Source organism: Polaromonas sp. CT11-55, from assembly GCF_047303325.1.
Classification (GTDB): domain Bacteria; phylum Pseudomonadota; class Gammaproteobacteria; order Burkholderiales; family Burkholderiaceae_C; genus Polaromonas.
Window position 1 is genome coordinate 282,970 of sequence record NZ_JBKBEX010000003.1, and the last position, 54,480, is coordinate 337,449.

Annotated in this window: 55 protein-coding genes (2 of these 55 cut by a window edge); 35 read left to right on the top strand and 20 right to left on the bottom strand. The window is 64.7% G+C overall.

Going from position 1 to position 54,480, the window contains the following annotated elements; translation table 11 throughout:
* On the top strand, positions 1 to 1,138 hold the 3' portion of the coding sequence (locus tag ACEN8I_RS04890) for an aminotransferase class III-fold pyridoxal phosphate-dependent enzyme (RefSeq protein WP_413326876.1). The gene continues 203 nt to the left of window position 1, outside the view; 1,138 of the gene's 1,341 nt are visible here — the last part of the coding sequence; the start codon falls outside the window, past its left edge; it ends in the stop codon at positions 1,136 to 1,138.
* A 26-nt stretch (positions 1,139 to 1,164) separates the two neighbouring features.
* Here the strand turns inward: ACEN8I_RS04890 and ACEN8I_RS04895 are convergent, their stop codons facing one another.
* Complete coding sequence (locus ACEN8I_RS04895) at positions 1,165 to 2,016, bottom strand: ChaN family lipoprotein (RefSeq protein ID WP_413326879.1); 852 nt, start codon at positions 2,014 to 2,016, stop codon at positions 1,165 to 1,167.
* A 51-nt stretch (positions 2,017 to 2,067) separates the two neighbouring features.
* On the opposite strand from ACEN8I_RS04895, the gene ACEN8I_RS04900 reads away from it, so the two are divergent.
* Complete coding sequence (locus ACEN8I_RS04900) at positions 2,068 to 3,180, top strand: AbrB family transcriptional regulator (protein ID WP_413326881.1); 1,113 nt, start codon at positions 2,068 to 2,070, stop codon at positions 3,178 to 3,180.
* A gap of 14 nt (positions 3,181 to 3,194) precedes the next feature.
* On the opposite strand, the gene ACEN8I_RS04905 is transcribed toward ACEN8I_RS04900, so the two are convergent.
* The 3 genes from ACEN8I_RS04905 to ACEN8I_RS04915 all read right to left on the bottom strand — a co-directional run bounded on the left by ACEN8I_RS04905 (position 3,195) and on the right by ACEN8I_RS04915 (position 5,624).
* A complete protein-coding gene (locus tag ACEN8I_RS04905; protein WP_413326883.1) occupies positions 3,195 to 3,476 on the bottom strand; it encodes a DUF3567 domain-containing protein in 282 nt (93 codons plus the stop codon).
* 172 nt (positions 3,477 to 3,648) lie between these two features.
* Complete coding sequence (locus ACEN8I_RS04910; RefSeq protein ID WP_413326885.1) at positions 3,649 to 4,719, bottom strand: DUF3108 domain-containing protein; 1,071 nt, start codon at positions 4,717 to 4,719, stop codon at positions 3,649 to 3,651.
* A 53-nt stretch (positions 4,720 to 4,772) separates the two neighbouring features.
* Entirely contained in the window at positions 4,773 to 5,624 is an 852-nt protein-coding gene (locus tag ACEN8I_RS04915; protein WP_413326887.1) for an IclR family transcriptional regulator, read from the bottom strand.
* 141 nt (positions 5,625 to 5,765) lie between these two features.
* On the opposite strand from ACEN8I_RS04915, the gene ACEN8I_RS04920 reads away from it, so the two are divergent.
* Positions 5,766 to 6,749, top strand: a complete 984-nt coding sequence (locus ACEN8I_RS04920) for a fumarylacetoacetate hydrolase family protein (protein ID WP_413326889.1) — start codon at positions 5,766 to 5,768, stop codon at positions 6,747 to 6,749.
* An 87-nt stretch (positions 6,750 to 6,836) separates the two neighbouring features.
* Here ACEN8I_RS04920 and ACEN8I_RS04925 read toward each other — a convergent pair whose 3' ends face one another.
* Positions 6,837 to 8,012 (bottom strand): toxin-antitoxin system YwqK family antitoxin, encoded by a 1,176-nt coding sequence (locus ACEN8I_RS04925; protein ID WP_413326891.1) that lies wholly within the window; start codon positions 8,010 to 8,012, stop codon positions 6,837 to 6,839.
* The gene (locus tag ACEN8I_RS04930) at positions 8,009 to 8,614 is read right to left on the bottom strand and encodes a MarC family protein (protein ID WP_413326893.1); all 606 of its coding nucleotides are present in this window, start codon (positions 8,612 to 8,614) and stop codon (positions 8,009 to 8,011) included. Before ACEN8I_RS04930 ends, ACEN8I_RS04925 begins: the two co-directional genes overlap by 4 nt.
* A gap of 183 nt (positions 8,615 to 8,797) precedes the next feature.
* Between ACEN8I_RS04930 and ACEN8I_RS04935 the strand changes: the two genes are divergently transcribed.
* Positions 8,798 to 9,640: a PhaM family polyhydroxyalkanoate granule multifunctional regulatory protein gene (locus ACEN8I_RS04935; RefSeq protein ID WP_413326896.1), complete on the top strand. Its 843-nt coding sequence runs from the start codon at positions 8,798 to 8,800 to the stop codon at positions 9,638 to 9,640.
* Between the two features lie 48 nt (positions 9,641 to 9,688).
* Positions 9,689 to 10,981: an FIST N-terminal domain-containing protein gene (locus ACEN8I_RS04940; protein WP_413326898.1), complete on the top strand. Its 1,293-nt coding sequence runs from the start codon at positions 9,689 to 9,691 to the stop codon at positions 10,979 to 10,981.
* On the opposite strand, the gene ACEN8I_RS04945 is transcribed toward ACEN8I_RS04940, so the two are convergent.
* Entirely contained in the window at positions 10,978 to 12,135 is a 1,158-nt protein-coding gene (locus ACEN8I_RS04945) for a hypothetical protein (protein ID WP_413326900.1), read from the bottom strand. The genes ACEN8I_RS04940 and ACEN8I_RS04945 overlap by 4 nt on opposite strands.
* Before the next feature lie 228 nt (positions 12,136 to 12,363).
* Positions 12,364 to 13,095, bottom strand: coding sequence for a helix-turn-helix domain-containing protein (locus tag ACEN8I_RS04950; RefSeq protein WP_413326903.1), 732 nt, complete (start codon positions 13,093 to 13,095; stop codon positions 12,364 to 12,366).
* A 121-nt stretch (positions 13,096 to 13,216) separates the two neighbouring features.
* On the opposite strand from ACEN8I_RS04950, the gene ACEN8I_RS04955 reads away from it, so the two are divergent.
* From ACEN8I_RS04955 to ACEN8I_RS05005, 11 genes are all read left to right on the top strand, one after another.
* Positions 13,217 to 14,128 (top strand): hypothetical protein, encoded by a 912-nt coding sequence (locus ACEN8I_RS04955; RefSeq protein WP_413326905.1) that lies wholly within the window; start codon positions 13,217 to 13,219, stop codon positions 14,126 to 14,128.
* Positions 14,125 to 16,083: an MFS transporter gene (locus tag ACEN8I_RS04960; protein ID WP_413326907.1), complete on the top strand. Its 1,959-nt coding sequence runs from the start codon at positions 14,125 to 14,127 to the stop codon at positions 16,081 to 16,083. Before ACEN8I_RS04955 ends, ACEN8I_RS04960 begins: the two co-directional genes overlap by 4 nt.
* Positions 16,080 to 16,436, top strand: coding sequence for a DUF805 domain-containing protein (locus ACEN8I_RS04965; RefSeq protein ID WP_413326909.1), 357 nt, complete (start codon positions 16,080 to 16,082; stop codon positions 16,434 to 16,436). The genes ACEN8I_RS04960 and ACEN8I_RS04965 overlap by 4 nt, the downstream gene beginning before the upstream one ends.
* Before the next feature lie 28 nt (positions 16,437 to 16,464).
* Positions 16,465 to 18,738 carry an FAD-binding protein gene (locus tag ACEN8I_RS04970; protein WP_413326911.1) on the top strand — a complete coding sequence of 758 codons (2,274 nt, stop codon included), beginning with the start codon at positions 16,465 to 16,467 and terminating at the stop codon, positions 18,736 to 18,738.
* Positions 18,739 to 18,746: 8 nt separating this feature from the next.
* A complete protein-coding gene (locus ACEN8I_RS04975) occupies positions 18,747 to 19,781 on the top strand; it encodes a hypothetical protein (protein ID WP_413326913.1) in 1,035 nt (344 codons plus the stop codon).
* Positions 19,782 to 19,842: 61 nt separating this feature from the next.
* The gene (locus ACEN8I_RS04980; protein ID WP_413326915.1) at positions 19,843 to 20,814 is read left to right on the top strand and encodes an alpha/beta fold hydrolase; all 972 of its coding nucleotides are present in this window, start codon (positions 19,843 to 19,845) and stop codon (positions 20,812 to 20,814) included.
* Positions 20,815 to 20,936: 122 nt separating this feature from the next.
* The gene (locus ACEN8I_RS04985) at positions 20,937 to 21,401 is read left to right on the top strand and encodes a YiaA/YiaB family inner membrane protein (protein WP_413326918.1); all 465 of its coding nucleotides are present in this window, start codon (positions 20,937 to 20,939) and stop codon (positions 21,399 to 21,401) included.
* 27 nt (positions 21,402 to 21,428) lie between these two features.
* Complete coding sequence (locus ACEN8I_RS04990; protein WP_413326920.1) at positions 21,429 to 21,884, top strand: hypothetical protein; 456 nt, start codon at positions 21,429 to 21,431, stop codon at positions 21,882 to 21,884.
* Positions 21,885 to 21,916: 32 nt separating this feature from the next.
* Positions 21,917 to 22,726, top strand: a complete 810-nt coding sequence (locus ACEN8I_RS04995; protein ID WP_413326922.1) for a DUF2145 domain-containing protein — start codon at positions 21,917 to 21,919, stop codon at positions 22,724 to 22,726.
* A gap of 37 nt (positions 22,727 to 22,763) precedes the next feature.
* Positions 22,764 to 23,825 carry a serine endopeptidase gene (locus tag ACEN8I_RS05000; RefSeq protein WP_413326924.1) on the top strand — a complete coding sequence of 354 codons (1,062 nt, stop codon included), beginning with the start codon at positions 22,764 to 22,766 and terminating at the stop codon, positions 23,823 to 23,825.
* A gap of 122 nt (positions 23,826 to 23,947) precedes the next feature.
* Positions 23,948 to 25,297, top strand: a complete 1,350-nt coding sequence (locus tag ACEN8I_RS05005) for a hypothetical protein (protein WP_413326926.1) — start codon at positions 23,948 to 23,950, stop codon at positions 25,295 to 25,297.
* 94 nt (positions 25,298 to 25,391) lie between these two features.
* On the opposite strand, the gene ACEN8I_RS05010 is transcribed toward ACEN8I_RS05005, so the two are convergent.
* Complete coding sequence (locus ACEN8I_RS05010) at positions 25,392 to 26,393, bottom strand: aldo/keto reductase (protein ID WP_413326928.1); 1,002 nt, start codon at positions 26,391 to 26,393, stop codon at positions 25,392 to 25,394.
* A 274-nt stretch (positions 26,394 to 26,667) separates the two neighbouring features.
* On the opposite strand from ACEN8I_RS05010, the gene ACEN8I_RS05015 reads away from it, so the two are divergent.
* A complete protein-coding gene (locus tag ACEN8I_RS05015) occupies positions 26,668 to 27,105 on the top strand; it encodes a hypothetical protein (RefSeq protein WP_413326930.1) in 438 nt (145 codons plus the stop codon).
* 12 nt (positions 27,106 to 27,117) lie between these two features.
* Here ACEN8I_RS05015 and ACEN8I_RS05020 read toward each other — a convergent pair whose 3' ends face one another.
* The 6 genes from ACEN8I_RS05020 to queA are packed head-to-tail and all read right to left on the bottom strand — an operon-like array spanning position 27,118 to position 33,763.
* Complete coding sequence (locus ACEN8I_RS05020; protein ID WP_413326933.1) at positions 27,118 to 27,906, bottom strand: YaeF family permuted papain-like enzyme; 789 nt, start codon at positions 27,904 to 27,906, stop codon at positions 27,118 to 27,120.
* Positions 27,907 to 27,953: 47 nt separating this feature from the next.
* Positions 27,954 to 29,717 (bottom strand): ArnT family glycosyltransferase, encoded by a 1,764-nt coding sequence (locus ACEN8I_RS05025; protein ID WP_413326935.1) that lies wholly within the window; start codon positions 29,715 to 29,717, stop codon positions 27,954 to 27,956.
* Positions 29,704 to 30,237 (bottom strand): GtrA family protein, encoded by a 534-nt coding sequence (locus tag ACEN8I_RS05030; protein WP_413326937.1) that lies wholly within the window; start codon positions 30,235 to 30,237, stop codon positions 29,704 to 29,706. Before ACEN8I_RS05030 ends, ACEN8I_RS05025 begins: the two co-directional genes overlap by 14 nt.
* 14 nt (positions 30,238 to 30,251) lie before the next feature.
* Positions 30,252 to 31,496 (bottom strand): glycosyltransferase family 9 protein, encoded by a 1,245-nt coding sequence (locus ACEN8I_RS05035; protein WP_413326940.1) that lies wholly within the window; start codon positions 31,494 to 31,496, stop codon positions 30,252 to 30,254.
* Positions 31,496 to 32,659, bottom strand: a complete 1,164-nt coding sequence (tgt, locus tag ACEN8I_RS05040; RefSeq protein WP_413326942.1) for a tRNA guanosine(34) transglycosylase Tgt — start codon at positions 32,657 to 32,659, stop codon at positions 31,496 to 31,498. Before tgt ends, ACEN8I_RS05035 begins: the two co-directional genes overlap by 1 nt.
* 54 nt (positions 32,660 to 32,713) lie before the next feature.
* A complete protein-coding gene (gene queA / locus ACEN8I_RS05045) occupies positions 32,714 to 33,763 on the bottom strand; it encodes a tRNA preQ1(34) S-adenosylmethionine ribosyltransferase-isomerase QueA (protein ID WP_413326944.1) in 1,050 nt (349 codons plus the stop codon).
* Between the two features lie 29 nt (positions 33,764 to 33,792).
* Between queA and recG the strand changes: the two genes are divergently transcribed.
* The 5 genes from recG (at position 33,793) to ubiA (ending at position 39,114) form a co-directional block, all read left to right on the top strand.
* A complete protein-coding gene (recG, locus tag ACEN8I_RS05050) occupies positions 33,793 to 35,943 on the top strand; it encodes an ATP-dependent DNA helicase RecG (protein WP_413326946.1) in 2,151 nt (716 codons plus the stop codon).
* Between the two features lie 70 nt (positions 35,944 to 36,013).
* Positions 36,014 to 36,595, top strand: a complete 582-nt coding sequence (locus ACEN8I_RS05055; RefSeq protein WP_413326948.1) for a hypothetical protein — start codon at positions 36,014 to 36,016, stop codon at positions 36,593 to 36,595.
* A gap of 26 nt (positions 36,596 to 36,621) precedes the next feature.
* Positions 36,622 to 37,620, top strand: coding sequence for a LysR substrate-binding domain-containing protein (locus ACEN8I_RS05060; RefSeq protein ID WP_413326950.1), 999 nt, complete (start codon positions 36,622 to 36,624; stop codon positions 37,618 to 37,620).
* 92 nt (positions 37,621 to 37,712) lie between these two features.
* Positions 37,713 to 38,237, top strand: a complete 525-nt coding sequence (locus ACEN8I_RS05065) for a Dps family protein (protein ID WP_413326952.1) — start codon at positions 37,713 to 37,715, stop codon at positions 38,235 to 38,237.
* Between the two features lie 13 nt (positions 38,238 to 38,250).
* Positions 38,251 to 39,114 carry a 4-hydroxybenzoate octaprenyltransferase gene (gene ubiA / locus ACEN8I_RS05070; protein WP_413326954.1) on the top strand — a complete coding sequence of 288 codons (864 nt, stop codon included), beginning with the start codon at positions 38,251 to 38,253 and terminating at the stop codon, positions 39,112 to 39,114.
* Positions 39,115 to 39,186: 72 nt separating this feature from the next.
* Here ubiA and ACEN8I_RS05075 read toward each other — a convergent pair whose 3' ends face one another.
* The 5 genes from ACEN8I_RS05075 to ACEN8I_RS05095 all read right to left on the bottom strand — a co-directional run bounded on the left by ACEN8I_RS05075 (position 39,187) and on the right by ACEN8I_RS05095 (position 43,929).
* Positions 39,187 to 39,411 (bottom strand): hypothetical protein, encoded by a 225-nt coding sequence (locus ACEN8I_RS05075; protein WP_413326956.1) that lies wholly within the window; start codon positions 39,409 to 39,411, stop codon positions 39,187 to 39,189.
* 143 nt (positions 39,412 to 39,554) lie between these two features.
* Positions 39,555 to 40,391, bottom strand: coding sequence for a pyrroline-5-carboxylate reductase (proC, locus tag ACEN8I_RS05080; protein WP_413326958.1), 837 nt, complete (start codon positions 40,389 to 40,391; stop codon positions 39,555 to 39,557).
* Between the two features lie 6 nt (positions 40,392 to 40,397).
* Positions 40,398 to 41,576, bottom strand: coding sequence for an esterase-like activity of phytase family protein (locus ACEN8I_RS05085; protein ID WP_413326960.1), 1,179 nt, complete (start codon positions 41,574 to 41,576; stop codon positions 40,398 to 40,400).
* A 55-nt stretch (positions 41,577 to 41,631) separates the two neighbouring features.
* On the bottom strand, positions 41,632 to 43,125 hold the full coding sequence (gene glpK, locus ACEN8I_RS05090) for a glycerol kinase GlpK (RefSeq protein ID WP_413326962.1): 1,494 nt from the start codon (positions 43,123 to 43,125) through the stop codon (positions 41,632 to 41,634).
* A 36-nt stretch (positions 43,126 to 43,161) separates the two neighbouring features.
* A complete protein-coding gene (locus ACEN8I_RS05095) occupies positions 43,162 to 43,929 on the bottom strand; it encodes a DeoR/GlpR family DNA-binding transcription regulator (protein WP_413326965.1) in 768 nt (255 codons plus the stop codon).
* Between the two features lie 298 nt (positions 43,930 to 44,227).
* On the opposite strand from ACEN8I_RS05095, the gene ACEN8I_RS05100 reads away from it, so the two are divergent.
* The 13 genes from ACEN8I_RS05100 to rplF form a co-directional block, all read left to right on the top strand.
* On the top strand, positions 44,228 to 45,313 hold the full coding sequence (locus ACEN8I_RS05100; RefSeq protein ID WP_413326967.1) for an ABC transporter ATP-binding protein: 1,086 nt from the start codon (positions 44,228 to 44,230) through the stop codon (positions 45,311 to 45,313).
* Positions 45,300 to 46,379 carry an ABC transporter ATP-binding protein gene (locus tag ACEN8I_RS05105; RefSeq protein ID WP_413326969.1) on the top strand — a complete coding sequence of 360 codons (1,080 nt, stop codon included), beginning with the start codon at positions 45,300 to 45,302 and terminating at the stop codon, positions 46,377 to 46,379. The genes ACEN8I_RS05100 and ACEN8I_RS05105 overlap by 14 nt, the downstream gene beginning before the upstream one ends.
* Complete coding sequence (locus ACEN8I_RS05110) at positions 46,376 to 47,266, top strand: carbohydrate ABC transporter permease (protein ID WP_413326971.1); 891 nt, start codon at positions 46,376 to 46,378, stop codon at positions 47,264 to 47,266. The genes ACEN8I_RS05105 and ACEN8I_RS05110 overlap by 4 nt, the downstream gene beginning before the upstream one ends.
* Complete coding sequence (locus ACEN8I_RS05115; protein WP_413326973.1) at positions 47,263 to 48,075, top strand: carbohydrate ABC transporter permease; 813 nt, start codon at positions 47,263 to 47,265, stop codon at positions 48,073 to 48,075. Before ACEN8I_RS05110 ends, ACEN8I_RS05115 begins: the two co-directional genes overlap by 4 nt.
* A gap of 13 nt (positions 48,076 to 48,088) precedes the next feature.
* A complete protein-coding gene (locus ACEN8I_RS05120) occupies positions 48,089 to 48,397 on the top strand; it encodes a DUF2160 domain-containing protein (protein ID WP_413326975.1) in 309 nt (102 codons plus the stop codon).
* A 104-nt stretch (positions 48,398 to 48,501) separates the two neighbouring features.
* On the top strand, positions 48,502 to 50,232 hold the full coding sequence (locus tag ACEN8I_RS05125) for an ABC transporter substrate-binding protein (RefSeq protein WP_413326977.1): 1,731 nt from the start codon (positions 48,502 to 48,504) through the stop codon (positions 50,230 to 50,232).
* 139 nt (positions 50,233 to 50,371) lie between these two features.
* Positions 50,372 to 51,958, top strand: coding sequence for an FAD-dependent oxidoreductase (locus tag ACEN8I_RS05130; protein ID WP_413326979.1), 1,587 nt, complete (start codon positions 50,372 to 50,374; stop codon positions 51,956 to 51,958).
* A 341-nt stretch (positions 51,959 to 52,299) separates the two neighbouring features.
* Positions 52,300 to 52,668 carry a 50S ribosomal protein L14 gene (rplN, locus tag ACEN8I_RS05135; RefSeq protein WP_007869247.1) on the top strand — a complete coding sequence of 123 codons (369 nt, stop codon included), beginning with the start codon at positions 52,300 to 52,302 and terminating at the stop codon, positions 52,666 to 52,668.
* A gap of 9 nt (positions 52,669 to 52,677) precedes the next feature.
* Positions 52,678 to 52,998, top strand: a complete 321-nt coding sequence (rplX, locus tag ACEN8I_RS05140; RefSeq protein ID WP_007869250.1) for a 50S ribosomal protein L24 — start codon at positions 52,678 to 52,680, stop codon at positions 52,996 to 52,998.
* Position 52,999: 1 nt separating this feature from the next.
* Positions 53,000 to 53,575, top strand: coding sequence for a 50S ribosomal protein L5 (gene rplE, locus ACEN8I_RS05145; protein ID WP_413326983.1), 576 nt, complete (start codon positions 53,000 to 53,002; stop codon positions 53,573 to 53,575).
* Between the two features lie 8 nt (positions 53,576 to 53,583).
* Complete coding sequence (gene rpsN / locus ACEN8I_RS05150; protein WP_092130237.1) at positions 53,584 to 53,889, top strand: 30S ribosomal protein S14; 306 nt, start codon at positions 53,584 to 53,586, stop codon at positions 53,887 to 53,889.
* Positions 53,890 to 53,907: 18 nt separating this feature from the next.
* Positions 53,908 to 54,303: a 30S ribosomal protein S8 gene (gene rpsH / locus ACEN8I_RS05155; protein ID WP_007869267.1), complete on the top strand. Its 396-nt coding sequence runs from the start codon at positions 53,908 to 53,910 to the stop codon at positions 54,301 to 54,303.
* Positions 54,304 to 54,327: 24 nt separating this feature from the next.
* Positions 54,328 to 54,480 carry the start of a 50S ribosomal protein L6 gene (gene rplF, locus ACEN8I_RS05160; RefSeq protein ID WP_413326987.1) on the top strand. Its footprint extends 381 nt past the window's final position, so only the first 153 of its 534 coding nucleotides appear in the window; it begins with the start codon at positions 54,328 to 54,330; its stop codon lies off the right edge, out of view.

The following is a 54,480-nucleotide window of genomic DNA, read 5'->3' on the forward strand; positions in this document are numbered from 1 at the left end:
GAAGCAGCTCGATACGCTGGACTACGCGACCGCCTTTCAGGCCAGCAACGACCAGGCCTTCAAGGCCGCCGAAGTCATCGCGGGCATGGCGCCCGGCGACCTCAACAAGGTGCTGTTCTGCAATTCGGGCTCGGAAGCGGCCGACACCTCGCTCAAGGTCGCGCTGGCCTACCACCGCGCGCGCGGCGAAGGCCACCGCAACATCTTCATAGGCCGTGAGAAGGGTTACCACGGCGTCGGCTTCGGCGGCATGAGCGTGGGCGGCATTCCGGCCAACCGCAAGGTCTACGGCGCAGCGCTGTTGCCGCGCGTGGACCACATGCGCTTTATCCACGACCCGGTCAACCATGCCTACATCAACGGCACGGAGCCGGTGTGGCAGGAGGACCTGCTGCTGGAACTGGAAAACCGCATCCTGCCGCTGCATGACCCCAGCAATGTGGCCGCCGTCATCGTCGAGCCGGTGGCGGGCAGCGCCGGCTGGTATTTGCCGCCCAAGGGCTACCTCAAGCGCTTGCGCGAGATCTGCGACAAGCACGGCATCCTGCTGATCTTCGATGAGGTCATCACCGGCTTCGGCCGCCTGGGCACGGGCTTCGGCGCCGACTACTACGGCGTGGTGCCCGACATGCTGAACTTCGCCAAGTGCGTGACCAACGGCGTGATCCCGCTGGGCGGCGTGATCTGCTCGGACCGCATCTATGACGGCATGATGAATGCCAACAGCGGCGCGCCCGAGCATGCCATCGAGTTTTTCCACGGCTACACCTATTCGGGCCACCCGGTGGCCTGCGCGGCGGCGATCGCGACGCTGAACCTGTTCAAGGAAGAAAAGCTCTACGAGCGTGCCGGCCAGATGGGCAAGGTGCTGGGCGATGCCATGCACAGCGGCCTCAAGGGCCTGCCCAACGTGATCGGCATCCGCGCCCTGGGCCTGGCCGGTGCGGTGGAGTTGGCGCCCGTGGCTGGCGCGCCCGGCAAGCGCGCCTACGACGTTTTCATGGAGTGCTTCCACCACGGCGTGCTGGTGCGGCCGGCGGCCGACAACATCGTGGTCTGCCCGCCCTATATCGTCGAAAAAGAGCACATAGACCGCATCGTCAACGTGGTGGCTGACGCGATCCGCAAACACGCCTGAAGCGTCAGCGCGTCAGAAGCCGGCGCTCAGGGCTTGGGCATTAGTTCCGCGCAGTAGTCTTTTTCGGGCAGCGCGGGCGTTTCCCACACGGCATCGAAGGCCTCGGCCTTGTCGCTGGCCGCGGCGCCGCCGGCGCGCAGGCGAACAGCTTTGGCTTTCACATCGGCGGGCAGATGTTGCGGCACGCCCAGCTGGCGGTCCGCATGGCCGCTGCCGGCCAGCAGCACCACGGTTTTTCCCGGCAAGGCGGCCTGGGCCAGGGTGTTGGCCATGGTGATGTCCTTGGCGATTTGCAGGCGCGCCATGGGCGTGACCTGGCTCTCGGGCAGCAGGTCGCAATGGCCGCTGCGCATCAATTGCTGCTGCGCCTTCAGGGCCGGGCCCGGCAGCTGCAGGTCGAGCCGGCTGTCGGCCATGCGGGCGGGCATCAGCGCGCGCGGCAGGTTGGCGCCCAGCACAGGGACGCCGGCGCGCACGGCCGTCATCACGGCGGGGCCATAGGCGGCCCAGGGCCAGCCCTTGTCGTTCCAGGCCAGAGCGTTGCGCACCTGCTGCTCGGTGGCGCTGGGCCTGAGCGCCGAGGTGCTGGCGCCGGTGTCGGCCATTTCCAGCGCCAGCGCGGCCAGCGTGCCGCGCGCCGCGAGCAGGGCGACGACCTGCTGCTGGATCTGCTGGTGTTCGGCCGCGTCGTGTTGCTCGCCGAGGATGAGAATCTCCGCCGGAAGCACGGCCTCCAGCCGGGCCGATGTCTGGGTGCTGTCACCGCCGGGCGCCTGCACGATGGGCGCCTCGGGCCGGCCCGCGCAGCCGGCGGCCAGGGCCATCGCGGCGGCGCATAGCAGCCATGTCAAAGGACGAGGAGCGGCAAAATAAGGCATCAATGGATACTACTGCCTCCGGCCGGCTTTTTGTTGGCCGCGGCCCATGCCATGCCCTTTCTTCCCCTGCCCGCCCGTGCCTTTGCGATGCGCGTCATCCTGACCTTGGTGATCGCCTGGGCAGCGGCATCCCTGTGCGTCTGGCTGCGCACGCCCCTGCCCTGGATGATTGGCCCGCTGCTGGCGACCGCCGTGGTTTCCATGCTGGGCGGCCCGACGGCCAGCTGGACACCGCTGCGCAACACCGGGCAATGGGTGATCGGTTGCGCGCTGGGGCTGTACTTCACGCCGCAGGTGGTCGCCCTGCTCGCCGGCCTGTGGTGGGCGATCGCGCTGAACATCGTCTGGGCATTGGCGCTGGGGCTGGCTTTCGGTGCCTGGCTTTACCGGGTGCACCACGGGCCCGGGCCGTTCCAGGTCAAGGGCCTGACGCGCATCACGACATACTTTGCCGCGCCCATAGGCGCTGCATCGGAAATGACGCTGATGGCCGAGCGCCACGGCGCGCAGACCGACCTGGTGGCCTCGGCGCACAGCCTGCGCGTGCTGCTGGTCACGTTGGTCATTCCCTTCGGTTTTCAGTGGGCGGGCCTGCACGGTCTGGACGCCACGCTGCCGGGCGCGCGCGTGGTGCAGTGGCCCGGCCTGGGTCTGCTGGCCGTACTGACCGGCATAGGCTGCTGGGTCATGCTCAAGCTGGAGCGCACCAATCCCTGGTTCATAGGCGCCCTGGTGGTGTCGCTGCTACTAACGGCCTTTGGATTCACACTTTCAGCCTTGCCGCAGTGGATGACCAATGCCGCGCAACTGGTCATAGGCATCAGCCTGGGCGTGCGTTTCACCAGCGGCTTTGTGCACATGGCGCCGCGCTGGCTGGGCTCGGTGGCGCTGGCCACGGTGGGAATGATCGCGCTGTGCGCGGGGTTTGCCTGGTCGCTGGCCCAGTTCACCAGCCTGCACTGGGCGACGCTGCTGCTGGGGACCTCACCCGGCGGAATCGCCGAAATGGCCATCACGGCCAAGGTCTTGCAGCTGGGGGTGCCGGTGGTCACGGCCTTTCACGTCACCAGGCTGGCGGCGGTGCTGTTGCTGGCCGAGCCTATGTACCGGTGGATCTACGAGAAGCGTTCAGCAGGGCAAGCCGAAATCCCACCGGCAGAATGAGCAACCGAGGGGGCTCAATGCATGGACATGGGCGTATTGGCCAGCCCGCTATAGCCTTCCAGCGTATCTTCGATTTCTTCCTGCGTGGGCGTGTTCTGAGCCCATGCGCTCAAACGTTGCTGGAACATTTCGGCCCAGGAGCCGTCCAGGTAAACCTCTTTGCCCGAGCGTTTGTCCACGATTTCAAAGCCGTGGCGGGCCAGCTGGGGAACGGCGGGCACGGGCGCGGATTCTTCCGGTGCATTCGCGTGAATCTGCAGCACGGCAAAGGAGTCGGAGTCGTAAAGCATTTGCATGGTGAAGTCCTTTCTCGTCAGATAGCTACGATGAGGCCAAGTTCAAGAGTTCGCACCATCCGGCATGCAAGTGTTCGGTAAAGACGGGCGACATCGTGTGAAACCGCACATAAAGCGTGTGCCAGCGTGCGTAGCCGCAACGCAGCTTGCATAGTCGCGTTCGGATCTTTGCTCAAGGTCGAATCACGTTTTCCAGTGATTGCTCTACAAAATCCCCGTTTTGGTCTGTGATCCTGCTCTTGACCGGCAGATAGTCGAGCGACGGTGCAAACCAGATTTCCACTTTCTGATCGAAGTCGCTGCGAGGCGCGCGGGAAAGCTTTCGCGTCAGTATGTTGTTGCCGATGGAGATGGTGATGGTTTCTTCGGCTTCCACCAGGAAGGTCCAGTTATCGGCCTGGGTCGGCCCCACTGTGTACAGCGTAATACTGCTGCCGGGCATGAACTCCGCCGGATTGCCTGCCATCATGCCGGCCAGCTGCAAAAAAAAGCTCATGCGGTCCTGAACGCCGGCGACCCAGGGCGCGTCAGCCGTGTTTGCGCTGAAGGTCACCTTACCCTTATCGCGCTGGAAATGCGCCGCCCGTTCGCTTCGTGATTTGTCGGCGAATCGTTGGGGCGCGAGGCCGGTCTCCGTGAGCTGGCCTTCGCTGGTCAGGATACGCGGCTTGACAAACAGGGATGCGGGAAATGATGCGTGCACTTCAAGGACCGCCGCATATTCGGTACCCTTGTTTTGCCAGCTCAGTTCGGAGTTGCCGTAGTAGCTTTTGCCGTCTTTTGCGCCCACGGCTTTGTATTGCAGGCGGATGGAGTCCGGCAGGCGGACCACGCCGATTTTGGTGGTTTCCGGCACGGCCGCAGCTGCCACCGGCGCCTCGCCGGGACCGGCCACCGCCTCAGGCGCGCTTGCGGCGGGAGTTTCGGTTTTGGCCGTCGCTTCCGCGGGCAGGCCAGAGGGGGAAGGCACATCAGGCGCGTAGTCGGTCGGCCGCTGTTTGGGCACCTGGACCGGCTCGGTATTGCTGAGGTCTTGTTCGGGTTTTTTCCTGGCGGGCTTGGGCACAGGTACCGCCTCGGGTAGTGCGGCCGGCGGAGGCTCGGCCGGCCGTGGCGGCGGCGGGATGCTGCGCGTCACGAAAGCTCGAGTGGCTTCGGACGCAGGGGGGCGTTCGGGGCCGAAGCGCATTGGCACCGAGATCAGCGCGACGGTATGCGCGATCAGCACCAGTACGGCCAGCAAGGCCAGCGCGCGCCGGGGCGGCGCGGCGTGGGGGGAAGGGGCGGCCAGTGTGCTCATGCCGCTTCGAAGCCCAGGTCGCCGGAAAGTTGCCGGGCCGCCGCCGCCAGGGGCCGGGCCACCGCGCCGTCCCAGGCGGCGTCAAAGGTGGCCAGCGAACCCAGCGCCACCATGCCCAGAGCCAGGTGGCCGTCGGCATCGAAGACCGGCGCGCAAAAGCCGGCCACGCCCGGCAGCAGGGTATTGACGGCGCGCGCCATGCCGCGGCGGCGCACTTCCTCCAGCACCTCGGCCAGGCCGGCCATGGTGGTGGGGACGTCCTGGCGCGCCAGCTTCTGGTTGCGCGCCAGCTCCTCCTTGACCAGCAGCGCCAGCCGGCCCTGCGGCCTGCCGGCGGGCAGCAGGCGCGGCGATGAAAACGCGGTAAAGCACAGGCCGGTGGCCGAGGACAGCAGCGGCATCACGTCGCCCAGCCGCAGGTTGACCGTCACCGCCCGCGGCGACTCTTCCCAGTGCACCAGCGTGGGCCCCTGGTTGCCCCAGACGGCCAGGGCCAGGGTCTGGCCGGTCTGCGCCATCAGGGGCTGCAGGCGCTGCCGGGCCAGCTTCACGCTGTCCAGCCTGGAAAGGGAAGCCAGCCCCAGCTTGAGCGCCGCCGGGCCCAGGTCGTACAGCGTGCTGGCCGGGTCCTGGACCACCAGCCCCAGCCGCTGGAAGCTCACCAGGTAGCGGTGGGCCTTGGCCGCGCTCATGCCGGCCGCCGCCGCCAGGTCGCGCAGCATCAGGGCGCCGGGTGAGGTGGAGAGCACTTCCAGCAGGGCAAAACCAACTTCGAGCGACTGTATGCCCGCGCGCTGCGGCGCCGTGCTGCGGCGTGCGGGGGCGGTGGCGCCGGGGCTTGCTTTCATGGGCTTGACTAGAATTTCGGGTTCGCCGTGGGGCTGTGGATGCATGGATCGTAACGCGGGTCCGGACGCCGCCGCCGGCCACGGCATACACGGCACAATCAGGCCTGCGGCGAAAGCCGGCAGCCACCCACCAGGATATCGATGAAACTCGCCACTTACAAAGACTCTTCACGCGACGGCCAGCTCGTCGTGGTGTCGCGCGATCTCTCCACGGCCCATTATGCGACCGGCATTGCGGGCAAACTGCAACAGGTGCTGGACGACTGGAACTTCATGTCGCCGCAGCTGCAGGATCTTTATGAAACGCTGAACAACGGCAAGGCGCGCCATGCCTTTCCCTTTGAGCCCTCGCGCTGCATGGCGCCGCTGCCGCGCGCCTACCAGTGGGCCGACGGCTCGGCCTACATCAACCATGTGGAGCTGGTGCGCAAGGCCCGCAACGCCGAAGTGCCGGAAAGCTTTTACAGCGACCCGCTGATGTACCAGGGCGGCAGCGACGACTTCCTGGGCCCTTGCGACGACGTGGTCGTGGCCAGCGAGGATTTCGGCATCGACTTCGAGGCCGAAGTCGCCGTGATCACCGGCGATGTGCCCATGGGCGCCACGCCGGCCCAGGCGCTCGAAGGCGTGCGCCTCTTGATGCTGGCCAACGACGTCTCGCTGCGCAACCTGATTCCCAACGAGTTGGCCAAAGGCTTTGGTTTCTTCCAGAGCAAGCCGGCCACGGCCTTCAGCCCCGTGGCGGTGACGCCCGACGAGGTGGGCGATGCCTGGGACAAGGGCCGTTTGCATCTCACGTTGCAAAGCACCTGGAACGGCCGCAAGGTCGGCATGTGCGAGGCCGGCCCTGAAATGACCTTCCACTTCGGCCAGCTGATCGCCCACATCTGCAAGACCCGCAATGTGCGCGCCGGCAGCATCGTGGGCTCGGGCACCGTCAGCAACAAGGACTGGAGCCACGGCTACAGCTGCATCGCCGAAAAACGCGCGATCGAAACCATAGAGGACGGCAAGCCCAAGACCGAGTTCATGAAATACGGCGACACGATCCGCATCGAAGCCAAGGGCAAGGATGGGCAATCGGTCTTCGGTGCTATCGACCAAAAAGTTGTCGAGGCTGTCTGAGTCACCCTGAATAAATCCAGCAGGGGCCGCAGGCGCCGGCCCTTTGAGGGGGGAACAGGCTACACGCGGTGAGCCTGGACGGGGGTGTTATCTGGAATATGTTTTACGGGAGCCGTCTTCGAACACGGCATCGTCGCTCAGCAGCTTGCCTTCGTTGTCCCAGGTTTTTTCGCGCGTGATGCGGCCGCGGTCGTCGTAGCTCGATTCAGCCACCAGCTTTCCGGCTTCATTGAAGCGCTGGTGTGTGCCCAGCGGTAATTGCCGGTAGCGGTTCGAAGCGCTGTAGCGTCCTGTCCTGGCGACTGTTCCGTTGTCGAAGTAGTCGGTGGCTTGCAGCCAGGCGCTGTCGCCCTCGCCGCCGAACTCGGTTTTGCTGCGCGGCTGGCCGTTGAGGTAATAGGACTGGTCGCTCACCAGTTTGCCTTCGAACCATTTCCGGTCGCGCGTCAGGGTGCCGCTGTCGGCGAATTCCTGCTCCCGCTCCTTGAGCGAATTCCGGGGCGTTTCAGCGTCCAGCTTCCATTGGATTTCCCGCCGCTTGACGCCGGAGTTGCTGAAATGGCGCTCTATGCGGGTGCTGCCCGATACCTCGTCCAGGTAATCGGGCTTGCCGCTCTCGCCCAGAGTTTCATGGCGTATGCGTTTTCCCGCCAGGTAACTGCTGGTGCCGCTCAGCACGCCCTTGCTGCTGAACAGTTCGACCTTGGAGGCACCGCCCGAAAAACCGCACCAGCGGGCGTCGTCGGCCGGTGGGCCCAGGAGGGCTTTGTCGCCGCAGCGCAAGGCCTGGAGCTGGCCGCGATCGTTGAATTCGGCGTACGCCTGCTCGAGGCTGCCGCCCGCGCGCGGCCCGTAAAACACGATGCGCCGCAGTTGCCCGTTGGCGTGAAAGCTGCGCGCCAGGCCAGCCTCGGTGCCGTTGTCGTACACGGTGTCGCGCAGCACCTGGCCGTCCGGTGCGAATTCCCGCGCGCGGCCGTGGCGGTTGCCGCGCTCGTTTTCGCTGTATTCACGCTGCAGCTTGCCATTCTGGTAGGAGCGAACCAGGCCCATAAATTTGCCGCCCTGCAGTTCCTGTTCACGCATCAGCTGGCCTGAGTCCCGGTCCTTGCAGCGCATGATGCCGGTCTTGCCGGCGGTGGTGTTTCCATTGTTGGGGTTGACGCTTTCGCCGTTGACTTCGCAATCCTGCACGGCATGCGCCCAGGGCGAGGCCAGCGCGCAGGCGGCAAGAAGGAGCAGCCGTTGCGCGGACTTTTTCATGCGGCGGCCCCGGTCTGGGTGATGAACAGCCGTATGCCGCGCAGGAACATCTCGACCGAAATCGCCACCAGGATCAGGCCCATGAGGCGCTCAAAGGCCATCATGACGCGGTCGCCGGCCACGCGCTGTATGCGCTCGGACAGCACCAGCACCACGGCGCAGACCGCCATGGTGACGCAGAGCGCGGCAATCCATTCAAGCCGGCGCTCCGGCGCCTGCGACACCAGCAACATCACGGTGGCCAGCGCCGACGGGCCGGCCAGCGCGGGAATGGCCAGCGGCACGATCAGCGGCTCGCCCAGCATGGGCGCGGCTTCGGGCTGGTCCGAAGGGAAGATCATGCGCAGCGCGATCAAAAACATCACGACGGCGCCGGCGATCTGCAGCGACAGATCGCTGAGGTTCATCAGGCGCAGAAAGCCGTCGCCGACGAACATGAATGCCAGCAGCAGCAAAAAGGCGATCAGCACCTCGCGCAGGATGACGAACATGCGCCGCTCGGGCGCCACGCCTTTGAGGGCATTGGCAAAAATCGGGATGTTGCCGAAAGGGTCGGTGATCAGCAGCAGGAGCACCGTGGCGGAGGCAAAGGTATAGGCCATGCCACAAGCTTATCAGGCCATTCAGCCAGCACGGGCCTCGGCCGTGTGGCGCATGCACACCGGAAACAAAAACCGGTTGACGTCCCGCCCCGGCGCTGCACAATGAAGACAAGGGCGCGAGCCGGGCCGCCCTGCCGCCCGCCCTTCAATGCCATCATGCACAACATGCCAGGAGACACATTCATGAGTGACGCAGACAACCCTTCCTTCCCCGGTTTCGGCAAGCTGGTGCCCGGCTTTGATTTTCTGCAGAACCTGGCCAAACAGGCGGCCGGCAGCGCCACGCAGAGCATCCCGCAGTTGCCCAACCTCGGAAACTGGGTGGCGCCCACCCTCAATGTCGAGGAGCTCGACAAACGCATCGAGGAGCTCAAGGCCGTGCAGTTCTGGTTGGACCAGAACGCCACGGCGCTCAAGGCCACCATCCAGGCGCTGGAAGTGCAGAAGATGACCCTGGCCACGCTCAAGGGCATGAACTTCAACATGGGCGACGTGGCGAATGCCTTCAAGCTCAAGGTCGCCGACAGCGTGGCCGGCGGGGTACAGCGCGTGGCCGACAAGGCCAGGACGTTTTCGGGGCTGGAAGTGCCGCCCTCGAGTTTTGGGACGGGCAAGCCCGCCGCCAAGGCCAAGGCCCCCGCAGCGGGCAAGGCCGCCGCGCCGGCCGGTGTGGTCGACCCCATGCAGTGGTGGGGCGCGCTGACCCAGCAGTTCCAGGCGATCGCGACCGACGCCATGAAGGATGCGGCCAAGAAAGCCGCGATGGATACGACCAAGAACCTGGCCACCGGCCTGGCCAAGGACGCGATGAAAACCGCCACCGGCATGGCAACGGGCATGGCTCGCAACATGGCCGAGACGGCGGGTAAAACCATGGCGGGCGGCGCGCGCGCGGCCATGAACACCGCGCTGCGCAGCAGCCAGGCCTGGCCGACGCCGGCTGCCGGAAAGAGCGCCGCCAAACCCGCGGCCAAAACCAAAGCCAAGGCGCCGGCACGCAAGGCCGCGCGTAAAACCGCTCGTTGAACTGCGCTGGACCCATCCCCGACCTCTATTAGATTTCACCAGGACCCCATGAAGCTTTTTCCCTACGGCCACGCCACCCATCCGCAATGGCAGATGGCGGCCGGACTGGTGTTGGCGCAGTTGCGCGCCTACCTGGCGCTGCCCGGCTATGCCAAGTCGCCCACGCTGGCGCTGCTTTACATCACTGACCATTACGCCGCCCATGCGCAGGACATCCTCGACCACCTGAGCGCCGAGCTGCCCGACATCACCGACTGGAGCGGCACGGTGGGTGTGGGTATTGCCTCCAACAATGTCGAGTACTTCGACGAGCCGGCCCTCACGGTGATGCTGTGCGAGCTGCCGCACGACCAGTACCGGGTGTTTTCCGGCGTGTCGCCGCTGCCGCCGGCCAGCAGCGGCCGCTTCAAGGCGCACACCGCGCTGGTGCACGCCGACGCCACCACGCCCGACGTGGCCGAGCTGATAGACGAGATGGCGCAGCGCACCCAGAGCGGCTATGTGTTCGGCGGCCTGGCCTCCAGCCGCTCAGGCACCGTGCAGTTCGCGCTCAGCGGGCACGGCAACGTCAAGGGGCAGGGGGCCGCCGGCGGCGTGTTCAGCGGCGGACTCAGCGGTGTGGCTTTCGGCCAGGGCGCAGCGCTGATGTCGCGCATCACCCAGGGTTGCCGGCCGGTGTCGGCCGACCATGAAATCACCGCTTGCGAGTCGAATGTGGTGACCGAACTTGACGGCAAGCCCGCGCTCGACGTCATGTTGGCCGACCTGGCTGTGTCGCTGGACCAGCCGCGCGAGGCGCTGGCCAAGGTGCGCACCACGCTGGTCGGCCTGAGCCGGCCGGCCGACATTCCCGATGACGGCGCGGCCCATGCCGCGGGCCGGCGCGCGGGCCAGTTCGGCGCCGAGGTGCGGGTGCGCCACCTGATAGGGCTGGACCCGTCGCGCCGGGGCATCGCGATTGCCGAGGTGCCGGCCGTGGGCATGAAGCTTGCCTTTTGCGAACGCAATATGGAAGCCGCGCGTGCCGACCTGATCCGCGTCTGCGCCGAAATCCGCGAAGAGCTGGAGCCCGAGGAGGTCACGCTGGAAGTCGCCAGCGCCCTGAGCGCCTCGGAAGCCGAATCGGCGCCGCATGCCGCGCGGCGCATTGCCGGCGCGGTGTATGTGAGCTGCTCAGGCCGCGGCGGGCCGCATTTCGGCGCGCCCAGTGCCGAGATGCAGATCGTGCGGCGCGCGCTGGGTGACGTGCCGCTGGTCGGTTTTTTTGCCGGCGGCGAAATCGCACGTCATCATCTTTACGGCTATACCGGCGTGCTGACCGTATTTACGGCGCCCGCTTAGAGCACCTGAGCTTCCAGCAACTCCACAGGGTCGCCGTAACGCGCGGCCAGTGCCACTACAGCCGGGTCGCGCAGCGCGCACAAAAATCCGTCCTTGATCAGCGTGTTGCCGCCGGCGGTCACCGTTGCATCCAGGGTGATCAGGTCCATGTGCACCGGCGGCTCTTCCCAGTCGGGCATCACGCGGCGTATGTAGTCGCTGGGCTGGGCCAGGTCTATGCCGAAGTGCAGCGCGCCGGGCGCGTTGGAGCCGGCCGGGTAGACCGTGTGGCGCGGCGCCTTGGGGTTGAAGCCGCAGCCGCCGCCTTCGATCATGCGGCCGCCCACCAGCATCTCGCGCAGGATCACCGCTTCTTCCGAGATGCCGTCAACCGCGGAAATCGTGTCGCCTTCAAAACGCACGGCGATTTTTTCCTCAAAGGGTTTGGCAAAACCGACCGCCCACTGCGGGTACAGCACGCCGGCCATGGGCACCACGGCCTTGAAGTCGTTTTTGACCGAGTTGTGGTCCCAGAGATTGGGACCGTGCGTCGGCAGGTAGTGCACATAGCAGCCGTCCTCCTCGGCCGTCATCTGGCCGCGCCAGCGATTGGTGGCCAGCTGGTTGGCGCGCATCTCCTGTGTGAAGCTGATGCGAAAGTCGCTGCCGCGCGGGTCGGTAAAGTGCAGGTCGAAGCCGCCCTCGGTCGGGTAGCGGGCGGCCGTGCCGCGGATGATCTCGCCGATGAGGTCGACCGGAAAACGCGCCTGCGGCGTGTGCAGCAAATCGAGGTTGCGAAAGTAGGTGATCTTGACCCAGCGCTGGCCGGCGCGGCGCAGGTTGATGCACAAAGGGTCGAGGATGGAGCAGAACCAGGTCGACACCACAAAAGTGGCTTTTTTGAGAATGGCATGCACTTCCTCCGGCACGGCCGTCACCTGGGTGCTGGGCTCCATATAGACGCGCACCTCGGCGCCGCGCGATTTGGCGATGCCGATCACCGCGTCGATCACACGCGGATCCAGCAGCGGGTCCGCCAGCATCAGCACCCTGTCCCCCGGGCGTATCGCCATCACCCGCGAAAAATTGTCCAACGCCTGGAAAAAGTACTTGGTGTCGGTCAGCTTGGCCGCCACGGGGATGGGCAGGCCGACGTAAGTGGAGCTTGGATTCATCGCGGTTCCGTTAAGGATTGCATGCACAAAATTCGTGTTTTCGACTTGGAGTGGCTGAATATTACCAGTAAGCGCGATATTTTCTTAGTTGACTAATGTAATTGCATGCAATCTTCTGCCGCGCCGTCCCAATAAACCAGTGGGGGCCGCGGGACTGGCTTTGCCAGACCGCAGGCGCCGCCCCCTTGAGGGGGGACAGGCTACACGCAGTGGGCCTGGACGGGGGTGTTACCTCCTCAATGCGGCGAAAGCCTCAAACTCCCAGCTCCGCATGGCCAGCAGCAGCGTAAAACCCTCGCGGTCCTTGTCGCCCAGCTTCTGGTCCGTCTGGTGCTGCTGGGCAAAATCCTGGGCCACGCGCTGCATGCGCTCCAGGAAGGAGGGCGCCAGGCCGCGGCTGATGGAGCCGTGCACCAGCAGCAGGCCTTCGCCCTCGCCGTCGAAGCCGCCTGAAAAATAGTCGAGCAAGGCATTCTCGCGGAAGTAATCCATCACCGGCCCGTGCGGGCGCCAGCGAAAAGTCTTGGCGAGCTTGAGCCGGTAGCGGTTCAGGGGCTTGAGCTCGATGATGCCTATGCGGTCCAGTTGCGCGAGGTATTTGATGCACTCGGCCTCCGAGAGCCGGTAGCTGCTGGTGATCTGCTCCAGCGTCCATTGCGAGAGCACGCAGATCGCGGTCAGCAGCAGCTTTTTGTCGGCCACCACGGCTTTTTCCTGCGCCTCGGCCAGCTCGGCCAGTAGCGGCTGGGTGTCGGCGATGCGCCTGGCAAGGTCGGCAAAGTCCAGCTTGAGCGCACGGCAGATCGCGTCTATGCGCGACAGCGGCATGTCTCCCTTGGCCAGCATGCGCTTGACGCTGGATTCGGCCATGCCCAGCTTGGCGGCCAGGTCCGCATAAGTCATGCGCGCGGCCTTGAGTTCTTTTTTGAGGACGGTGACGAGGTCGGCGGTGGTGCTCATGGGTATCGATTATCGGTACTTTGGGTTTGAAACGTCTCCACCGCGCCGAATATTGATGCCTGCGGCCTGTCCCGCCCTCCACAGTGCAGCTCACTCACATATAGACAGAGGAGCTTCCCGCATGCAAACCACCCCATCCACTCTTCACCGCCGTGTTGAGCCGCTCCCCTGGCACGCGCGTCCGGCTGCCCTGGCCTGGCGCCGTGAATGCGTGCTTGCCCTTGTCTTTTTGCTGTTGCTGGCGGCCGCGCTGCTGGGGCCTTCGGTGGCGCAGCCGGCCCACTACCACGACTTCGCCGACCAGCGCAGCTGGGGCTGGCTACCGCACGCCATGGACGTCATCAGCAACCTGCCGTTTGCGTTCTGGGGCATGGTGGGCATTTGGGCGCTGCTGCGGGCTGTGCGTGAGCAGGCCGTCAGCGCCGCGGCGGCGGCCATGGCCGGGCTTTTTTTCGGCGGCCTGTGGGTGACGGCGGCGGTGTCCGCGGCCTACCACCTGCAGCCCGGCGACGCCGGCCTGGCCTGGGACCGCGGCGGCATGGTGCTGGCTTTTGCCGGGCTGCTGGGCCTGTCGGCGATGCGGGCCGTCAGTACGCGCGCCGGCATGGCGCTGGCCACAGCCGTTCTGGTGCTGGGACCGCTGTCCGTCTATGCCTGGTCGCTGGGCGGCAATGTGCTGCCATGGGCGGTCTTGCAGGGAGGCGGCATGGTGCTGATCCTGGGCTTTGCCTGCCTGCGACCGGCGCAGGCCTGGGAATTGCCGGTTCGCTGGGGTCTGGTGATCGCCATTTATGCGCTGGCCAAGCTGCTGGAGTTGGGCGACCACGCGGTCTATGAGTGGACCGGCCAGCTGGTGTCGGGCCACAGCCTCAAACACATGGTGGCTGCCTGCGCCGCCTGGCCCGTGGTGTCGGCCCTGCTGGCCGCGCGCGAAACCAAGGCAGAATCCCATGCACTATTCAAAAACAGAGCCGGCCAGCCGCTTCGGAGCGCAGCCCGCCGCACAACAACCGAAACGAGGAGTCAAGAATGAGTGTTGATAAGGCCACGCCGGTGTCGCCGCCGCCTGTCCAGGGGCATCCGAACCAGTTCGCGCTGCTCAAGCAGCGGCGCTTCGCGCCGTTTTTCTGGACGCAATTTTCCGGCGCGGCCAACGACAACCTCTTCAAGTTCGCCTTCACCGTGATGGTGACCTACCAGCTCAGCGTGAGCTGGCTGCCACCGGCGCTGGCCGGGCTGGCCATAGGTGCACTGTTCATCCTGCCGTTTCTGCTGTTTTCGGCTACCAGCGGACAACTCACCGACAAGTTTGAAAAAACCCGGGTGATCCGTTTCGTCAAAAACCTCGAAGTCGTGATCATGCTGATCGCGGCCGTCGGTTTCATGAGCGGCAACCCCAACGTCCAGGTGCCGGTGTTGCTGGGCTGCACCTTTTTGATGGGGCTGCATTCCACGATCTTCGGCCCGGTCAAGTTCGCCTACCTGCCGCAGGCGCTCAATGAGCGCGAACTCACGGGCGGCAACGGGATGGTCGAGATGGGCACATTCGTCGCCATCCTGCTGGGCCAGGTCGTGGGCGGGCTGATGGTGGCCGTGCCGCAGGTCGGGCCCGACTATGTGGCCATGGCCTGCGTGGGCCTGGCCCTGGTCGGCCGGCTGGTATCGCAGTTCATTCCGCTCACGCCGGCGACCGACCCAGGCTTGAAGATCAACTGGAACCCGGTGACGGAAACCTGGCGCAACCTCAAGCTTGCCAACGGCAACCTGGTGGTGTTCCGCTCCATGCTCGGTATCAGCTGGATGTGGTTCTTCGGCGCCGTGTTCCTGAGCCAGTTCCCGAGCTTTGCCAAGGAAGTGCTGCACGGCAATGAGCAGGTCGCGTCGCTACTGCTAGTGGTGTTCTCCGTCGGCATCGCCACCGGTTCGCTGCTCTGCGAGGTGCTCAGCAAGCGCCACGTGGAAATCGGCCTGGTGCCGGTGGGCGCCATCGGCATGAGCGTGTTCGCGGTGGACCTGTATTTCGCCTCGCGCGGCCTGCCGGCCGCGCCCATCATGAGCGTGGGCCAATTCATGGCGCAGCATGCGCACTGGCGCGTGATGGTGGACCTGGCGCTGCTGAGCCTGTTCGCAGGCTTGTACAGCGTGCCCATGTATGCCTTGATCCAGCTGCGCAGCCAGCCCACGCACCGGGCCCGCATCATCGCGGCCAACAACATCCTGAACGCGCTGTTCATGATCGTCAGCGCCGTCCTGGCCGGCGCCCTGCTCAAATCCGGCTTCAGCATCCCGCAGATTTTCCTCTTCACGGGCCTGGCCAACGCGGTGGTGGCCTTCTACATCTTCATGCTGGTGCCCGAGTACCTGCTGCGTTTTATCGCGCTGATCGCCTCGCGCCTGGTCTACCGCTTCAAGATCAGCGGCGACGACCACATCCCCGCGCAGGGCGCAGCCGTGCTGACCTGCAACCATGTGAGTTTTGTCGACCCGGTGCTGCTGATGGCCGCCAGCCCGCGCCCCATCTACTTTGTGATGGACCACCGCATCTTCAAAATGCCGGTGCTGGGCTGGCTGTTCCGGCTGGCCAAGGCCATCCCCATCGCACCGCGCACCGAAGACCCGGCGCTGTACGAAGCGGCCTTCGAGGCGGCCGCCAAGGTGCTGCGCGACGGCGACCTGCTGGCCATCTTCCCGGAAGGCGGCATCACCAAGAACGGCGAACTCCAGGCTTTCAAGGGCGGCATCATGAAGATCCTGGAAAACGCCGAACGCGACGGGCTACAGGTGCCCGTCGTGCCCATGGCGCTGACCAACCTCTGGGGATCGTTTTTCAGCCGCGTCGAAAGCGGGACCGCGATGAGCAAACCGTTTCGCCGGGGGGTTTTCAACCGGGTGGGGCTTAACGTAGGCCCCCCCCTGGCGGCTGAAGAAGTCGCGCCCGCAGACCTGCAAGTCCGGGTGGCACAACTTCTGCAACAGGGAAACACATGAAATCACTTCAATTCTTCAAGGCCGGGGGGCGCTTGTCGCGTGGGGGATTCTGGCTTCACGGCCTCATCGTCTGGGGGGTGTTCTACCTGGTTTGGGCCGCGCTCGGAAATTCCTCGTCCGACATCCTGACCTGGCTGATCAACCTGCCGGTGCTGGCGGCGCTGGTGCTGATCTGCATCCGGCGCCTGCATGACCGGAACTACTCCGGCTGGTGGCTGTTGCTGGCCGCCGTCCCCGTACTGGGGGCGCTCTGGCTGGTCTGGCAGCTGGCGCTCAGGCGCGGCGTCGCCGATGGCAACCGATGGGGCCCGGACCCATTGCAAGCGCACGGCGACTACCTCGTGGTGCGCTAGGGTTCAGGTTAAAAACAGGGAGCGAGGGATGCAGCAAAACACATTGATCGTCAACGACGTCACCGGTTTGAACCCGGTGGCGGTCTGGGCCATCAGCAAGCCGAAAACCGTGGCCGACGTGGCCGATGCCATTCGCCGCACCGACGGGCCGGTTTCCGTGGGCGGCGGGCATTTCAGCATGGGAGGCCAGACCGCCAGCCCGGGCAGCCTGCACCTGGACATGCGCGAGATGAACCAGGTCATCGCCTTTTTCCCGCAGGACAAGGTCATCCGTGTGCAGGCCGGCATTCGCTGGTGCGACATCCAGCGCTTTGTCGATCCGCACGGCCTGGCCGTCAAGATCATGCAGACCTATGCCAACTTCACGGTGGGCGGCGCGCTGAGCGTCAACTGCCACGGCCGCTACATGGGCCTGGGGCCGGTGGTGCTGTCGGTGCGTGCGATCAAGGTGGTGCTGGCCGACGGCAGCGTGCAGGATGCTTCGCCGGCCGCGAATGCGGAATTGTTTTACGCGGTGATAGGCGGCTATGGTGGCGTGGCGGTGATCGTCGAGGCGGAATTGAGCCTGGCGGACAACGTCAAGGTCAAGCGCCTGGCGCGCAAGATGAGCGCCGCGGAATACATCAGCCATTTCAAGGCCAAGGTCCGGCATTTTCAGGACGCGGTCTTTCATAACGCCGACCTGTATCCGCCGCATTACCGCAAGGTCCGCTCGGTGACCTGGGCGCGCACCGATGAGGCCACGACCGAGCCTCGGCGCCTCCAGCAGGGCGGCCAGAGCTATCCGCTGAACCGCTACTTTGTCTGGGCCGTGACGGAGACCCCGCTGGGGAAATGGCGCCGCGAGTACCTGATCGACCCGCTGCTCTATATGTTCCGCAAGGTGCACTGGCGAAATTTCGAAGCCGGTTACGACGTGGCGGAGCTCGAACCCGCTTCGCGCAAGCACACCACCTACGTGCTGCAGGAGTACTTCATCCCGGTGGAGCGCTTCGACGATTTTGTGCCCAGGATGGCGGAGATCCTGCAGCGCCACAAGGTCAACGCGCTCAACGTGTCGGTGCGCCATGCGCAGCGGGACCCGGGCACGATGCTGGCCTGGGCCAGGGGAGAAACTTTCGCCTTTGTGCTGTATTACAAGCAGCGCACGCGCGACAACGCGATCAACCGCGTATCGGTCTGGACGCGAGAACTGATAGACGCGGCCATCAGCGTGGGCGGAAGCTACTACCTCCCCTACCAGCCGCACGCCACGGCCCGGCAGTTTCACGCGGCTTACCCGAGGGCCCTGGAGCTGTTCGCGATGAAGCGACGGCTCGACCCGCAGTTCAGGTTCCGCAATGTGCTGTGGGACACGTATTACGCCCCCACACTTGCCGAATCCGCCAATTCAGCCAATCCCGCCACTTCGATCGACGCCATGGACAACGCCAAACCTGCTTCGGAATTCAGGGCCGTTTTTTCCGACGTCCTCTGGCGCGACGGTTTCTACAAATTCCTGCAAAACATCTACCGCCTCTATCCCGAAGACCGCTTTCATACGCTGATCAAGACCACCTCGGCGGAGCTTGACGACGACGAGGCGGTCTACCGCCGGCTGCAGCGCGAGCTGCCGAAGATCAAGCCCCTGCTCGCCGACCTGACGCATGCGCTGCCCGCGCTTTTCAAGCAGAAGAAGGAGATGGCCAACCAGACCCTGCGCCTGCTGGACGGCCGGAAGCGCATCGACGGCTATGTCGAAATCGGCTCGACGGGCCGCTACATCAGCGAGTTGCGCAAGCGCGTGGACGTCACAGGCCCCATCACCCTCGTCAATGACGTGGCGCCGACGAATTCGCCGGTGGATATCGCGGAGCGCGGCGGCTTGCGGAAAATAGGCGGCTTTGTACCCATGGGCGACTACGATCCCCTGCCCGCCTCCATGCCCGATGCCAGCGCGGACCTCGTGACCTGCTACATAGGCCTGCACCACTGCCCGCTGGACAAGCTCGACAGCTTTGTCGCTTCCATCGTGAGGGTGCTCAAACCGGGCGGTACCTTCATCCTGCGCGACCACGACGTCACCACGCCTGAAATGCACACCTTTGTGTCGCTGGTGCACGCCGTTTTCAACGCCGGCTTGAACGTGGCCTGGGAAAGCAACCAGCGCGAGCTGCGCCATTTCAGGCCCGTCGCGCATTGGGTGGCCTACCTGGGCGAGCGCGGGCTCAGCGACACGGGCCGGCGGGAACTGCAGGCCCATGACCCTTCCGACAATGTCCTGCTGGCCTTCACCAAAGCCGGCGCGCGGGTGCCGGCATGATGCGCGGCATGCGCAGGCTGGGCGCCGTGGGCGCGCTGGTCGCGGGGCTTGCCCTGGCCTGCGGCATCGCCGCCGCGCCCGCCAAGCCCGTGGCGGGCGCGGAGCACGTGCGCGGCGTGGAGCAAACGCTGCTGACCTACCCCGAATGGTTCCTGGTGTTCAGCCCCTATGAATACGGCGAGTTCATCGCCGCGAACGCACCCAGCCGTTTCCCCTATTACGGACACATCGCGCAGTTCTGGGAAAGCTACAAGGCGGTGTTTGACGAGACGCGCCGGCGCGCGCTGGATCTCAACCCCGGCTACCACCTGATGATCATGGTGATAGGCACCAGCACCAGCGTGGAATATGCCCTGAAGTCCGCCTACGAAACCCTGATCGGCCGCCTTGCCGAGTCGACGGCCGGCCGGCCGACGCCGGAAGACCGCCATGCCGCGGCCGTGGCGCAGGACTATGTGCGCTTTATTCGCGTGCAGCCCTGGTACGAGTACGACTTCGGCAAGGCGATGGCGGGGCTCTGGCAGGGCGTTCCGGCGACCGGTCCCGACATGCTTCGCAAGTGGGAGCGGCGCTTTGCCCTCACGACCGAATACGCCATCAAGATGGCCTATGCGAAGCTGATCAAGCTGGGCACCAAGTCCATTTACGATGCGCCCCTGCCGGTGACCGCCGTGGTGGCCAAACCCGCGCCCGCGGCGGACGCGGCCTTGCCCGAGCTCAAGCTGCTGCAGTCCCTGCCGGACGGCGCCGCGCTGGTCACCATTCCGCGCTACGAAGCCTTTATGACCTATGCCCAGGCGCTGGCCGGGCAGGGTGTCAACTTCAGCGAAATCGCCGGCAACGACTCCTTCATCCTGGTCAGTGTGCTCGCGCCGGGCGCATGGAAACCCGAAAGCCCCGCCAAGCCGCTGCTGGTGCAGCCCATACTCACGCAGCCGGGCACCCAGCGCGTGGTGATGACGCTGCCCGTGGCCCACCTGGCCGAGGCCTTGCGGCAGTGGAAGACGGCGAAGCTGCAAGTCGAGCATGTCTTTGACTACTAAGCCCGGGGCAAGGCGGGTGCCGGCACCGGCACCACGCCGTCCCGCGCGCAGGTGGCCGTCTGTGGCGCTGCGGCTGGTGGGCGCCGCCCTGCTGTGCCTGCTGTTGCTGCTGGGGCTGTCATGGGCGCGCATGCTGTGGGTCGAGGACCGCAGCCCGCGCCGGGCAGCGCCGGTGCAGGGGCGCTGGTTGCGTGCGCATGATGTCGAACTCTATGTACAGGAGTTCGGCGACCCGGCCGCGCCGCCGCTGGTGCTGACCCACGGCACGGGTGCCTGGAGCGGCACCTGGGACCAGAACGTGCAGGCCATGGCCGCCGCCGGCTACCGCGTCATTGCGGTCGACTTGCCGCCTTTCGGCTTCAGCACGCGTCCCGCTTCACGCGACTACAGCCGCGGCGCGCAGGCACGCCGCATTGCAGGCCTGATCGATGCGCTGAATCTCGGCCCGGTGACGCTGCTGGGCCATTCCTATGGCGGCGGGCCCGCTGCCGAAGCCGCCATGCTGCAGCCCGATCGCGTGCGCCGCCTGATACTCGTCGACGCGGCGATCGGTCTGAGGGAAAGTCCCGCGCCGGCGGAAAGCGGTGGCGTGGCGGCCGGCCTTTTCGGCATTCGCCCGCTGCGCACGGCGCTCGTTGCCACGGTGGGCACCCAGCCGCTGTTCAGCGAGTTCTGGCTGCGCAAGTTCGTGGCCCGCAAGGAAGTCGTCACGCCTTCGCGCACGGCGATTTATCGCCAGCCATTTGTGCTGCATGGCTTTACCGCCAGCCTGGGCGACTGGGCCGTGCAGTTTGCCGGTGAAAGCGGCAAGTCCCTGAGCGAGAGGCCTGAGTCCTATCGGAAGCTGTCCGTGCCGCTCACGCTGGTCTGGGGACAGGACGATAGCATCACGCCGCTGTCCCAGGCCCAGACTTTGCAGCGGCTGGCTCCCGGGGCAACGCTGGTGGTTCTGCCGGGCGTGGGGCATATCCCGCAAATCGAGGATCCGACCCTGTTCAATCTGCGCCTGGCAGATGTTTTGAAGCAACCCTAGTTCGGTATTGAGTATCAAAATTCAATACTCCTCGGTCATTTTTCGAGGACTGTATTGTCATCTGCATGGTTTGCGGGGCGCCGGCCGCACAGTGGCGGCACCTCAACAACCGCAAGGTTTTTATGCAGACGCTGATACACCGTGACTCCAAACCCTGGCAACTGCAGGTCTGGGCTTCCTTTCTGATCGCCGTTTTCCTCTGCGCCGTGGGCTTGTCCTGGCTGCCCGGCAGGGACCTGGACCGCGCGTTCATGGTCATGGGTTATTTCTTCTGCTTGTCGGCGGCGTTTGTGCTGGCCAAGTATGTGCGCGACCAGCAGCAAAGCAGGGCCGAAGGCAAGCTGGCCGACACGCCCATGTTCAGGCTGGTGGTGTGGGGCGGCTTCTTCCTGGCCATGTCGCTGACCGGCTGGGGCCTGTGGCGCATGGAGATCAACGAAACCTACAAGGCTTTCCTGGGCGTGAGCTGGCTCTACCTGATCACCTGCAGCTTCACGCTGGCCAAGACCCTGCGCGACAGCCATGAAGCCGACCTCAGCGAAGCCCGCATGGGCCGCGCCGCCCGCAGCCATGCGGCGAATGAATAAGCACTGCACACACACCAAGGAAACATCATGAAAAATCGACTTGCCGCTTATCTTGCCGCTGCTTGCGTCACCCTGGCGGGAAGCGCCGCGTTCAACGCGCAAGCCCAGTCGGAAGCCTCGGCCCTGAGCGCCGTGTCGGCCCTGCCGGTGGCGTCCGTGGTGGTCGGCGCCAGTGCTGCCGCAGGCTCCGTTGTGGCCATCCCGGTCGTACTGTCCACGGCCGGCACCGTGCTGGTGGTCAAGACCGTCGAGAGCACGGTCCGCGGAACGCTGTATGTGCTGGAGCGCGCCTCGGACGGCGCCCGCGCCAGCATCGAGGTGGTGGGCCAGGGCGTTGCCGGCGTGTCCGTGGTGGCCGGGACGGCCGTGGTCGTCAGCGTGGTGGGCGCGGGTGTGGTGCTGTCGGCGGCCGGGGAGGCGATTGCCTTTATCCCCAATGCGCTGGGCCGTGCGCTGCTGCACAACGAACGCCTGACTCAATAAGTCCAATAAGCCCAATAAGCCGGAGCCATCCCATGAATATCTTCAAGGCCTTTTTGCCGCTGCTGACTGCCGTGGTCCTGAGTGCGGCCCCGGCCGCCCATGCCGGGCGTTCCTGCGAAGCGCACAAGACCACGCCGCAGACAGTGGAGCGGGCCATGGTGCTCGCCGAAAAGACGCTGGCCTCGCTCAATGCCAGCGGCGAAAAAGTCGTGCTGCTGGCGCGGGCCGGCCAGGATCTCGGCAAGTACGGTGTGCGCTATTCGCACCTGGGCCTGGCCTACCAGTTGCCCGACGGGCAGGGCGGCATGACCTGGCGCGTGGTACACAAGCTCAACAGCTGCGGCACCAGCGACTCGGCGATTTACCGCCAGGGGTTGGGCGAGTTTTTTCTTGACGACTTGTGGCGTTTCGAAGCGGCCTGGATCGCACCCTCGCCGCAAGCCCAGGCCCAACTACTGGCGCTGCTGCAGGATCCGGCTCGGCTCACGGCCATGCACCACAAGCCCTATAGCATCGTCAGTTATGTCTGGGGCCGCAAATACCAGCAGTCCAACCAGTGGGCCATCGAAACCATGGCCGCCGCCGCGGAGCCCGGCGTGGCCACGCGCGAGCAGGCGCAGGCCTGGCTGCAGTTCAAGGGCTACGAGCCCACGGTGCTCAAGCTGGGCCCTTTGACCCGGCTGGGCGGTCGCATGACGGCCGCGAACGTCGCCTTCGACGACCATCCCAACGACAAGCGTTTTGCCGACCGCATCGAAACCGTCACGGTCGACTCGGTCTTCGCCTGGCTGCAAAGGGCTCGCATGACCGACGGCAAGCCTATGGCGGTCGTCAGGCTGTGAGTTGTGTGTTTGTGATGTCCAGAAGCTGGAGATAAGCATGGCCAATACCTTGCGATTGACGGAAAAATGGATGCGCCGCGGCCTGTGGCTGGTGGCTTTGGTGTTTGCCGGCTTCCTGATAGGCCTGGGCGGCACCGTGGTGGGCGACCTGCCCAAAGTCGAGAGACAGCTTTCACTCGACGATTACATGGATGTGAATGCCGCCACCGCGCTACGCAATGCGATCAAGGCCGCAGAGATCGCCGAACGGGACGCCCAGGCCGCGCTGGAACAGGCCCAGCTCAAGCGCCGCGCCGCGCAGGCCGATTCGGCGGCCGCGCGCGAGACATTCAACAATTGGCTTTCCACGCGGCACGCCACGCAGCTGGCCGAGCAGGACCCGGAACTGGTCTCGCGCACGCGGGCGCTGGACGCGCTCAAGGAGCGTGAGCGCGCGACCGGTGTAGCCGTAGAGGCGCAGCAGCAGGCAGCGCTCGATGCGCGCCAGGGCGCCGCGCGTGAACGCCGCAAGCTCCACGAGATGGAAGAGGCCGCGCAAGTGCAGCTCAACGCCGAATACCGGCGTGTGGAACTGCGCGTGTTTCTGTACCGCCTGGCCCTGACGCTTCCGCTGTTGGTGGCGGCCGGCTGGCTGTTCGCGAAAAAACGCAAAAGCATCTACTGGCCTTTTGTCTGGGGCTTTATCTTCTTCGCCCTGTTCGCTTCTTTCGTCGAGCTGGTGCCCTACCTGCCCAGCTACGGTGGTTATGTGCGCTACATCGTGGGTATTGTCGTCACGGCGCTGGTCGGCCGGCAGGCCATCGTTGCATTGAACCGCTACCTCGAAAAGCAGAAACTGGCCGAACGGTTACCCGACGAGCAGCGCCGCGAGGAACTGAGCTACGACACGGCGCTCAAGCGCCTGTCAAAAAGCGTGTGCCCAGGCTGCGAGCGGGCCGTGGACCTCAAGAACACCGAGATCGATTTCTGCCCGCATTGCGGCATAGGTCTGTTTGACCATTGCCTCCAATGCACGACGCGCAAGAGCGCTTTTGCCAAGTTTTGCCATGCCTGCGGTGCAACCGCAGCTGGTTCGCAGCAGGACGCCGCCATACCTTGAGTTTGGGCAGAACATGACTGGCGCAGGACGTTCTATGACTACTCGGGGCGCCTCCCTTTGCCTACAGACGAAGTCTGTGGATGCGCGCACATTCAGTCATCTAACTTACAAAAGGTTCCATCGTGAAAGCACATATTCGTCATCAGGTGGCATCGCTGTTTTTTCTCTTGCCGGTTGTTGCCGCTGTCGGCGCACTGACGCCGCCGACGGTGATGGCGCAGACTGCCATGCCCGAAGTCCGCTCCCTGCAGGTTAATTCCGATGGAGGTTTGAGCTCGGGTGCCGACCTTGAATTCACCGTTGAAGCGACACCGCGCGGACAAGCCAGCTTGCGTATTCGCGGGGTCCAGCGCAACATTCCGCTCAAGGAAGTTTCGCGGGGCGTTTACCGCGGCGAATACACCGTCAGGCGCCAGGACCGCATTGCCGAGACCAGCCTGATCCGTGCGACCATCAAGGTACGCAACCGTAGCGCTGCTGCCGACTACAGTTTTCCCGTCGGATTTTCGGGTAGCCCGGTCGCTGCAGCACCACCCGTAGTGGCAGGACCGCCACCCGCAGTGCTGAAAATTGATCGCTTTGCCGTGGCGCCTGTCGAGAAGATAGAGCCAGGCGCCGAACTACGATTTATGCTCAATGGCATGCCCGGCGCGACCGCTACTTTTGACATTCCCGGCGTCATGGACAACGTTGCCATGCGCGAAACCCGCCCCGGCGTCTATGAAGGCAACTACACCATCCGGCGGCTCGACAACCTGGCGCCGTCCCGGCCTATCGTGGCCCGGCTGCGCATGGGCGACAAGGTTGTCACTTCCACCCTGGCCCAGCCCTTGACGATTGATGCCAAGGCACCCGTGCTGCGCAACCTGTCCCCTCGTGAAGGCGAAGTCGTGGCGAGCAACGCCGCCACTTCAGTGTCGGCATCTTTTGACGATGCGGGTGGTGTTGGTGTAGACCCGAAGAGTGTTCGCATCCTGCTGTCCGGCCGCAACGTGACTGCCGAGAGCAACATCACAGCGCAGTTCTTCAGTTACCGCGGCGACCTGCCGCCCGGACGCTATACGGTGGACGTGTCAGCCAAAGACCTGGTGGGCAATACGATGAACAAGGTCTGGGTCTTTGACGTGGCCGGGGCTGCTGCTGCCGCCGTCCTCACCACGGTGCCGCTGCAGGTCACCAGCCATGCCAACAATACCGCTGTGGAGGGCAATTCCACCACAGTGCGCGGAAAGACTGCGCCAGGCGCCACGGTCGACATCAAGGTCCATGCCATTGCACCGATTGCCGGTCTGTTCGGTGTGGCGCAGGATGTGCTTTCCGAGCGGGTCCAGGCGGATGGCGCAGGAAACTTCTCCTTCAGCTTTTCACCGCGCCTGCCCCTGCCTGGTACTCGCTATGAAATTGCCATGACCGCGCGTAAAGCGGAGCTCGCCACCGAGTCCCGGCTGGAGCTGTTCCAGAAACAGAACTAGGCATTCCGGGTCTATTGCGCGGGTTGCCCTCGTCTTGCGGGCGCAAGTTGCTATCGATGACATACCGAAGGCCGTGGAAAGGGCATATCGCCAGTCAGACTGGACGGCCGAAGAAGGGATAGCCCGGGTCGTTATAGCCGTGGCTGGACGCGTGGCCGGGCACCACCAGTTCGTTGACAAAGGCCTCGTCGTCCTTGTCCAGCACCAGCTCCACCGCACCGTACACGTCTTCAATGTGGGGCAGGGTGCGCGGGCCGACGATGACCGAGCTGATCAGCGGGTTGGCCAGCACCCAGGCTGCGGCGAACTGGCCGGGAACCTGGCCTTTGCCTTCGCAGCGGGCCTTGATCTTCTGCGCGATCACCAATGATTCTTCACGGAACTCAGTTTCCAGGATGCGTTTGTCGCCGCTGCCGGCGCGCGTGCCCTCGGCCGGCGGCTGGCCGGGCGGGTATTTGCCGGTGAGCACGCCGCGCGCCAGCGGGCTGTAGGGCACGACGCCCAGGCCGTAGTGGCCGCAAGCCGGCAGGATTTCGACTTCCGGGCCGCGGTTGAGCAGGTTGTAGTAAGGCTGGCACACGGCGGGCTGCGGCACGCCCAGTTCCTTGCACAGGCGCACCACCTCGGCGATGCGCCAGCCGCGGAAATTGGACAGGCCGAAGCTGCGCAGCTTGCCCGCGCGTATCAAATCGCCCAGCGCGCGCACCGCTTCCTCGAGGTTTTCCTCGTGGTAGTCCCTGTGCAGGTAGAGGATGTCCAGGTAGTCGGTCTGCAGCCGCGCGAGGATGGCGTCGGTCTGCTGCACCAGCCAGCGGCGCGAGTAATGGCTTTCATTGATGTTGTCGCTGACCGCATTGCCCAGCTTGCTGGCCAGCACCCAGTGCTGCCGCTGGTCGGCCAGCAGCTTGCCCACGTCCTTTTCGGACTGGCCCTGGTTGTAGACGTCGGCGGTGTCGATGAAGTTGAGCCCGTGCTCGCGGGCCGAGGCCACGATGCGCGCCGCTTCCTCAAAAGGCGTCTGCTTGCCGAACATCATGGTGCCCAGGCACAGGACTGAGACTTTGAGGTTGCTGTTTCCAAGGCGGCGGTATTGCATGGTCATCTTTGCGGCAAAAAAGAAGGGAAGGGTCGATATTGCCTCAGCTGCCCGTACTGCGCTGGGCATGGGCTATTTCGCGGACGGCCGGCATGCTGAATTTCGGCGAAGTATCTGATTTTGATGCTTGTCGTATACATAGCATGATCTTGTATCTTTAAATGCAACCTTTTGGGCGCCCTGCCGCACACTGCGGCCACAAGCATGTGCTTGGGCCTTCGGGTTATGTATGAAGATCGTTTCTTCCTTGTTCTCTCAGTCACGCCTCTCACGGTTGTCCCGCCGCTCGGCCCTGGCCGCCGCGGTGCTGGGCGCCACGGCCCTGACGGGCTGCTACGTTGTGCCGGTTCAGCCCAGCCATCCGCCGGTCACTTCCACGGTCTACGTCACGCCGGCCGTCCCGGCCAGCACGACGTTTGCGGCGCGGCTGTACCCGGCCAACGACCTGGCCCGGGCCTATGGCATGGTGGGCGCGGTGGTGACCAATGACATGAACGGGCGCGGCACCTTCACCACCAACATCAACGGCGAAAGCTTTACCGGGGAGGCCACGCGCATCGCGGGCTCATCGACGCGCGAAGGCGTGGCCAATGGCTCGGGCAGCCGGGGCAATTACATCAGCTGCCGCTACCAGATGAACTCGTCCACCCTGGGCACCGGGCAGTGCAGGCTGTCCAACGGCGCCGAGTTCACCATGCATGTGGGCGGCTAAGCCCGGCCAGGTCTATTGACCGAACTGCTCCGCCGCTGCGACCTGTGGGGCCGCCTTGAGGTGGCCCACATACTGCAGCGGCTTGTGAATCCGGATGGAGGGCACGTCGCCCTCCCTCATATGCAGCAGGTCGCCGGGGTTGATCAGGCGCGGGTCGGCATCGGTGAGCGGCAAGCCCGCGCTGCGGTAGGCCTCCAGGATGAACTGCGAGCAGAAGAACTGGTCGTTGCGCCCCAGGCCCAACTGCACGGCCGCGATGCCGCGTATGCAGAAGTCGCGCACCATGGACGGCACCAGCGGCAGTTCGCACATGCGCCGCTCCAGCGCGAACGGGGCCTGCAGCATCACACCCACGTAGTTGTATTTCTGGCCTTCGTGGCCGGCCACAAAGCTGTTGATTTTCACGGCCTGCCCCGCCGTGAGGTCGGGGTGGCGAAAGGCCACCACCGTCGCTTCGTCTTCCAGCAGCGCGTCCACGCTGCGGATGCGTATGCCCGAACCCACGGCTTCGGCGATCTGCCGGTTGCCCATGTAGACCGCGGCATGGCTGACCGGCGACAGCGTGATCAGGCGTATGCCGACCGAGTTCAACCCGTTTTCGGCGGTGAGGATGATGTCGCCCGGGCGCAGCGCTTCGGCGGTGACCAACTCCCCGCCGTTGCCTGGGTTGAGCGCCATGTTCTGGAAGCCCAATGTGGGCGCGCCGCTGGTTTCATGCGGCTTGATGGCCGTGGCGCAGCCGCCCAGCGCCAGCATGGTCGCCAGGGCCAGCATCCCTGCAAATCGGGTGAATCGGGGCATGGTGTTTCCTCGTTGTTGTTAGCTTGCAGGGGTGGGGCCGCAAGGGGCTATGGCGCGGCCCGCTCGACCAGGTACTCTTTGGCGTACCAGTAGGTTTCGGGCGATTTGAAGGCGCCCAGCGTACCTTCTTTTTCATCCTGGCGCGAGCGCAGGTCCCAGCGCTCGTCGATGACCCGGCACTGCTCGCAGGGCTTTTCCCCCGGGCGGCGCTGCACCAGCACGTAGCGCGTGTTCTTGAAGAGCGCGTCCACGTCCTGGTAGTCCACCGGCTGCGCGGCGAAGTAGGGAACGATCTTGGCGCCGGGGATGATGAACTCGTAGCGCTCGAAATGCCCGTTGAAATTGCTGGGCACAGACACAGCCTGGCCTTTGAGCAGCGCATTGGTGTCCGCGCGGAAGCGGCCCATGTCGCCGTTGAAGGGTGCGGTGACCCAGGCCAGTGCGAACAGCACCGCAAAGCTGCTGAGCGCGGCGACGGGGCGGGTCCACTGGGGCTTGGCCATTGCGGCGATGCAGGCGGCGGCCAGCACGGCCAGGAAGAGCCAGTACAGCGGCGAGTACAGCCAGGCGTCCTGCGTGGCGCGCACGCCGCCGTAGCCGATCAGGCCCATGGCCAGCGCGCCTATCAGGCAGATCACCAGGGTCAGGCTGAACCAGATGCGCGCGATGCGGTCCCAGTAGAGGGCGATCAGCACGGCCAGCGCCGGCATGGCGGGAATCAGGTAACGCGTGGAACGCTGCGTCGGCACCATGAACACCAGCGCGAAGGCCAGCAGCCATATCCACAGGGCTTTTTCGGTGTCGCTGATGGTTTGCGCCGTGCCCCGTCGTTGGCGCCAGGCTTTCCAGGCGGCCCAGGTGCAGCCTATGGAAACGGGCAGCAGGAACAGCGCGTTGGAGTAATAACCCGTGAGGATGGTCAGGATGCCGCTGCTGCCGCTGAAGGCAATGGCGAAGTAGCCTTTGGACGAGTTCATCTTGCCGGCGTTTTCGCCGACGACGAACTCGCGCCAGACTTCGCCCGGCTGTGGGTCTATCGCAAACCACAGGCCGAAAATCGCCAGGGCCAGCAGGCAGATGGCCGCCACCTTGAGGCCGTCGACGACGATGCCGGGCCGGAAAACTTCCCAAACCGGCTTGCGCGCGCCCAGCAGCTGGTAGCACAGCGCCAGCGCGAAGCCGACCGGCACCACCATGACAAAAGACTTGTAAAGACAGCCTATGCCGATGGCGATGCCCGCCAGCAGCGGAAACTGCCAGCGCGAGGCCAGCAGCTTGGCCGGCGACCAGGCCAGCGCGAAGAACACGCCGAACAGCCAGAAGGTCTCGGGCGCGCTCGTCAGGTAGGGCCGGCCGTAGCGGTAGGTGCTGAAGAAGGACAGGTAGACGATGGCCGCGATGGCGCCCATGGCCAGTGCGTGGCGGCGGCGGTCGGCCGGTGCGGTTTCGCCCTGGACAATCTTCCAGGTGAGCAACGCCGTCATCAAGGCGATGGCCCAGGTGTAGGCAATGCTGGGCAGACGGAGGTTGAGCAGCGTCCAGTGCTCGCCCCAGCCGCCGGCCACCATGGCCTGCCAGAACAGCACGGGCGGCTTGGTATTGCGCATGAAATCATAGGAACTGACCAGCGGCAGCCAGTTGCCGGTTTGCGCCGTGAGTCGCGCGATATGGGCGTAAACCAGTTCGTCGCCGTTGCGTGGAATGTGGTCGCCGCCCAGGCCGAACAGGTAGCCCAGGGCGACCAGCAGGGCCAACCCTATCCAGATGCGGTGGGCGGGAAAGCGTGTTTTCAGGGGCTCAGGGCTTGTCATGGACATCGGCGGGCGGTGGGTGCGCGGCGGAATCGGTCGCAATTTTGGCGCGGCGGCGACGGAAAGTCATGCGGTCATTGGCCACAAAATTGCAGACACTGGACAGCACGATGGCCAGCACATTGGCCAGCAGGTAGTGCATGTACAGGGCCAGCCATTTGGTCAGCAGCGACTGCAGCACGATGGCCAGGCCGGCAGCCATCACATATTTGGAAAACAGGAACAGCGCCGAATGGTGGACTTCGTGCTTGCGGTCGCGCCAGGTCAGGCGCCGGTTCCAGTAGAAGTTGCTGATGGTGGCGACGGTGATGGCCAGCGCGATGGAGTAGTTGAGCCGGTCGTGGAAATCCGCGATCCAGTTGAACAGAAACTCCTGCGCGAGGTAGAGCACCGCGAGGTTGACCACCGTGCCGCTGGCCCCCACTACGCCGAACTTGATGAAGCGCCAGCGCACCATGGGCTGCAGGCGCTCGGGCAGGCGCCGGATCACGGCCTCGGCAAAAGATCGGAGTGTGGACATCAGGGGGTGTGGGTTCAGGGCGCCGCCAGGCACTCGCGTGCCTTGGCCAATACGGTGTCCGGTGCGATGACTTTCAGGCACTGGTTGTCGCCGTCGCAGTAAGACGAGCGGTGGTTGTAGGCAGTCAGGCAGGGTGAGCAGGGCCACTGACTGTAAAAGGAATGGCACCGCGGCGTCAGCGGCGCATACAAGCCAGGCGTCTCGGGGCCGAACAGCATCAGCGTCCAGATCGGCGTGAGCGCCGCGAACTGGCCCGGTCCGCCGTCGTTGGTGACCAGCAGGCGCGCCACATGGAACAGCGCCAGCAGCTCGGAAATCGAGCGTGTGTAGCCGGTCAGGTCGATCACCGAACTGGTCGGGCTGGCCGGGAAGCCGGCCTGCACGTCGGCCACCAGCTGCCGCGCCAGCGCCTGGTCGTCCTTCAGGCCGATCACGGCGACGGCGCAGCCGTCGGCCACCAGGCCCCGGCACAGCGCGGTATAGGAATCCAGCGGCCAGGCGCGTATCGGCAGGATGCCGCCACCCGGGTAGACCAGCACCAGCGGCTTGCCGGCGATCGCGGGAAAGTCCTGTGCCAAGCGGGCCTGGATGCCCGGCACCAGCGCCGGGTCCAGCCTCACGTGCGGCGGCGGTTTGCCGCTTGCCGCCGTCAGGTTGGCCGGCAGTTTGGATTTGGGTACGGCAGTGGAATCAATCGCGCGCGCCAGCGTCAGGAACTGCGCGCTGATGTGGTGGTAGGGGTTGTAGGGCACGGGCCGGTTGATGTGCGAACCGCGGTACAGGCCTTCCTGCGTGTGGCGGTGAAAGCCCACGCGGATGCGCGCGCCGCTGGCATACGACAACAGGCTGCTGATACGCGAGAACAGCTCGCAGTCAATCGCCACGTCGACGTTCGCGCGGCGCAGCTCGCCTATCGCCTTCCACAGGCTGGACAAGAGGCCACCCAGCGACTTGTCGTTCACCGTGTGCACATGGGCCGGGTCCACCACCTGCATGAGGTCCAGGATTTCTCGGTTCTTGCCGAACAGCAGGGCGTGCAGAGGTGCGTCAGGGTAACGTTGCTTCAGGCGCGCGAACATCTCGTGGGCCAGCACCAGGCTGCCCATTTCCGACAGCAAAATCACCACGATGGCGCGCGGCGCCGTCTCGGCATCCGGATCCTTGCGAAAGCATCGCGCCACGGCGTCCATCGCGGAGACGGCCGCGCACAGCGGAATGCCGGCCCAGCGGTCTATCCAGCGTTGCAACTTGATATTCATTACACCCCCCGCTGCCTGTCGGCGCGGAATTGCGCGCTGAATTCGCCGAAACGGCCGGCATCCAGCGCGTCGCGCACTTCCTGCATGAGGTTCAGGTAGTAATGCAGGTTGTGGATGCTGGACAGCATGGGGCCCAGCATTTCGCCGCAGCGGTCCAGGTGGTGCATATAGGCGCGCGAAAAATTCTTGCAGGTGTAGCAGCTGCAGGTCGCATCCACCGGCTGGTCTTCGGTTTTGTAGCGCGCGTTGCGAATCTTCAAATCACCGAAGCGGGTGAACATATGGCCGTTGCGGGCATTGCGCGTCGGCATCACGCAGTCGAACATATCGACGCCGGCGGCTACCCCCTCGACCAGGTCCTCGGGCGTGCCCACGCCCATGAGGTAACGCGGCTTGTTGGCGGGCAGACGGTGCGGCGTGTGCGCCATGATGCGCTGCATCTCTTCCTTGGGCTCGCCCACGCTGACGCCGCCTACGGCGTAACCCGGCAGGTCCAGTTCGACCAGCGCGTCCAGCGATTCCTGGCGCAGGTTTTCAAACATGCCGCCCTGCACAATGCCGAAGAGCGCGTTGGGGTTCTCCAGCTTGTTGAACTCGGCGATGCAGCGCCCGGCCCAGCGCAGGCTCAGTTCCATGGAGTGGCGCGCTTCGCTTTCGGTGGTGATGTGGCCCTTGGTGTCGTAAGGCGTGCATTCGTCGAATTGCATCACGATGTCGCTGTTGAGCACCGTCTGGATCTGCATGGAGATTTCGGGCGTCAGGAACAGCTTGTCGCCGTTGACAGGTGAGGCGAACTTCACGCCCTCTTCGGAAATCTTGCGCATCTCGCCCAGCGACCAGACCTGGAAGCCGCCACTGTCGGTCAGGATGGGCTTGTTCCAGCTCTCGAACTTGTGCAGGCCGCCGAACTGCTGCATCACGTCCAGGCCGGGCCGCATCCAGAGGTGGAAGGTGTTGCCCAGGATGATTTGCGCGCCCATGTCGTGCAACGACTGCGGCATCACGCCCTTGACCGTGCCGTAGGTGCCGACCGGCATGAAGATAGGGGTTTGCACCACGCCGTGGTTGAGTGTCAGTTTGCCGCGCCGGGCGTAGCTGCCGAGGTAGGCGCCGGCCTTGTCGTCCGGGCTGGTGTCGGTCTTCAGAACTTCAAATTCGAGCATCTTGGGATTGTCGCAGGTGTAAGCCGGCGCCTTAAGGCCCCGTCGGGGGAAGGTTCAGGGGGTTTTACGCGCCAGCAGCATGGCGTCGCCATAGCTGAAAAAGCGGTAGCGCTGCTCGATCGCATGCCGGTACAGCGCCATGATGTGCTCGTAGCCCGAAAACGCGCTGACCAGCATCATCAAGGTACTTTTGGGCAGGTGGAAGTTGGTCAGCAACAGGTCCACCACGGCGAACTCAAAGCCCGGCGTGATGAAGATGTTGGTGTCGTTGCACTCGGGGCCGAACTTGGCGTGCGACTCCAGCGCGCGGACCGTGGTGGTGCCCACCGCCACCACGTGGCCGCCGCGCGCCTTGCAGGCAGCAATGGCTTCCCGGGTGGCCGGGGGCACCTCAAAGCGCTCAAAGTGCATGGTGTGCTCGGCGATGTTCTCGGCCTTGACCGGCTGGAAGGTGCCCGCGCCCACGTGCAGGGTCACGCTGGCGCGCCGGATGCCGCGCGCCTCCAGTTCGACCAGCACGGCCTCGTCAAAATGCAGCGCGGCCGTGGGCGCCGCCACGGCGCCGGGGTTTTTGGCAAATACGGTCTGGTAGCGCTGCTCATCCTCGGCGGAATCGGTATGCGTGATGTAAGGCGGCAGCGGCACATGGCCGTGCTGCGCCATCAGCGCGTAGGGGTCGCTGCTCAGGCGGAAGCGGTACAGCGGCCCGCTTTCTTCGGGCCAGCGGCCCAGCAAGGTGGCGGTAAAGCCGCCGTCCATCTGCAGCACCGCGCCCGGCAGCGGTTTTTTGCTGACCTTCATGTGGGCGGCGACTTCGTGGCCCTGGTCCGCATGGGGCGACAGCACCCGCTCTATCAGCAGCTCCAGCTTGCCGCCGCTGGCTTTCTGGCCGAAGAGGCGGGCCTTGACCACCTTGGTGTCGTTAAAGACCAGCAGGTCGCCGGGCTGCAGCAGGCCGGGGAGTTCGGTGAAACGCCGGTCCACCGGCGGGCTGCCCTGCCCGTCAAGCAGGCGCGAGGCGCTGCGCTGGGCGGCGGGGTGCTGGGCTATGAGTTCTTCGGGCAGCGTGAAATCAAAATCGCTGAGGCTGAAATGGGGCTTCATCTTCATGTTCATGAAGGCACAATTGTCCCATGCCGCCACCTGGAGCCTCCGCCCGCAAAACCGCCCCGCCCGAGGCTTTGGCCAGGGAGCCGGCCGCGCCCCAGGCCAAGCCCGAAAAAGCCCCGGCCAAGTCGCCGGCGCAAAAAGCCCTCGAAAAGCTGGGCCTGCGCCGCGACATCGATCTGGCCCTGCACCTGCCCCTGCGCTACGAGGACGAAACCCGCATCGTGCGCCTGGCCGACACGCGCGACGGCGACATGGCGCAGATCGAGGGCGTGGTGACGCACAGCGACATCGCTTTCCGCCCGCGCCGCCAGCTGCGTGTCGTTGTGGACGACGGCAGTGGCACCTGCACGCTGCGCTTCCTCAATTTTTACCCCGCGCATCAGAAGACGCTGAGCGTGGGAGCGCGCGTGCGTGTGCGCGGTGAGGTGCGCGGCGGTTTTGTGGGCCGCGAGATGATCCACCCGAGTTTCAGGCTGGCCGAGGGCGAGCTGCCGGGCGCGCTGACGCCGGTCTATCCCACGGTGGCCGGCCTGCCGCAGAACTATTTGCGCAAGGCGGTGCTCAGCGGGCTGTTCCGCGCCGACCTGCGCGAGACGCTTCCCCAGGAAGTGCTGGGTAAGGGCCTGCCGCAAGCCCTGTGGAGCCTGCGCGAGGCGCTGCAGTTCCTGCACCACCCGACGCCCGACGTGTCGCTGGCCACGCTGGAAGACCGCAGCCACCCGGCCTGGCAGCGCCTGAAAGCCGAGGAACTGCTGGCCCAGCAGCTGTCGCAGCTGCAGGCCAGGCGCATACGCGCGGCCATGCGCGCGCCGGCGCTCACGGGCCCGGCCATGCGCGGCCCGCAATGCACGCTGGAAGAACAATTGCTGGAGCGCCTGCCCTTCCGGCTCACCGCGGCCCAGCGGCGTGTTTGCGGCGAAATCGAGGCGGACCTGAAGAAAAACATCCCCATGCACCGCCTGCTGCAGGGCGACGTGGGCGCCGGCAAGACTGTGGTGGCGGCACTGGCTGCGGCACGCTGCATGGATGCGGGCTGGCAGTGCGCGCTGATGGCACCCACCGAAATCCTGGCCGAGCAGCACTTCCGCAAGCTCATAGGCTGGCTGGAGCCCCTGGGCATCAAGACGGCCTGGCTGACCGGCAGCCAGAAGGCCAAGGAGCGGCGCGAGATGCTGGCCATGATTGAAAGCGGCGACGCCGGCCTGGTGGTGGGCACGCATGCGGTGATCCAGGACAAGGTGAAGTTCAAGAACCTGGCCCTGGCCATCATCGACGAGCAGCATCGCTTCGGCGTGGCACAGCGCCTGGCCCTGCGCAGCAAGATGACCGAAGGCGGGGAGGAACCCCATTTGCTCATGATGACCGCCACGCCGATCCCGCGCACCCTGGCCATGAGCTACTACGCCGACCTCGACGTCTCCACCATCGACGAGCTGCCGCCCGGCCGCACACCCATCGTGACCAAGGTGGTTAGCGACGCGCGGCGCGATGAGGTGATCACGCGCATACGCGGCCAGCTTGCCGAGGGAAGGCAGATTTACTGGGTCTGTCCGCTGATCGAGGAAAGCGAGTCCATAGACCTCGTCAACGCGACCCAGACCCATGAAGCCCTGAGCGCGGCCCTGCCCGGCGTGATGGTCGGTTTGCTGCATTCGCGCATGCCGCTGGCTGAAAAAAAGGCCGTCATGACGCTGTTCACCGGCGGGCAGATGGGCGTGCTGGTCAGCACCACGGTGATTGAAGTCGGCGTGGATGTGCCCAATGCCTCGCTGATGGTGATCGAACACGCCGAGCGCTTCGGCCTGAGCCAGCTGCACCAGCTGCGCGGCCGGGTCGGGCGCGGGGCGGCGGCTTCGGCCTGCGTACTGCTGTATTCCACCGGCGATGCGCCCCGGCTAGGCGAGATGGCGCGCGAGCGCCTCAAGGCCATGGCGCAGACCAACGACGGCTTCGAGATTGCCCGGCGCGACCTGGAAATCCGCGGGCCGGGCGAATTCCTGGGCGCGCGGCAGTCGGGCGCGCCCTTGCTGCGCTTTGCCGATCTGGCCACCGACACGGAATTGCTGGCCTGGGCGCGCGGCCTGGCACCCGCAATGCTGGACCAGCACCGGCAACTGGCGAATTTGCACATAGCCCGCTGGTTGGGTGGAAAATCGGAGTACCTGAAGGCCTGAGGGATAGGCCTGGGGGTAAATAAAGCCATGAATTCGACAACATGTCCTTCAGGACGAAAGAGGAGAAAAGATGAACTGGATGAGCAAATGCGTTGCCCTGGTAGTGGCCGTGACCCTGGCCGGCTGTGCCGGGACCAAATTCGTGCGTCCGACAGAGAGCGAACTCACGCTGGGCAAGACCACCGAGCAGGAAGCCATGGCGCGCCTGGGCAAACCCTTCCAGGAGGCGTCAGGCCTGTCCAACGGCAAGCAGACCCGCACGCTGAGCTACGCCTACGCTTCCATGGGGGCCCAGGCCAAGACAGCGGGCGTGACGCCGGTTCATGCCCTGACCCTGGTGTTCAGCGAGGGCAAGCTGGTCTCCAAGTCCTATCTCTCCAACCTGAAGGAAGACGCCACCGATTTTGACGACCGCAAGGTGCCCTTGATCGAGGTCGGCAAGACCAGTGTGGCCCAGGTCAATGCCCTGTTCGGGCCGGCGCCGGGCGAGGCGATTTTCCCCGCGATCAAGCAACCGACGGGCCGTGCCGCGATTTACACCTACCAGGAGATGAGGGGCTTCACGCCCAGCCATAAAACCCTGACCGTGGTGTTTGACCCCCAAGGTATCGTGGCCGACGTGGACTACAAGAACCAGGGCAAGTGGAAATAGGCAAAAGCCTAGAATCGCGAAACGCCATGACGCTGACCGAACTCAAATACATCGTCGCCGTTGCCCGGGAAAAGCATTTCGGCAAGGGCGCCGATGCCTGCCATGTTTCACAGCCCACGCTCAGTGTGGCCATCAAGAAGCTGGAAGAGGAGTTGCAGGTCAAGCTGTTTGAGCGCAATGCCAATGAAATCACGGTCACCCCGCTGGGCGAGGAGATCGTGCGCCAGGCGCAGAGCGTGCTCGAGCAGGCCGACAACATCCGTGAAATCGCCAAGCGCGGCAAGGACCCGCTGGCCGGCCCGCTGCGCCTTGGCGTCATTTACACCATCGGCCCTTACCTGCTGCCCGACCTGGTGCGCCAGGCCATCGCGATGACGCCGCAGATGCCGCTGATGCTGCAGGAGAACTTCACCGTCAAGCTGCTCGAGGAGCTGCGCACCGGCGAGATCGACTGCGCCATCCTGGCCGAGCCCTTCCCCGACGCCAACCTGGCGATCGCGCCGCTCTATGACGAGCCCTTCATGGCGGCCGTGCCCAGCGCGCATGCGCTGGCCGCGCGCAAGGGCGTGACGGCCGAGGAGCTCAAGAAGGAAACCATGCTGCTGCTGGGTACGGGCCACTGCTTTCGCGACCATGTGCTCGAGGTCTGCCCCGAGTTCGCGCGCTTTTCCAGCAGCACCGAGGGCATACGCAAAAGCTTCGAGGGCTCCTCGCTGGAGACCATCAAACACATGGTAGCCGCCGGCATGGGCATCACGTTGGTGCCGCGCCTGGGTGTGCCCAAGGAGGCCCTGCTGGAACAGGCACCCGCCAAAAAGACCGCCAGAGGGAAAGCCGCCACAGCCCGCAACGGCGTTGCGGCCGAGCAGCCCTCTTTCATCAAATACCTGCCTTTTGATGGCGAAGTGCCGAGCCGGCGCGTGGTGCTGGCCTGGCGGCGCAGCTTCACGCGTTATGAAGCCATTGCCGCACTGCGCAATGCGATTTATGCCTGCGAGCTGCCCGGCGTCATCCGCCTGTCTTGAATCCCGCCTATGACGCGCATTGACGGCGGCTGTTGCGGCCGTCGTCGCGATTTCGTTAAAGTTGCCCCCTGAATTTTAAAAAAGGAAACACCATGGCCAAGTCTTCCGCCAAACCAGCGAGCAAACCCGCCGGGAAAGCCGCCCCCTCCATCAACATCGGCATCAGTGAAAAAGACCGCGCGGCCATCGCCAAGGGCCTGAGCCGCCTGCTCGCCGACACTTACACGCTCTACCTCACCACCCACAACTTCCACTGGAACGTGACGGGGCCTATGTTCAACACGCTGCACCTGATGTTCATGACGCAGTACACCGAACTCTGGGCCGCGGTCGACCCCGTCGCCGAACGCATCCGCTCGCTGGGCCATCCCGCGCCGGGCTCTTACGCGCAGTTCAGCAAGCTGGCTTCGATTCCCGATGTGCCGGTGGTGCCGCCCAAGGCTCTCGAGATGGTGCGCATCCTGGTGCAGGGCCATGAGGCCGTGGCGCGCACCGCGCGCGAGTTGTTCCCGCTGGCTGACAAGGCCGGTGACGAGCCGACGGCCGATTTGCTGACGCAGCGCCTGACGGTGCACGAGCAGACCGCGTGGATGCTGCGTTCTCTCCTAGAAGAGTGAAGTGCCTGCCGGCTTGTTAAAGCAAAAGCTTCATCTTTACCTGCAACTGATCCGTTGGAACCGCCCGGCGGGTTGGCTGCTGCTGCTGTGGCCCACGCTGTCGGCGCTGTGGGTGGCTTCGCACGGTTTTCCGGGCTGGCACCTGGTGGCGGTGTTTACGCTGGGAACCATCCTGATGCGCAGCGCCGGCTGCTGCGTCAACGATGTGGCCGACCGGGACTTCGACCGCCACGTCAAACGCACGGCCCAGCGGCCCGTGACCAGCGGGGCGCTGTCGGTGCGCGAGGCGCTGGTGGTGGGCGCGGTGCTGGCGCTGCTGGCCTTTGGCCTGGTGCTGAGCACCAACACCGCCACCATCGCCTGGTCGTTTGCCGCGCTGGCGATCGCGCTGGCCTACCCTTTTGCCAAGCGTTATGTGTCCATGCCGCAGGCGGTGCTGGGCGTGGCCTTCAGCTTCGGCATTCCCATGGCCTTTGCCGCCGTGCAATCGCGTGTGCCGCTGCTGGCCTGGGTGTTGCTGCTGGGCAATCTGTTCTGGGTGGTGGCTTACGACACCGAATACGCCATGGTGGACCGCGACGACGACCTCAAGATAGGCATGAAGACCTCGGCCATCACGCTGGGCCGTTTTGACGTGATGGCGGTGATGTTGTGTTACGCCGCCTACCTGGCGGTCTGGGCCTGGGCCCTGCTTGATGCCGTCGGGCAGCTGCCCGTTTTCTGGGTTGCCATGGGCGCGGCTTTGCTGCAGGCCTTGTGGCATGGCTGGCTGATCCGCAAGCGTGGGCGCGAGGAGTGCTTCAAGGCTTTTCGGCTCAACCACTGGCTGGGTTTTGCGGTGTTTGCGGGCATCGTCCTGTCTTACCTGGGGCGCTGACCGCCCAAGACCCGGAAGGCGCCCATAAAAAAGCCCGCTTGAAGCGGGCTTTTTTGCGTCAGCGTGGGCTGATCAGACGGCGGCCTTCTTGGCCTTTGCCTTGCGCTTGGCTTTCTTGGCCTTTGCTTTTGCCTTGGTGGCGGGGGCTGCTTTTTGGGCAGGTGCTGCTGCAGGCGCGGCGGCGGGGGCTGCTGCAGGTGCGGCGGCAGGAGCCTGGGCCGATGCGGACGTGGAAATCACGGCCAGGGGCATGGCGAGGACGGCTGCGCTGATGAGGGTGGACAGGAATTTGTTCATGTGAAGCTCCGGATGTTGGAAAAAGTTGTAACGCGGATGCCGCCGGGGGTGTGCCACTGTGTGTGGACCAAGACAAGCTGCACGTACGCCTGTATTCAACGCCTGCCCCGGCCGGGTGGTTGACGCGCCCGGGGCTGGCGGGCTCAGGCGCCGCCGAATTCGTCGCCCAGTTCGGCAGCGCGCTGCCGGGCGGCATGAATGGCGCGCATGAACTGCATCTTGACGCGGTCCTGCTCCATCGATGTCAGCGCAGCGTAAGTCGTCCCGCCCTTGGAGGTGACCCGCGCGCGCAGCTCCTGCGGGGGCTCGTCCGAAGCCTGTGCCAGCGCCGAAGCGCCCACAAACGTGCCGATCGCGAGCTGGCGCGCCTGCGCGGGGGGCAATCCCATGTCGGTGCCCGCCTCAATCATGGCCTCGATGAAATAGAACACGTAGGCCGGGCCCGAGCCGGACAGCGCGGTGACCGCATCGAGTTGGGCCTCTTCGGCCAGCCACAGAAAGTCGCCCGTGGGCTTGAGTACTTTTTCAATCGCCTGCCGGTCGGCGCCGGTGACGGCTTCGCGGGCGAACAGGGCCGTCATGCCTTTGCCGACCAGCGCCGGCGTGTTGGGCATGGCGCGCACCACGCGCTCCGTGCCCAGCCAGTGCGCGATGCTGCCGGAGCGCACGCCGGCCGCCACGCTCAGGTGCAGCGCGGTTTTGGTATGAAAGCGCGTTTGCAGGGCCGCATCCTTGAAAACCTGCGGTTTGACGGCCCAGACCACCAGGCCGGCGGCGGCCAGCCAGGCGCCCGGGCCTTCGTGGACCTGCACGCCGAATTGCCGCGTGAGTTTGGCGCGCTGCTCGGCGAAAGGCTCGACCACCTGGATCTGGCCGGCCGGCAGCCCCTGCTTGAGCAGGCCGCCCAGGATGGCGCTGGCCATGTTGCCGCCGCCTATGAAGGCGATGTGTTCGTTGCTTGCGCGAGAAGTGGAAGTCATGTGTTGTCAGTCCAAAAATTCAAAGGCCAGCCACTGGGTGATCTGCCGGGGGCTGAAATTGTCGTCGCTGATGAACATCAGGCTGCGGCGCCCGTTGGGAAGCACCGGCCCCCAGCTCATGCCTTCGGTATTGTCCAGCTGTTTGAGCCGCGGGTCCGCGCCCGTGCCGGTAAAGGCCGAAAAATCCGCCAACAGGGTTTTGCCGGCCGCCTGGTAGGCGCCCGGCCGCAGGGCAGGAAGCTCCAGCGTGTCGGAGGCCTGGCTGGTGTCAATCAAATAGAGGCGCAGCGAATTGCCCGAGCCCGTCACATAGGCCCGCTCCAGCACCAACATGCGCTCGGCGTCCAGCATCAGGATTTCCGCCACACCGTTGTCGGCGAAGGCGGTGAGCGGCACGGGCGCGCGCGGGATGGCGTCGGGCACATAGGCGATCTGCCGCAGGGCCTTGCTGCTGGCGAGGTCTATCTGCGTGAAGCGGCAAGGCCCGCCCGGCGCCTGGATGGTGGGCATGGGGCCGTCCTGCAGCAAGGCGTTTTCCATGGCGATCCAGGCCGTGCGGCCGTCGGGCGCCAGCGCCAGGCCTTCCAGCGTCAGGTTGCCGCGCGGTCCCGCGCCGGCCTGGAAATTGAACATGGCAGGCAGGGCGAATTCGCGCACAAAGCCGCCATCGGGACGCGTTTCGCGCAGCCAGGGCGCGGTGCCGCTGGGCGCATGGCCTTCGCTGGTCCACAGCAGGGTGTGGCTGGCCGCGCGCCAGCGAATGGCTTCCGGGTCGGGCACCGGCCCGCCCCGCAGTGCCGAAGGATAGGGGCTGCCGTCGGCTTGGCGCAGCGTGGCCACGCCCAGCAGTTCGGGCGCGCCCAGCCTGTCCATGCCCAGCGCGATGCGCGCGGTGTAAAAGCGCGCCGGGTTGATGCTGGAGCCGTCGTCGCTGATCAGGTAATAAAGATCACCTGCGGGGTCGTAGTCCATGCCCGACAACCCGCCGACGGTGCTGCGCTGGAACTGCAGGCGGTGCGCAATGCGGGATTCGCCGATCAGGCGCAGGCGCGCGCGCGGCGGCTGGCCCGTCGCGGGCGGCGATGGCGGCGCCGCGCATCCGGCCAGACCCAGCACGGCGGCAGCGCCGGCGCCGAGGATGAGCCGGCGCTTCGAGAGGGAAGTGGAAGTGACGGGGGTGTGCATGCGGCCAGTCTAGCGGCCGCCCCTTCGGGAAATGTGACAGCGGCGCAGGAAGCGCTCACTGCAGCACGGTCTGCCGCACCGCCTGTTCCCAGCGCGCCATCAGCTCGGCCGCCCGGTCCGCGCCCAGGGTGGGCAAAAACTTGCGCTCGGCGCGCCACATGCCCGAGAGTTCTTCGGTGCTGCGGTAGACACCACTGGACAAGCCGGCCAGGTAGGCGGCACCCAGCGCGGTGGTTTCGATCACGGCCGGGCGAATCACCGGGATGCCCAGCAGGTCGGCCTGGAACTGCATCAGCAGGTCGTTGACGCAGGCGCCGCCGTCCACGCGCAGTTCGGCCACGGGCGCGGCGCCGGCGCCGACCGCGTCGCGGCTCATGGCCTGCAGCAGGGCCGCGCTCTGGTAAGCGATGCTTTCGAGCGCGGCGCGCGCGATGTGGGCGACGGTGGTGCCGCGCGTGAGTCCGGTGATCGTGCCGCGCGCCTCTGGTTTCCAGTAAGGCGCGCCCAGGCCGGTGAAGGCCGGCACCATCATCACGCCACCCGAGTCGGGCACGCTTTCGGCCAGCGCCTGCACTTCGGCGCTGCCTTTGATGGCGTGCAGGCCGTCGCGCAGCCACTGCACCACGGCGCCGCCCACAAAGACGCTGCCCTCGATGGCGAACTGGGTTTGTGGGGTCGCTTGTGCTGCACTGGTGGTCAGCAGCCCGTTGTGCGAGGTCTGGAACTGCCCGCCGGTGTGCATCAGCATGAAGCAGCCCGTGCCGTAGGTGTTTTTCGCCATGCCGGCCTTGAAGCAGGCCTGTCCGAAGAGGGCGCTTTGCTGGTCACCGGCGACGCCGCCGATGGCAACCGGATGGCCCAGCAGCTCGGGCCGGACTTCGCCGTAATGCGCGCTGGAGGGCAGCACCTGGGGCATCAGCGAGGCCGGGATGCCCAGCAAGTCCAGCAGTTCCGTGTCCCACTGGTTGTTGTGCACATTGAACAGCATGGTGCGCGAGGCGTTGCTGACATCGGTGGCGTGCAGCGCGCCGCCGGTGAGCTGCCACATCAGCCAGCTGTCTATGGTGCCGAAGGCCAGTTCGCCGCGCTCGGCCTGCGCGCGCGCGCCGGGCACGTTGTCGAGCAGCCACTTGAGCTTGGTGCCTGAAAAATAGGCATCAATCAGCAGGCCGGTTTTGGACTGGATCAGTTGCTCCTTGCCCTGTTCGCGCAATTCGGCGCAGGTGGCTTCGGCGCGCCTGTCCTGCCAGACGATGGCGTGGTGCACCGGCTGGCCGGTCTTGCGGTTCCAGAGGGCGGTGGTTTCGCGCTGGTTGGTGATGCCCAGCGCGCGTATGTCGCCGGCCTTGATGTTGGCCTTGGCCAGCACCTCGCGCGCCGTGGCCAGCTGGGTACGCCAGATTTCATTCAAGTCGTGCTCGACCCATCCGGGCCGGGGGTAAATCTGCGGCAGCTCCTGCTGCGCCAGGGCCACGATGTGGCCGTGTTCGTCAAACACGATGCTGCGGGAACTCGAGGTTCCCTGGTCAAGGGCGAGGAGGTAGGTCATGCGCTGGAGTGTATGAAAACCGCTGTTGCCCGGCGTTCAGGGATGCGCCACTTCGCAGCTGACGTCCGCTTCCTCCAGCAGGGCCGGAAAGGGATCGGGCGGCGGCATGTCGGTGAAGAGCCGGTCGATTTGTGAAAGCCTGGCCAGCTCGACCATGGCCGGGCGGTTGAATTTGCTGCTGTCGGCGGCCAGCCAGACCTCGCGGGCGTGCTCGATGATGGTCTGCGCGACCTTGACCTCGCGGTAGTCGAAGTCGCGCAGCGAGCCATCGGGCTCTATGCCGGAAATGCCGATGACGGCGATATCGACGCGGAACTGGCGTATGAAGTCCACCGCCGCCTCGCCCACGATGCCGCGGTCGCGCGCGCGCACCACGCCGCCGGCCACGATGACCTCGCAGTCGGTGTTGCCGCACAGGATGGCCGCCACATTGAGGTTGTTGGTGATGACGCGCAGCCCCTTGTGGTTCAGCAAGGCCTTGGCGACCGCCTCGGTGGTCGTGCCGATATTCAGGATCAGCGAGCAATCGTTCGGGATGCGCCTGGCAACGGCCTCGGCGATGCGCGCCTTGCCTTCGGCGTTGAGGCTTTCGCGCTGGCGGTGCGCGATGTTTTCAATGGTCGACGTGGGCACCCGCACGCCGCCGTGAAAGCGCGTCAGCAAGCCGGCTTCGGACAGGCGCTGCACGTCCCGCCTGACGGTCTGCAGGGTCACGTTGAGCTTGTCGGCAAGCTGTTCGACGGAGGCCGAGCCGTGGGCGCGGACCACGTCAAGAAGCTTGATTTGCCTGGGATTGGAGTTCACGCGGGTCCAAGTCTGGGGGAATCTGGGGGAAATCGGGAATTAAAAGGACCTAAGAATGACAGCTGTGTGGCCGTGGAGAAACTTTATATCGAAACAAAAGGAAACAGATAAGGGAAAACAATTAGATAAAACAATCAGAAAGGAAGAAAAATAGAAAAAAACCGAACTTACCAAGTTCCGTCTACAAATCCTCGGGAGACGCTTTCTTGTTGACTGTTTCAAATTTCTTGCCTGCCGCAGTCCCGGCCGGGGTGTTCGGCGGCCTGTTCCAGCCCCTGCGGGGCGGGGGAGCGGCGTGATGCAGCTGTCCCTGGACCAGATCAGCAAAAAAGTCGGCGCCGAGCAATGGCTGTACGACATGAGCCTGGCGCCGCGCAGCGGCGAAGTCACTGTGTTGCTGGGCGCCACGCAGGCCGGCAAAACCAGCCTGATGCGCATCATGGCCGGCCTGGACGTGCCCACGCACGGCAAGGTCCTGGTTAACGCCGCCGACGTGACCGGCATGCCGGTGCGCGAGCGCAACGTCGCCATGGTCTACCAGCAGTTCATCAACTACCCCTCGCTGCGCGTGGCCGACAACATCGCCTCGCCGCTCAAGTTGCGCGGCGAAAAAGACATAGAGCAGAAGGTGCGCGGCCTGGCCGAGCGTCTGCACATCGACATGTTCCTGGACCGTTACCCGGCCGAACTCTCGGGCGGGCAGCAGCAGCGCGTGGCCCTGGCGCGCGCGCTGGCCAAGGGCGCGCCGCTGATGCTGCTGGACGAGCCACTGGTCAACCTCGACTACAAGCTGCGCGAGGAATTGCGCGAGGAGCTGACCCAGCTGTTCGCCGCGGGCGATTCCACGGTCATTTATGCCACCACCGAGCCCGGCGAAGCCCTGCTGCTGGGCGGCTACACCGCCGTGATGGACGGCGGTGAGCTGTTGCAATACGGCCCGACGGCCGAGGTTTTCCACGCGCCGCAGTCGCTGCGCGTGGCGCGGGCCTTCAGCGACCCGCCCATGAACCTGATCGCGGCGCTGCCCGCTGCTCAGGGCCTGCAGCTGGCGGGCGGCCCGGCGCTGGCGCTGAAACTACCGGACGCGCCGGCACAGCGCCTCGTCTCTTTCACGGCAGGGGTTCGCGGCAGCGCCCTGCGTGTCACGGCGCGCGAGGGCGACGTGGCGCTGCCCGGCAAGGTCGAGCTGGCCGAGATCTCGGGCTCCGACACTTTTGTCCACGTGGTAACGGCGGTGGGCGAGCTGGTGGCGCAGCTCACGGGCGTGCACTATTTCGATCTGGGCGCGCCCGTCACCCTGTACCTGGACCCGGCGCAGGTTTATGTTTTCGACGCCGAAGGCGCGTTGCTCTTGGCTCCACGGAGGTCTCATGGCGCGCATTGACCTGGACCTGGCCCATGCCTACCGGCCCAACCCGCGCGAGGACAGCGACTACGCGTTGCTGCCGCTGACCATGAGCTTTCGCGACGGCGGCGCCTACGCGCTGCTGGGCCCCTCGGGCTGCGGCAAGACGACCATGCTCAACATCATGTCCGGCCTGCTGGTGCCCTCGCAGGGCAGCGTCAAGTTCGACGGCGTGGACGTGACGCGCGCGACGCCGCAGCAGCGCAACATCGCGCAGGTTTTCCAGTTCCCGGTGATCTACGACACCATGACGGTGGCCGAGAACCTGGCCTTTCCGCTGCGCAACCGCAAGGTGCCCGAGGCGCAGATCAAAAAACGCGTGGGCGAGATCGCCGAGATGCTGGATATGAGCGGCCAGCTCAACCAGCGCGCCGCCGGGCTGGCGGCGGACGCCAAGCAGAAGATCTCGCTGGGCCGCGGCCTGGTGCGGCCCGACGTGTCGGCCGTGCTGTTCGACGAGCCGCTCACCGTGATCGACCCACACCTCAAATGGCAGCTGCGGCGCAAGCTCAAGCAGATCCACCACGAGCTCAAGCTCACGCTGATCTACGTCACCCACGACCAGGTCGAGGCGCTGACCTTTGCCGAAGAGGTGGTGGTGATGACGCGCGGCCGCGCGGTGCAGACCGGCTCGGCCGACGCGCTGTTCGAGCGGCCCCGCCATACCTTTGTCGGCCACTTCATCGGCTCGCCGGGCATGAACTTCCTGCCGGCCACGGTGTCCGGCGGCGCGCTGCGCGTCGCCGACCGGCCGCTGGCGCTGCCGTCCGGGCGCGCCATGCCCGACGGCGAGCTCAAGCTGGGCGTGCGCCCCGAATATGTGGTGAAGACCGCGCCCGGCGACCCGGCGGCGCTGCCCTTTACCGTCACGCTGGTGCAGGACATAGGCACGCACTGGATGCTGACAGCGCGCATCGGCGAGCACACCCTGAAAGCCCGCCTGAACCCCGCCTCCCGCGCGCCGCAGGTGGGTGAAGAGGTCTGGCTGCAGGTCATGGGCACACACACCTGCCTGTACCTCAACGATGAACTGGTGGAAGCATGAGCACGACGACGAAGCCTGTTAACCAGAAGGCCTGGCTGCTGGTGCTGCCGGTCATCATCTGCGTGGCCTTTTCCGCCATCCTGCCGCTGATGACGGTGGTCAACTATTCGGTGCAGGACATCATCTCGCCCGAACGGCGCGTGTTCGTCGGCACCGAGTGGTTTGCCTCGGTCATGCGCGACGAGGATTTGCATGCGGCGCTGTGGCGCCAGCTGACTTTCTCGCTGGCGGTGCTGGCGGTCGAGATCCCGCTGGGCATCGCGCTGGCGCTGTCCATGCCGGCGCAGGGCTGGAAGGCCTCGCTGGTGCTGGTGCTGGTCGCGCTGTCGCTGCTGATCCCCTGGAACGTGGTCGGCACCATCTGGCAGATTTACGGCCGGGCCGACATAGGCCTCTTGGGCGCGATGCTGCAGAAGATGGGCTTTGACTACAGCTACACCGGCAATGCCACGCACGCCTGGATCACGGTGCTGATGATGGATGTCTGGCACTGGACGCCGCTGGTGGCCCTGCTGGGTTACGCCGGCCTGCGCTCGATTCCGGACGCCTACTACCAGGCCGCGCGCATTGACGGCGCGAGCAAGTTCGCGGTGTTCCGCTACATCCAGCTGCCGAAAATGCGCGGCGTGCTGATGATCGCCGTGCTGCTGCGCTTCATGGACAGCTTCATGATCTATACCGAGCCCTTTGTGCTCACGGGCGGCGGGCCGGGCAATGCCACGACCTTTCTGTCGCAATACCTCACGCAAAAAGCCGTCGGCCAGTTCGACCTGGGCCCGGCGGCGGCTTTCTCGCTGATTTACTTTTTGATCATCCTGTTGCTGTGCTTCATCCTCTACAACTGGATGCAGCGCGTGGGCACGCAGGAGAAGGAGGGCGTGGAATGAACACACCGAAATTCCAGGCGCGCACGCTGTTCCTCATCGCCTACATCCTGTTCGCCCTGCTGCCCATCTACTGGATGGTCAACATGAGCTTCAAGACCAACAGCGAGATTTTGTCGAGCTTTTCCTTCTTTCCCCAGCAATTCACCTGGGACAACTACAAGACCATCTTCACCGACCCGTCCTGGTATTCGGGCTACATCAACAGCCTGATCTACGTTGCCATCAACACGGTGATCTCCATCACCGTGGCCTTGCCGGCTGCCTATGCGTTCTCGCGCTACAGCTTCCTGGGTGACAAGCATGTGTTCTTCTGGCTGCTGACCAACCGCATGACCCCGCCCGCGGTGTTTTTGCTGCCCTTCTTCCAGCTCTACACCACGGTGGGGCTGATGGACACGCACATTGCCGTTGCCCTGGCTCACCTGCTGTTCAATGTGCCGCTGGCCGTGTGGATCCTGGAAGGTTTCATGAGCGGCATTCCGCGCGAGATCGACGAGACCGCCTACATCGACGGCTATTCCTTCCCGCGCTTTTTTGTACGCATCTTCCTGCCGCTGATCAAGGCCGGCGTGGGCGTGGCGGCGTTTTTCTGCTTCATGTTCAGCTGGGTGGAACTGCTGCTGGCGCGCACGCTGACCAGCGTCAACGCCAAGCCCATCGTCGCGACCATGACGCGCACGGTGTCGGCCTCGGGCATGGACTGGGCCACGCTGGCCGCGGCTGGCGTGCTGACCATAGTCCCGGGCGCCATCGTGATTTGGTTTGTACGCAATTACATCGCGAAGGGTTTCGCGATGGGCAGGGTCTAGAAGGAGATGACAGATGTTTGAGTGGATGGCCTGGACGACGCCGGTCGCGATTTTCTTTAGTTGCATCGTGCTGATGCTGGTGGGCATGACGGTGTGGGAGATCAAGTCGCCGACGACGATGCGGCGCGGCTTCCTGCCGCTGGAAACCACGCGCGGCGACCGGCTGTTCATAGGCCTGCTCAGCGCGGCCTATGTGAACCTGATTTTTGTCGGCATCAGCGGCAAGCTGGCCGGCTGGCTGGGGCTGGAGGGGGATCCCTCGATCTGGATCAGTTTTGTGCTGTCCATGGTGTTGCTCGCCGTGATCATGCGCAAGGGTTAGCAAGCGACAGGAAAGAGAAGTGCAGAGAAAAGGAACCCGGCTCATATTCCCCGGAGCCGAACAAGCCTTCAACCACGGGGAGTGAACCAATGAGGAGACAAGTCATGAAGATGCGTTATACGGCACTGGCAGTGGCCGCGGTGTGTGCCATGGCCAGCCCCGGCTGGGCCGGCGAGGCCGAGGCGAAGAAGTGGATCGACAGCGAATTCCAGCCTTCCACGCTGTCCAAGGACAAGCAGCAGGCGGAGATGAAGTGGTTCATCGACGCGGCCAAGAAGCTGCAGGCCAAGGGCGTGAAGGAAATCTCGGTGGTGTCCGAGACCATCACTACCCACGAGTACGAATCAAAGACGCTGGCCAAGGCCTTTGAGGAAATCACCGGCATCAAGGTCAAGCACGACATCATCCAGGAAGGCGACGTGGTTGAAAAACTGCAGACCTCCATGCAATCGGGCAAGTCGATTTACGACGGCTGGATTTCGGACTCCGACCTGATAGGCACCCACTACCGCTACGGCAAGATCCTGGCGCTGTCCGACTACATGGCCGGCGCGGGCAAGGAATACACCAACCCGGGCCTGGACCTCAAGGACTTCATAGGCACCAGCTTCACGACGGCGCCCGACGGCAAGCTCTACCAGCTGCCCGACCAGCAGTTCGCCAACCTTTACTGGTTCCGCGCCGACCTATTCGCGCGCAAGGACCTGCAGGACAAGTTCAAGGCCAAGTACGGCTACGACCTGGGCGTGCCGCTGAACTGGAGCGCCTATGAGGACATCGCCGAGTTCTTCACCAACGACGTGAAGACCATAGACGGCAAGCCCATCTACGGCCACATGGACTACGGCAAGAAGGACCCCTCGCTGGGCTGGCGCTTTACCGACGCCTGGCTGTCCATGGCCGGCACCGCCGACAAGGGCATTCCCAATGGCATGCCGGTGGACGAGTGGGGCATCCGCGTGGCGGCCGACAAATGCACGCCGGTGGGCGCTTCGGTGGCGCGCGGCGGCGCCACCAATTCGCCAGCGGCGGTCTACGCGTTGACCAAGTATGTGGACTGGATGAAGAAGTACGCGCCCAAGGAGGCCAGCGGCATGACCTTCGGTGAGGCCGGCCCGGTGCCGGCCCAGGGGCAGATCGCCCAGCAGATCTTCTGGTACACGGCCTTTACCGCCGACATGACCAAGAAGGGCCTGCCGGTCGTCAATGCCGACGGTACGCCGAAGTGGCGCATGGCGCCCGGCCCCAATGGCCCCTACTGGAAGCAGGGCATGCAAAACGGCTACCAGGACGTGGGCTCCTGGACCTTCTTCAAGGACCATGATGCCAACAAAGTCGCCGCCGCCTGGCTGTATGCGCAGTTCATCACCTCCAAGACGGTTTCGGCCAAGAAATCGGTGGTGGGCCTGACCTTCATCCGCGACAGCGACATCCACCACGAGTACTTCACCAAGAACGCCGCCAACTACGGCGGCTTGATCGAGTTCTACCGCAGCCCGGCCCGCGTGGCCTGGACGCCGACCGGCAACAACGTGCCCGACTACCCCAAGCTGGCGCAGCTCTGGTGGAAGAACGTGGCGCAGGCCGTGACGGGTGAAAAAACGCCGCAAGGCGCGATGGACAACCTGGCCGACGAGATGGACCAGGTGATGGGCCGCCTGGAGCGCGCTGGCATGGCCCACTGCGCGCCCAAGCTCAACCCCAAGAGCGACCCGGCCAAATGGCTGAGCGACAAGGGCGCGCCATGGGCCAAGCTGGCCAATGAAAAGCCCAAGGGCGAGACCATCAACTACGACAAGCTGCTGCAGGCCTGGAAAGACGGCAAGGTGCGTTAAGCCGCGGAGGGCCGTGCGGCGCTGTTGTACCGCACGGCCCGTTTTTCGCGGATGAGGGCGGCGCTTGCCGCCACGGCGCTGGGGTAAGCTCGTCGCCACTTTAAAAAAATGGGTTTGTATGGAACGGGAATCAAAGCCCATGTCGACTGAATTCGCACCTGCCGCCACGCGGCGCCAGGACTTGATGGACAGCCTGGCCGCGCCGCGCCACTACGACATCGCCATCATCGGCGGCGGCGCCACCGGCCTGGGCGTGGCGCTCGACGCCGCCGCGCGCGGGTTTTCCGTGGTGCTGGTGGAGTCGCATGACTTCGCCAAGGGCACCTCCTCGCGCGCCACCAAGCTGGTGCACGGCGGCGTGCGCTACCTCGCGCAGGGCAATATTTCACTGGTGCGCGAAGCCTTGCTGGAGCGCACCACCTTGCTGGCCAATGCACCGCACCTGGCGCAGCCGCTGCCTTTTGTCATGCCTTCCTACAAATTCTGGGAAGCGCCGTTCTACGGCATAGGGCTCAAGATGTATGACGCGCTGGCCGGCAAGGCCGGCCTGGGCGCGACCGAATTCCTCAATCGCCAGGAAACCCTGGCTTACCTCCCGACGGTGCAGCCGCGGGACCTCAAGGGCGGCGTCAAGTACTGGGATGGCCAGTTCGACGACGCGCGGCTGGCGCTGGCGCTGGCCCGCACGGCCGCAAGCCAGGGGGCGTTGCTGGTCAATTACTGTGCGGCCACCGGCCTGATCCATGAAGGCGGCAAGCTGGTCGGCCTGCATGCGCGCGACCAGGAAACCGGCCGCACGTTTGAGATCCGGGCCAGCTGCGTGGTGAACGCGGCCGGCGTCTGGGTGGACCAGCTGCGCCTGCAGGACGGCCAGGCCATAGGCCGCGACACCAAACCCATGGTGGCGCCCAGCCAGGGTGTCCATATCGTGGTGGACCGCTCGTTCTTGCCCACCGACCATGCCCTGCTGGTGCCCAAGACGGCCGACGGCCGGGTGTTGTTTGCCGTGCCCTGGCTGGGTAAAACCATTTTGGGCACCACAGACACGCCGCGCCACGATCTGGCCCGTGAGCCGCTGCCTTTCCGGGAAGAGGTCGATTTCATCCTGCGCGAATCGGCGCGTTACCTGAGCCGTGCCCCGGGTCCGGCGGACATCAAGAGCATCTGGGTGGGTCTGCGACCCCTGGTCAAGCCGCCGGACGACGATGCCGGCAGCACCCAGGCGTTGTCGCGCGAGCACACGGTGCTGGTCAGCAAAAGCGGCCTGGTCACGGTGACCGGCGGGAAATGGACCACCTACCGCGCCATGGCGGAAGACGTGCTGGACAAATGTTTCGGCGCGGCGCTGCTGCCCGCCCGGGCCGGCAGCACCACTGCGCATTTAAAGTTAGTTGGCGCTCACAACTCGGGTCATAAGATCAGCGAGGCCCCCGGCCCTCATCTATATGGCAGCGAGGCGGCTTCCCTGGACAGCCTGCCAGGCGCCGGCCGCGAACTGGGCGGCGGCCTGACGGAGGCCATGGTGCGCTTTGCCGCCCGCCACGAATATGCGCGCACGGTGGAAGACGTGCTGGCGCGGCGTTCGCGGCTGCTGTTCCTCGACGCCGCGCTGGCCCGGACCCTGGCGCCGGAAGTGGCGGTCCTGCTGCAGCAGGAAAACGGGGTGGATCCGCAGCTGGATGCATTTTTGGCGCTCTGCGGCCAATATCTGAGCCTGCCAGACTGAGTGTCGCCCTAAATCGCTCCGCTTTTTATAGCGAGCTTTTCTTTCTGGTATTGGTCTCGGGTCAATTTTTTACTTGAAGTTCGCCTACTTGGGCGTGCCCGTTCCGGGCGCTTTCCGGGCCGCAGGGTTCGCTTGGCAAAGCGCTGTTGGGATATTTTCACACCAGCCGGTTGACACTGCCAGGTGATTCAGTGATAATCGTGGGCTTCGCTCTAAAAAGGCGAGGAATTCTGCCTAACGGAAGCATTGCAAGTGGTTTGCGGTGTGGACGACAGGCCCAAGACTGATTGGCTGGCGATCCCAAGGGGTTGCCTTCCGGTGCAAGTTGGGAACACATTTAAATGATTCAAACGCAATCCAAGCTCGATGTTGCTGACAACACGGGTGCCAAGTCCGTGATGTGCATCAAGGTTCTGGGCGGCTCCAAGCGCCGGTACGCCAGCGTTGGTGACGTCATCAAGGTGAGCATCAAAGAAGCCGCTCCGCGTGGCCGCGTCAAAAAAGGCGAGGTTTATAGCGCTGTGGTCGTTCGCACCGCCAAGGGCATCCGCCGCGGTGACGGCTCCCTCGTCAAATTCGATGGCAACGCAGCCGTGTTGCTTAACGCCAAGCTGGAGCCTATCGGCACCCGCATCTTCGGACCAGTGACGCGCGAACTGCGCACTGAAAAGTTCATGAAGATCGTGTCCCTGGCTCCTGAAGTTCTGTAAGGACGCGCCATGAACAAGATTCGTAAGGGCGACGAGATCATCGTGATCGCCGGTCGCGACAAAGGCAAGCGCGGCAAGATTTCGCTGCGCAAAGACGACAGCCATGTCGTGGTTGAGGGCATTAACCTGGTGAAAAAACACACCAAGCCCAACCCTCTCAAGGGCACCACCGGCGGCATCGTCGAAAAAAGCATGCCGATTCACCAGTCGAACGTGGCAATCTTCAATGCCGCAACCGGCAAGGCGGATCGCGTTGGCATCAAGCTTCTGGCTGACGGCAAGAAAGTGCGCGTCTTCAAGTCCAGCGGCGAAGAAATCAAGGTTGCATAACATGGCAAAGACCGCACCCGCAGCACAAGCTGCTTTGCAGGCCCGCCTGCAAACCCAGTACCGCGAAAAAATCGCCCCCAGCCTGGTTGAAAAATTCGGCTACACCTCGCCCATGCAGGTTCCCCGCATCACCAAGATCACGCTCAACATGGGCGTGAGCGAGGCTGTCGCCGACAAGAAGGTCATGGACAACGCCGTCGGCGACATGACCAAGATCGCCGGCCAGAAGCCCGTCGTGACCAAGGCCAAGAAGGCTATCGCCGGTTTCAAGATCCGCGAAGACCTGCCCATCGGCTGCATGGTGACCCTGCGCGGCGTGAAGATGTATGAGTTCCTCGATCGTTTTGTCACCGTGGCCCTGCCCCGCGTGCGCGACTTCCGCGGTATTTCCGGCCGGGCCTTCGACGGCCGCGGAAACTACAACATCGGCGTGAAAGAGCAGATCATTTTCCCTGAGATCGAGTACGACAAGGTTGACGCCCTGCGCGGTCTCAATATCAGCATCACCACCACGGCAAAGACCGATGAAGAGTGCAAGGCGCTCCTCACCGCTTTCCGTTTTCCGTTCAAGAACTGAGGCGGGACATGGCAAAACAAGCTTTACTGCAACGTGAACTGAAGCGCGAAAAACTCGCCGCCAAGTTCGCCAAAAAATACGCTGAACTCAAGGCGACGTCCAACGACGCCAAGCGCTCCGATGAAGAACGCGCCCTGGCTCGCCTTGAGCTGCAAAAGTTGCCCCGCAACGCCAACCCGACTCGCCAGCGCAACCGCTGCGAGATCACGGGTCGCCCGCGCGGTACGTTCCGTCAATTCGGCCTGGCTCGCGCCAAGATTCGCGAGTTGGCTTTTGCTGGTGATATCCCTGGTATCACCAAGGCAAGCTGGTAAGCATAGGAGAACCACAAAATGAGCATGAGTGATCCTATCGCCGACATGTTGACCCGCATCCGCAATGCACAAATGGTTGAAAAAGCCGTCGTGCTGGTGCCGTCGTCGAAAGTCAAAGTTGCCATCGCGCAGGTACTGAAGGATGAGGGCTACATCGATGGCTTCTCCGTCAAGACCGATGAAGGCAAGTCCCAGCTGGAAATCGCCCTGAAGTATTACGCAGGCCGCCCCGTGATTGAGCGCATCGAGCGCGTCAGCCGCCCCGGTCTCCGCGTCTACAAAGGCCATGGCGCCATCCCCCAGGTCATGAACGGCCTTGGCGTGGCAATTGTCACGACCCCGAAAGGCGTCATGACCGATCGTAAAGCCCGCGCTACCGGTATCGGTGGTGAAGTGCTTTGCTACGTGGCCTAACGGCGGCATTGAGGAGAAACTGAAATGTCTCGTGTAGGAAAAATGCCGGTCTCCGTCCCACAGGGCGTAGACGTGGCCATGAAAAACGACCAGATCAACGTCAAGGGCGCCCTCGGCACTCTGGCGCTGACCCAGAACGCGCTTGTCACCATCAAGAACGATGCCGGCAAGCTGACC

What these genes read in the sequence shown, in the direction of transcription:
- ACEN8I_RS05125 (WP_413326977.1), top strand. Translation starts at nt 48,502, where the DNA reads ATGAAGATGCGTTATACGGCACTGGCAGTGGCCGCGGTGTGTGCCATG.
- queA (WP_413326944.1), bottom strand. Translation starts at nt 33,763, where the DNA reads ATGAAGCCCCATTTCAGCCTCAGCGATTTTGATTTCACGCTGCCCGAA.
- recG (WP_413326946.1), top strand. Translation starts at nt 33,793, where the DNA reads ATGCCGCCACCTGGAGCCTCCGCCCGCAAAACCGCCCCGCCCGAGGCT.
- ACEN8I_RS04955 (WP_413326905.1), top strand. Translation starts at nt 13,217, where the DNA reads ATGCAAACCACCCCATCCACTCTTCACCGCCGTGTTGAGCCGCTCCCC.
- ACEN8I_RS05055 (WP_413326948.1), top strand. Translation starts at nt 36,014, where the DNA reads ATGAACTGGATGAGCAAATGCGTTGCCCTGGTAGTGGCCGTGACCCTG.
- ACEN8I_RS04950 (WP_413326903.1), bottom strand. Translation starts at nt 13,095, where the DNA reads ATGAGCACCACCGCCGACCTCGTCACCGTCCTCAAAAAAGAACTCAAG.
- ACEN8I_RS05100 (WP_413326967.1), top strand. Translation starts at nt 44,228, where the DNA reads ATGCAGCTGTCCCTGGACCAGATCAGCAAAAAAGTCGGCGCCGAGCAA.
- ACEN8I_RS05130 (WP_413326979.1), top strand. Translation starts at nt 50,372, where the DNA reads ATGTCGACTGAATTCGCACCTGCCGCCACGCGGCGCCAGGACTTGATG.
- ACEN8I_RS05085 (WP_413326960.1), bottom strand. Translation starts at nt 41,576, where the DNA reads ATGCACACCCCCGTCACTTCCACTTCCCTCTCGAAGCGCCGGCTCATC.
- ACEN8I_RS05120 (WP_413326975.1), top strand. Translation starts at nt 48,089, where the DNA reads ATGTTTGAGTGGATGGCCTGGACGACGCCGGTCGCGATTTTCTTTAGT.
- rpsH (WP_007869267.1), top strand. Translation starts at nt 53,908, where the DNA reads ATGAGCATGAGTGATCCTATCGCCGACATGTTGACCCGCATCCGCAAT.
- ACEN8I_RS05060 (WP_413326950.1), top strand. Translation starts at nt 36,622, where the DNA reads ATGACGCTGACCGAACTCAAATACATCGTCGCCGTTGCCCGGGAAAAG.
- rplN (WP_007869247.1), top strand. Translation starts at nt 52,300, where the DNA reads ATGATTCAAACGCAATCCAAGCTCGATGTTGCTGACAACACGGGTGCC.
- ACEN8I_RS05010 (WP_413326928.1), bottom strand. Translation starts at nt 26,393, where the DNA reads ATGCAATACCGCCGCCTTGGAAACAGCAACCTCAAAGTCTCAGTCCTG.
- ACEN8I_RS04915 (WP_413326887.1), bottom strand. Translation starts at nt 5,624, where the DNA reads ATGAAAGCAAGCCCCGGCGCCACCGCCCCCGCACGCCGCAGCACGGCG.
- ACEN8I_RS04995 (WP_413326922.1), top strand. Translation starts at nt 21,917, where the DNA reads ATGAATATCTTCAAGGCCTTTTTGCCGCTGCTGACTGCCGTGGTCCTG.
- ACEN8I_RS04985 (WP_413326918.1), top strand. Translation starts at nt 20,937, where the DNA reads ATGCAGACGCTGATACACCGTGACTCCAAACCCTGGCAACTGCAGGTC.
- ACEN8I_RS04975 (WP_413326913.1), top strand. Translation starts at nt 18,747, where the DNA reads ATGCGCAGGCTGGGCGCCGTGGGCGCGCTGGTCGCGGGGCTTGCCCTG.
- ACEN8I_RS04940 (WP_413326898.1), top strand. Translation starts at nt 9,689, where the DNA reads ATGAAGCTTTTTCCCTACGGCCACGCCACCCATCCGCAATGGCAGATG.
- ACEN8I_RS05020 (WP_413326933.1), bottom strand. Translation starts at nt 27,906, where the DNA reads ATGCCCCGATTCACCCGATTTGCAGGGATGCTGGCCCTGGCGACCATG.
- ACEN8I_RS04930 (WP_413326893.1), bottom strand. Translation starts at nt 8,614, where the DNA reads ATGGCCTATACCTTTGCCTCCGCCACGGTGCTCCTGCTGCTGATCACC.
- rpsN (WP_092130237.1), top strand. Translation starts at nt 53,584, where the DNA reads ATGGCAAAACAAGCTTTACTGCAACGTGAACTGAAGCGCGAAAAACTC.
- ACEN8I_RS05025 (WP_413326935.1), bottom strand. Translation starts at nt 29,717, where the DNA reads ATGACAAGCCCTGAGCCCCTGAAAACACGCTTTCCCGCCCACCGCATC.
- rplX (WP_007869250.1), top strand. Translation starts at nt 52,678, where the DNA reads ATGAACAAGATTCGTAAGGGCGACGAGATCATCGTGATCGCCGGTCGC.
- ACEN8I_RS04920 (WP_413326889.1), top strand. Translation starts at nt 5,766, where the DNA reads ATGAAACTCGCCACTTACAAAGACTCTTCACGCGACGGCCAGCTCGTC.
- ACEN8I_RS04990 (WP_413326920.1), top strand. Translation starts at nt 21,429, where the DNA reads ATGAAAAATCGACTTGCCGCTTATCTTGCCGCTGCTTGCGTCACCCTG.
- ACEN8I_RS05065 (WP_413326952.1), top strand. Translation starts at nt 37,713, where the DNA reads ATGGCCAAGTCTTCCGCCAAACCAGCGAGCAAACCCGCCGGGAAAGCC.
- rplE (WP_413326983.1), top strand. Translation starts at nt 53,000, where the DNA reads ATGGCAAAGACCGCACCCGCAGCACAAGCTGCTTTGCAGGCCCGCCTG.
- ACEN8I_RS04925 (WP_413326891.1), bottom strand. Translation starts at nt 8,012, where the DNA reads ATGAAAAAGTCCGCGCAACGGCTGCTCCTTCTTGCCGCCTGCGCGCTG.
- ACEN8I_RS04960 (WP_413326907.1), top strand. Translation starts at nt 14,125, where the DNA reads ATGAGTGTTGATAAGGCCACGCCGGTGTCGCCGCCGCCTGTCCAGGGG.
- ACEN8I_RS05035 (WP_413326940.1), bottom strand. Translation starts at nt 31,496, where the DNA reads ATGAATATCAAGTTGCAACGCTGGATAGACCGCTGGGCCGGCATTCCG.
- tgt (WP_413326942.1), bottom strand. Translation starts at nt 32,659, where the DNA reads ATGCTCGAATTTGAAGTTCTGAAGACCGACACCAGCCCGGACGACAAG.
- ACEN8I_RS05075 (WP_413326956.1), bottom strand. Translation starts at nt 39,411, where the DNA reads ATGAACAAATTCCTGTCCACCCTCATCAGCGCAGCCGTCCTCGCCATG.
- ACEN8I_RS05115 (WP_413326973.1), top strand. Translation starts at nt 47,263, where the DNA reads ATGAACACACCGAAATTCCAGGCGCGCACGCTGTTCCTCATCGCCTAC.
- ACEN8I_RS04905 (WP_413326883.1), bottom strand. Translation starts at nt 3,476, where the DNA reads ATGCAAATGCTTTACGACTCCGACTCCTTTGCCGTGCTGCAGATTCAC.
- ACEN8I_RS05105 (WP_413326969.1), top strand. Translation starts at nt 45,300, where the DNA reads ATGGCGCGCATTGACCTGGACCTGGCCCATGCCTACCGGCCCAACCCG.
- ACEN8I_RS05000 (WP_413326924.1), top strand. Translation starts at nt 22,764, where the DNA reads ATGGCCAATACCTTGCGATTGACGGAAAAATGGATGCGCCGCGGCCTG.
- ACEN8I_RS04895 (WP_413326879.1), bottom strand. Translation starts at nt 2,016, where the DNA reads ATGCCTTATTTTGCCGCTCCTCGTCCTTTGACATGGCTGCTATGCGCC.
- ACEN8I_RS04935 (WP_413326896.1), top strand. Translation starts at nt 8,798, where the DNA reads ATGAGTGACGCAGACAACCCTTCCTTCCCCGGTTTCGGCAAGCTGGTG.
- ACEN8I_RS04970 (WP_413326911.1), top strand. Translation starts at nt 16,465, where the DNA reads ATGCAGCAAAACACATTGATCGTCAACGACGTCACCGGTTTGAACCCG.
- ACEN8I_RS05030 (WP_413326937.1), bottom strand. Translation starts at nt 30,237, where the DNA reads ATGTCCACACTCCGATCTTTTGCCGAGGCCGTGATCCGGCGCCTGCCC.
- glpK (WP_413326962.1), bottom strand. Translation starts at nt 43,125, where the DNA reads ATGACCTACCTCCTCGCCCTTGACCAGGGAACCTCGAGTTCCCGCAGC.
- proC (WP_413326958.1), bottom strand. Translation starts at nt 40,391, where the DNA reads ATGACTTCCACTTCTCGCGCAAGCAACGAACACATCGCCTTCATAGGC.
- ACEN8I_RS05110 (WP_413326971.1), top strand. Translation starts at nt 46,376, where the DNA reads ATGAGCACGACGACGAAGCCTGTTAACCAGAAGGCCTGGCTGCTGGTG.
- ACEN8I_RS04900 (WP_413326881.1), top strand. Translation starts at nt 2,068, where the DNA reads ATGCCCTTTCTTCCCCTGCCCGCCCGTGCCTTTGCGATGCGCGTCATC.
- ACEN8I_RS04965 (WP_413326909.1), top strand. Translation starts at nt 16,080, where the DNA reads ATGAAATCACTTCAATTCTTCAAGGCCGGGGGGCGCTTGTCGCGTGGG.
- ACEN8I_RS04945 (WP_413326900.1), bottom strand. Translation starts at nt 12,135, where the DNA reads ATGAATCCAAGCTCCACTTACGTCGGCCTGCCCATCCCCGTGGCGGCC.